This window comes from Bacillus sp. EB106-07-01-XG149 (genome assembly GCF_058791555.1).
Genome location: NZ_JBYTDP010000013.1, coordinates 1 through 55007, shown reverse-complemented (window position 1 = coordinate 55007; position 55007 = coordinate 1). Strand labels below are relative to the sequence as shown.

General features: G+C 31.5%; 79 protein-coding genes and 1 pseudogene (1 of these 80 running past the window's edge). 59 read left to right on the top strand and 21 right to left on the bottom strand.

What is annotated here, in order from left to right:
* The 4 genes from AC3WTA_RS27475 to AC3WTA_RS27460 form a co-directional block, all read left to right on the top strand.
* Window positions 1-926, top strand: the 3' portion of a protein-coding gene (locus tag AC3WTA_RS27475; protein ID WP_492333132.1) for a hypothetical protein. Its footprint begins 331 nt before the window's first position; only the last 926 of its 1257 coding nucleotides appear in the window; its start codon lies beyond the left edge, outside the window; it ends in the stop codon at window positions 924-926.
* A gap of 642 nt (window positions 927-1568) precedes the next feature.
* Window positions 1569-2084 carry a MerR family transcriptional regulator gene (locus tag AC3WTA_RS27470; RefSeq protein ID WP_492333131.1) on the top strand — a complete coding sequence of 172 codons (516 nt, stop codon included), beginning with the start codon at window positions 1569-1571 and terminating at the stop codon, window positions 2082-2084.
* A gap of 431 nt (window positions 2085-2515) precedes the next feature.
* On the top strand, window positions 2516-3676 hold the full coding sequence (locus tag AC3WTA_RS27465; RefSeq protein ID WP_492333130.1) for a ParM/StbA family protein: 1161 nt from the start codon (window positions 2516-2518) through the stop codon (window positions 3674-3676).
* The gene (locus tag AC3WTA_RS27460) at window positions 3673-4113 is read left to right on the top strand and encodes a hypothetical protein (protein WP_346724868.1); all 441 of its coding nucleotides are present in this window, start codon (window positions 3673-3675) and stop codon (window positions 4111-4113) included. Before AC3WTA_RS27465 ends, AC3WTA_RS27460 begins: the two co-directional genes overlap by 4 nt.
* A 967-nt stretch (window positions 4114-5080) precedes the next feature.
* Here AC3WTA_RS27460 and AC3WTA_RS27455 read toward each other — a convergent pair.
* From AC3WTA_RS27455 to AC3WTA_RS27445, 3 genes are all read right to left on the bottom strand, one after another.
* Entirely contained in the window at window positions 5081-5230 is a 150-nt protein-coding gene (locus AC3WTA_RS27455) for a hypothetical protein (protein WP_492333129.1), read from the bottom strand.
* A 14-nt stretch (window positions 5231-5244) separates the two neighbouring features.
* Entirely contained in the window at window positions 5245-5760 is a 516-nt protein-coding gene (locus AC3WTA_RS27450; RefSeq protein ID WP_492333128.1) for a hypothetical protein, read from the bottom strand.
* Between the two features lie 70 nt (window positions 5761-5830).
* Window positions 5831-7627: a DUF3801 domain-containing protein gene (locus AC3WTA_RS27445; RefSeq protein WP_492333127.1), complete on the bottom strand. Its 1797-nt coding sequence runs from the start codon at window positions 7625-7627 to the stop codon at window positions 5831-5833.
* 265 nt (window positions 7628-7892) lie between these two features.
* Here AC3WTA_RS27445 and AC3WTA_RS27440 point away from each other — a divergent pair, with 265 nt between their 5' ends.
* The gene (locus tag AC3WTA_RS27440; RefSeq protein WP_492333126.1) at window positions 7893-8600 is read left to right on the top strand and encodes a hypothetical protein; all 708 of its coding nucleotides are present in this window, start codon (window positions 7893-7895) and stop codon (window positions 8598-8600) included.
* A 16-nt stretch (window positions 8601-8616) separates the two neighbouring features.
* Window positions 8617-9951, top strand: a complete 1335-nt coding sequence (locus tag AC3WTA_RS27435) for a relaxase/mobilization nuclease domain-containing protein (protein WP_492333125.1) — start codon at window positions 8617-8619, stop codon at window positions 9949-9951.
* A gap of 409 nt (window positions 9952-10360) precedes the next feature.
* On the opposite strand, the gene AC3WTA_RS27430 is transcribed toward AC3WTA_RS27435, so the two are convergent.
* Together AC3WTA_RS27430 and AC3WTA_RS27425 are read right to left on the bottom strand one after the other, a co-directional pair.
* A complete protein-coding gene (locus AC3WTA_RS27430; protein WP_492333124.1) occupies window positions 10361-11038 on the bottom strand; it encodes a replication-relaxation family protein in 678 nt (225 codons plus the stop codon).
* A complete protein-coding gene (locus tag AC3WTA_RS27425; RefSeq protein WP_492333123.1) occupies window positions 11035-12225 on the bottom strand; it encodes an FtsK/SpoIIIE domain-containing protein in 1191 nt (396 codons plus the stop codon). The genes AC3WTA_RS27430 and AC3WTA_RS27425 overlap by 4 nt, the downstream gene beginning before the upstream one ends.
* Before the next feature lie 315 nt (window positions 12226-12540).
* Here AC3WTA_RS27425 and AC3WTA_RS27420 point away from each other — a divergent pair, with 315 nt between their 5' ends.
* The 11 genes from AC3WTA_RS27420 (at window position 12541) to AC3WTA_RS27370 (ending at window position 21387) form a co-directional block, all read left to right on the top strand.
* Complete coding sequence (locus AC3WTA_RS27420) at window positions 12541-13014, top strand: endonuclease domain-containing protein (protein WP_346724860.1); 474 nt, start codon at window positions 12541-12543, stop codon at window positions 13012-13014.
* Window positions 13015-13301: 287 nt separating this feature from the next.
* The gene (locus tag AC3WTA_RS27415) at window positions 13302-13496 is read left to right on the top strand and encodes a hypothetical protein (RefSeq protein WP_492333145.1); all 195 of its coding nucleotides are present in this window, start codon (window positions 13302-13304) and stop codon (window positions 13494-13496) included.
* 83 nt (window positions 13497-13579) lie between these two features.
* Entirely contained in the window at window positions 13580-14242 is a 663-nt protein-coding gene (locus AC3WTA_RS27410) for a recombinase family protein (RefSeq protein ID WP_492333122.1), read from the top strand.
* A gap of 20 nt (window positions 14243-14262) precedes the next feature.
* Window positions 14263-14745 (top strand): hypothetical protein, encoded by a 483-nt coding sequence (locus tag AC3WTA_RS27405; protein WP_492333121.1) that lies wholly within the window; start codon window positions 14263-14265, stop codon window positions 14743-14745.
* 125 nt (window positions 14746-14870) lie between these two features.
* Window positions 14871-17528 (top strand): type IA DNA topoisomerase, encoded by a 2658-nt coding sequence (locus AC3WTA_RS27400; RefSeq protein ID WP_492333120.1) that lies wholly within the window; start codon window positions 14871-14873, stop codon window positions 17526-17528.
* 235 nt (window positions 17529-17763) lie between these two features.
* A complete protein-coding gene (locus AC3WTA_RS27395; protein WP_346724856.1) occupies window positions 17764-18564 on the top strand; it encodes a ParA family protein in 801 nt (266 codons plus the stop codon).
* Window positions 18565-18578: 14 nt separating this feature from the next.
* Entirely contained in the window at window positions 18579-18842 is a 264-nt protein-coding gene (locus AC3WTA_RS27390; RefSeq protein ID WP_492333119.1) for a hypothetical protein, read from the top strand.
* 120 nt (window positions 18843-18962) lie between these two features.
* The gene (locus AC3WTA_RS27385) at window positions 18963-19475 is read left to right on the top strand and encodes a hypothetical protein (protein ID WP_346724854.1); all 513 of its coding nucleotides are present in this window, start codon (window positions 18963-18965) and stop codon (window positions 19473-19475) included.
* A gap of 22 nt (window positions 19476-19497) precedes the next feature.
* Window positions 19498-20124 carry a hypothetical protein gene (locus tag AC3WTA_RS27380; protein WP_492333118.1) on the top strand — a complete coding sequence of 209 codons (627 nt, stop codon included), beginning with the start codon at window positions 19498-19500 and terminating at the stop codon, window positions 20122-20124.
* Between the two features lie 392 nt (window positions 20125-20516).
* Complete coding sequence (locus AC3WTA_RS27375) at window positions 20517-20999, top strand: hypothetical protein (protein ID WP_492333117.1); 483 nt, start codon at window positions 20517-20519, stop codon at window positions 20997-20999.
* A gap of 94 nt (window positions 21000-21093) precedes the next feature.
* Complete coding sequence (locus AC3WTA_RS27370) at window positions 21094-21387, top strand: hypothetical protein (protein ID WP_492333116.1); 294 nt, start codon at window positions 21094-21096, stop codon at window positions 21385-21387.
* Window positions 21388-21621: 234 nt separating this feature from the next.
* On the opposite strand, the gene AC3WTA_RS27365 is transcribed toward AC3WTA_RS27370, so the two are convergent.
* Window positions 21622-22092 carry a hypothetical protein gene (locus AC3WTA_RS27365; RefSeq protein WP_492333115.1) on the bottom strand — a complete coding sequence of 157 codons (471 nt, stop codon included), beginning with the start codon at window positions 22090-22092 and terminating at the stop codon, window positions 21622-21624.
* A gap of 775 nt (window positions 22093-22867) precedes the next feature.
* On the opposite strand from AC3WTA_RS27365, the gene AC3WTA_RS27360 reads away from it, so the two are divergent.
* From AC3WTA_RS27360 to AC3WTA_RS27295, 14 genes and pseudogenes are all read left to right on the top strand, one after another.
* On the top strand, window positions 22868-23101 hold the full coding sequence (locus AC3WTA_RS27360; protein WP_098276065.1) for a hypothetical protein: 234 nt from the start codon (window positions 22868-22870) through the stop codon (window positions 23099-23101).
* Between the two features lie 56 nt (window positions 23102-23157).
* Window positions 23158-23613, top strand: a pseudogene (locus AC3WTA_RS27355) (JAB domain-containing protein); the annotation flags it as partial.
* 136 nt (window positions 23614-23749) lie between these two features.
* Window positions 23750-23971, top strand: a complete 222-nt coding sequence (locus AC3WTA_RS27350; RefSeq protein WP_492333114.1) for a hypothetical protein — start codon at window positions 23750-23752, stop codon at window positions 23969-23971.
* Window positions 23972-24121: 150 nt separating this feature from the next.
* Entirely contained in the window at window positions 24122-24313 is a 192-nt protein-coding gene (locus AC3WTA_RS27345; RefSeq protein WP_492333113.1) for a hypothetical protein, read from the top strand.
* Window positions 24314-24847: 534 nt separating this feature from the next.
* Window positions 24848-26362, top strand: coding sequence for a DNA cytosine methyltransferase (locus AC3WTA_RS27340; RefSeq protein WP_492333112.1), 1515 nt, complete (start codon window positions 24848-24850; stop codon window positions 26360-26362).
* A 674-nt stretch (window positions 26363-27036) separates the two neighbouring features.
* Entirely contained in the window at window positions 27037-27285 is a 249-nt protein-coding gene (locus tag AC3WTA_RS27335) for an LPD11 domain-containing protein (RefSeq protein ID WP_492333111.1), read from the top strand.
* 64 nt (window positions 27286-27349) lie between these two features.
* Complete coding sequence (locus AC3WTA_RS27330; protein ID WP_000992223.1) at window positions 27350-27610, top strand: hypothetical protein; 261 nt, start codon at window positions 27350-27352, stop codon at window positions 27608-27610.
* Window positions 27611-27628: 18 nt separating this feature from the next.
* Window positions 27629-27883, top strand: coding sequence for a hypothetical protein (locus AC3WTA_RS27325; protein ID WP_098330410.1), 255 nt, complete (start codon window positions 27629-27631; stop codon window positions 27881-27883).
* A gap of 22 nt (window positions 27884-27905) precedes the next feature.
* On the top strand, window positions 27906-28121 hold the full coding sequence (locus tag AC3WTA_RS27320; protein ID WP_098276073.1) for a hypothetical protein: 216 nt from the start codon (window positions 27906-27908) through the stop codon (window positions 28119-28121).
* Window positions 28122-28204: 83 nt separating this feature from the next.
* Complete coding sequence (locus AC3WTA_RS27315; RefSeq protein ID WP_098330411.1) at window positions 28205-28801, top strand: hypothetical protein; 597 nt, start codon at window positions 28205-28207, stop codon at window positions 28799-28801.
* Between the two features lie 26 nt (window positions 28802-28827).
* On the top strand, window positions 28828-29118 hold the full coding sequence (locus AC3WTA_RS27310) for a hypothetical protein (protein ID WP_098330412.1): 291 nt from the start codon (window positions 28828-28830) through the stop codon (window positions 29116-29118).
* A 13-nt stretch (window positions 29119-29131) separates the two neighbouring features.
* On the top strand, window positions 29132-29455 hold the full coding sequence (locus AC3WTA_RS27305) for a hypothetical protein (protein ID WP_098330413.1): 324 nt from the start codon (window positions 29132-29134) through the stop codon (window positions 29453-29455).
* Window positions 29456-29754: 299 nt separating this feature from the next.
* Window positions 29755-30483 (top strand): hypothetical protein, encoded by a 729-nt coding sequence (locus AC3WTA_RS27300; protein ID WP_492333110.1) that lies wholly within the window; start codon window positions 29755-29757, stop codon window positions 30481-30483.
* Between the two features lie 144 nt (window positions 30484-30627).
* Window positions 30628-31368, top strand: a complete 741-nt coding sequence (locus tag AC3WTA_RS27295) for a restriction endonuclease (RefSeq protein WP_492333109.1) — start codon at window positions 30628-30630, stop codon at window positions 31366-31368.
* Between the two features lie 131 nt (window positions 31369-31499).
* Here the strand turns inward: AC3WTA_RS27295 and AC3WTA_RS27290 are convergent, their stop codons facing one another.
* Window positions 31500-31976, bottom strand: coding sequence for a C1 domain-containing protein (locus AC3WTA_RS27290; protein ID WP_492333108.1), 477 nt, complete (start codon window positions 31974-31976; stop codon window positions 31500-31502).
* Between the two features lie 355 nt (window positions 31977-32331).
* Window positions 32332-32478 carry a hypothetical protein gene (locus AC3WTA_RS27285; RefSeq protein WP_242216408.1) on the bottom strand — a complete coding sequence of 49 codons (147 nt, stop codon included), beginning with the start codon at window positions 32476-32478 and terminating at the stop codon, window positions 32332-32334.
* A 253-nt stretch (window positions 32479-32731) separates the two neighbouring features.
* On the opposite strand from AC3WTA_RS27285, the gene AC3WTA_RS27280 reads away from it, so the two are divergent.
* From AC3WTA_RS27280 to AC3WTA_RS27250, 7 genes are all read left to right on the top strand, one after another.
* Window positions 32732-33169, top strand: a complete 438-nt coding sequence (locus tag AC3WTA_RS27280) for a DnaJ domain-containing protein (RefSeq protein ID WP_001210441.1) — start codon at window positions 32732-32734, stop codon at window positions 33167-33169.
* A gap of 40 nt (window positions 33170-33209) precedes the next feature.
* On the top strand, window positions 33210-33629 hold the full coding sequence (locus AC3WTA_RS27275; protein ID WP_492333107.1) for a hypothetical protein: 420 nt from the start codon (window positions 33210-33212) through the stop codon (window positions 33627-33629).
* Entirely contained in the window at window positions 33619-33888 is a 270-nt protein-coding gene (locus AC3WTA_RS27270; protein ID WP_492333106.1) for a helix-turn-helix domain-containing protein, read from the top strand. The genes AC3WTA_RS27275 and AC3WTA_RS27270 overlap by 11 nt, the downstream gene beginning before the upstream one ends.
* A gap of 16 nt (window positions 33889-33904) precedes the next feature.
* Entirely contained in the window at window positions 33905-34252 is a 348-nt protein-coding gene (locus AC3WTA_RS27265) for a hypothetical protein (RefSeq protein WP_492333105.1), read from the top strand.
* A 45-nt stretch (window positions 34253-34297) separates the two neighbouring features.
* Complete coding sequence (locus AC3WTA_RS27260) at window positions 34298-34594, top strand: hypothetical protein (RefSeq protein ID WP_492333104.1); 297 nt, start codon at window positions 34298-34300, stop codon at window positions 34592-34594.
* Between the two features lie 62 nt (window positions 34595-34656).
* The gene (locus tag AC3WTA_RS27255) at window positions 34657-34905 is read left to right on the top strand and encodes a hypothetical protein (protein WP_492333103.1); all 249 of its coding nucleotides are present in this window, start codon (window positions 34657-34659) and stop codon (window positions 34903-34905) included.
* A 129-nt stretch (window positions 34906-35034) separates the two neighbouring features.
* Entirely contained in the window at window positions 35035-35571 is a 537-nt protein-coding gene (locus AC3WTA_RS27250; RefSeq protein WP_492333102.1) for an Asp23/Gls24 family envelope stress response protein, read from the top strand.
* 234 nt (window positions 35572-35805) lie between these two features.
* Here AC3WTA_RS27250 and AC3WTA_RS27245 read toward each other — a convergent pair whose 3' ends face one another.
* The 4 genes from AC3WTA_RS27245 to AC3WTA_RS27230 form a co-directional block, all read right to left on the bottom strand.
* Window positions 35806-36030: a helix-turn-helix domain-containing protein gene (locus AC3WTA_RS27245; RefSeq protein ID WP_000118336.1), complete on the bottom strand. Its 225-nt coding sequence runs from the start codon at window positions 36028-36030 to the stop codon at window positions 35806-35808.
* Window positions 36031-36543: 513 nt separating this feature from the next.
* Complete coding sequence (locus AC3WTA_RS27240; RefSeq protein WP_000739155.1) at window positions 36544-36720, bottom strand: hypothetical protein; 177 nt, start codon at window positions 36718-36720, stop codon at window positions 36544-36546.
* 13 nt (window positions 36721-36733) lie between these two features.
* Window positions 36734-37081, bottom strand: a complete 348-nt coding sequence (locus AC3WTA_RS27235) for a YolD-like family protein (RefSeq protein WP_492333101.1) — start codon at window positions 37079-37081, stop codon at window positions 36734-36736.
* Between the two features lie 732 nt (window positions 37082-37813).
* Complete coding sequence (locus AC3WTA_RS27230) at window positions 37814-38377, bottom strand: recombinase family protein (RefSeq protein ID WP_492333100.1); 564 nt, start codon at window positions 38375-38377, stop codon at window positions 37814-37816.
* 270 nt (window positions 38378-38647) lie between these two features.
* Between AC3WTA_RS27230 and AC3WTA_RS27225 the strand changes: the two genes are divergently transcribed.
* The 7 genes from AC3WTA_RS27225 to AC3WTA_RS27195 all read left to right on the top strand — a co-directional run bounded on the left by AC3WTA_RS27225 (window position 38648) and on the right by AC3WTA_RS27195 (window position 42076).
* Window positions 38648-38848 carry a hypothetical protein gene (locus tag AC3WTA_RS27225; protein WP_492333099.1) on the top strand — a complete coding sequence of 67 codons (201 nt, stop codon included), beginning with the start codon at window positions 38648-38650 and terminating at the stop codon, window positions 38846-38848.
* A 26-nt stretch (window positions 38849-38874) separates the two neighbouring features.
* The gene (locus tag AC3WTA_RS27220; protein ID WP_492333098.1) at window positions 38875-39036 is read left to right on the top strand and encodes a hypothetical protein; all 162 of its coding nucleotides are present in this window, start codon (window positions 38875-38877) and stop codon (window positions 39034-39036) included.
* 65 nt (window positions 39037-39101) lie between these two features.
* Window positions 39102-39380 (top strand): DUF6440 family protein, encoded by a 279-nt coding sequence (locus tag AC3WTA_RS27215; RefSeq protein WP_492333097.1) that lies wholly within the window; start codon window positions 39102-39104, stop codon window positions 39378-39380.
* Between the two features lie 63 nt (window positions 39381-39443).
* The gene (locus AC3WTA_RS27210) at window positions 39444-39899 is read left to right on the top strand and encodes a hypothetical protein (protein WP_492333096.1); all 456 of its coding nucleotides are present in this window, start codon (window positions 39444-39446) and stop codon (window positions 39897-39899) included.
* 39 nt (window positions 39900-39938) lie between these two features.
* Window positions 39939-40646: a D-glycero-alpha-D-manno-heptose-1,7-bisphosphate 7-phosphatase gene (locus AC3WTA_RS27205; protein ID WP_492333095.1), complete on the top strand. Its 708-nt coding sequence runs from the start codon at window positions 39939-39941 to the stop codon at window positions 40644-40646.
* Complete coding sequence (locus AC3WTA_RS27200; RefSeq protein WP_492333094.1) at window positions 40643-40867, top strand: hypothetical protein; 225 nt, start codon at window positions 40643-40645, stop codon at window positions 40865-40867. The genes AC3WTA_RS27205 and AC3WTA_RS27200 overlap by 4 nt, the downstream gene beginning before the upstream one ends.
* 228 nt (window positions 40868-41095) lie before the next feature.
* Window positions 41096-42076, top strand: a complete 981-nt coding sequence (locus AC3WTA_RS27195; protein ID WP_492333093.1) for a hypothetical protein — start codon at window positions 41096-41098, stop codon at window positions 42074-42076.
* A 201-nt stretch (window positions 42077-42277) separates the two neighbouring features.
* Here the strand turns inward: AC3WTA_RS27195 and AC3WTA_RS27190 are convergent, their stop codons facing one another.
* Window positions 42278-43045 carry a hypothetical protein gene (locus AC3WTA_RS27190; RefSeq protein ID WP_492333092.1) on the bottom strand — a complete coding sequence of 256 codons (768 nt, stop codon included), beginning with the start codon at window positions 43043-43045 and terminating at the stop codon, window positions 42278-42280.
* A gap of 317 nt (window positions 43046-43362) precedes the next feature.
* On the opposite strand from AC3WTA_RS27190, the gene ssb reads away from it, so the two are divergent.
* From ssb to AC3WTA_RS27175, 3 genes are all read left to right on the top strand, one after another.
* Complete coding sequence (gene ssb, locus AC3WTA_RS27185) at window positions 43363-43869, top strand: single-stranded DNA-binding protein (protein ID WP_098772922.1); 507 nt, start codon at window positions 43363-43365, stop codon at window positions 43867-43869.
* Window positions 43870-43964: 95 nt separating this feature from the next.
* Window positions 43965-44177 carry a hypothetical protein gene (locus tag AC3WTA_RS27180; RefSeq protein WP_492333091.1) on the top strand — a complete coding sequence of 71 codons (213 nt, stop codon included), beginning with the start codon at window positions 43965-43967 and terminating at the stop codon, window positions 44175-44177.
* Window positions 44178-44249: 72 nt separating this feature from the next.
* Window positions 44250-44723, top strand: a complete 474-nt coding sequence (locus tag AC3WTA_RS27175) for a hypothetical protein (RefSeq protein WP_098772920.1) — start codon at window positions 44250-44252, stop codon at window positions 44721-44723.
* Between the two features lie 143 nt (window positions 44724-44866).
* On the opposite strand, the gene AC3WTA_RS27170 is transcribed toward AC3WTA_RS27175, so the two are convergent.
* Entirely contained in the window at window positions 44867-45094 is a 228-nt protein-coding gene (locus AC3WTA_RS27170; RefSeq protein WP_098772919.1) for a hypothetical protein, read from the bottom strand.
* Window positions 45095-45312: 218 nt separating this feature from the next.
* Here AC3WTA_RS27170 and AC3WTA_RS27165 point away from each other — a divergent pair, with 218 nt between their 5' ends.
* Together AC3WTA_RS27165 and AC3WTA_RS27160 are read left to right on the top strand one after the other, a co-directional pair.
* On the top strand, window positions 45313-45660 hold the full coding sequence (locus AC3WTA_RS27165; RefSeq protein ID WP_492333090.1) for a hypothetical protein: 348 nt from the start codon (window positions 45313-45315) through the stop codon (window positions 45658-45660).
* 34 nt (window positions 45661-45694) lie between these two features.
* The gene (locus tag AC3WTA_RS27160; RefSeq protein WP_098772917.1) at window positions 45695-46213 is read left to right on the top strand and encodes a hypothetical protein; all 519 of its coding nucleotides are present in this window, start codon (window positions 45695-45697) and stop codon (window positions 46211-46213) included.
* Window positions 46214-46314: 101 nt separating this feature from the next.
* On the opposite strand, the gene AC3WTA_RS27155 is transcribed toward AC3WTA_RS27160, so the two are convergent.
* Together AC3WTA_RS27155 and AC3WTA_RS27150 are read right to left on the bottom strand one after the other, a co-directional pair.
* Entirely contained in the window at window positions 46315-46656 is a 342-nt protein-coding gene (locus tag AC3WTA_RS27155; protein ID WP_098772916.1) for a hypothetical protein, read from the bottom strand.
* Window positions 46653-47474 (bottom strand): hypothetical protein, encoded by an 822-nt coding sequence (locus AC3WTA_RS27150; protein WP_492333089.1) that lies wholly within the window; start codon window positions 47472-47474, stop codon window positions 46653-46655. Before AC3WTA_RS27150 ends, AC3WTA_RS27155 begins: the two co-directional genes overlap by 4 nt.
* A gap of 235 nt (window positions 47475-47709) precedes the next feature.
* Between AC3WTA_RS27150 and AC3WTA_RS27145 the strand changes: the two genes are divergently transcribed.
* The 9 genes from AC3WTA_RS27145 to AC3WTA_RS27105 all read left to right on the top strand — a co-directional run bounded on the left by AC3WTA_RS27145 (window position 47710) and on the right by AC3WTA_RS27105 (window position 51723).
* Entirely contained in the window at window positions 47710-47916 is a 207-nt protein-coding gene (locus AC3WTA_RS27145; protein ID WP_098323403.1) for a hypothetical protein, read from the top strand.
* A 35-nt stretch (window positions 47917-47951) separates the two neighbouring features.
* Window positions 47952-48476, top strand: coding sequence for a hypothetical protein (locus AC3WTA_RS27140; RefSeq protein WP_098772914.1), 525 nt, complete (start codon window positions 47952-47954; stop codon window positions 48474-48476).
* 35 nt (window positions 48477-48511) lie between these two features.
* Window positions 48512-48739, top strand: coding sequence for a hypothetical protein (locus AC3WTA_RS27135; RefSeq protein ID WP_098323401.1), 228 nt, complete (start codon window positions 48512-48514; stop codon window positions 48737-48739).
* 127 nt (window positions 48740-48866) lie between these two features.
* A complete protein-coding gene (locus AC3WTA_RS27130) occupies window positions 48867-49091 on the top strand; it encodes a hypothetical protein (protein WP_098772913.1) in 225 nt (74 codons plus the stop codon).
* Between the two features lie 72 nt (window positions 49092-49163).
* A complete protein-coding gene (locus AC3WTA_RS27125) occupies window positions 49164-49340 on the top strand; it encodes an antitoxin VbhA family protein (RefSeq protein WP_000476998.1) in 177 nt (58 codons plus the stop codon).
* Window positions 49333-49968 (top strand): Fic family protein, encoded by a 636-nt coding sequence (locus AC3WTA_RS27120; RefSeq protein WP_326038660.1) that lies wholly within the window; start codon window positions 49333-49335, stop codon window positions 49966-49968. Before AC3WTA_RS27125 ends, AC3WTA_RS27120 begins: the two co-directional genes overlap by 8 nt.
* Before the next feature lie 243 nt (window positions 49969-50211).
* Entirely contained in the window at window positions 50212-50439 is a 228-nt protein-coding gene (locus tag AC3WTA_RS27115) for a hypothetical protein (protein WP_098379390.1), read from the top strand.
* Window positions 50440-50546: 107 nt separating this feature from the next.
* The gene (locus tag AC3WTA_RS27110) at window positions 50547-51278 is read left to right on the top strand and encodes a hypothetical protein (protein ID WP_000412296.1); all 732 of its coding nucleotides are present in this window, start codon (window positions 50547-50549) and stop codon (window positions 51276-51278) included.
* A 16-nt stretch (window positions 51279-51294) separates the two neighbouring features.
* Entirely contained in the window at window positions 51295-51723 is a 429-nt protein-coding gene (locus AC3WTA_RS27105; protein WP_000253220.1) for a hypothetical protein, read from the top strand.
* Between the two features lie 100 nt (window positions 51724-51823).
* Here AC3WTA_RS27105 and AC3WTA_RS27100 read toward each other — a convergent pair whose 3' ends face one another.
* From AC3WTA_RS27100 to AC3WTA_RS27080, 5 genes are all read right to left on the bottom strand, one after another.
* Window positions 51824-52159, bottom strand: a complete 336-nt coding sequence (locus AC3WTA_RS27100; protein WP_492333088.1) for a hypothetical protein — start codon at window positions 52157-52159, stop codon at window positions 51824-51826.
* Between the two features lie 59 nt (window positions 52160-52218).
* Complete coding sequence (locus AC3WTA_RS27095; protein ID WP_492333087.1) at window positions 52219-54039, bottom strand: VirD4-like conjugal transfer protein, CD1115 family; 1821 nt, start codon at window positions 54037-54039, stop codon at window positions 52219-52221.
* A gap of 212 nt (window positions 54040-54251) precedes the next feature.
* Entirely contained in the window at window positions 54252-54467 is a 216-nt protein-coding gene (locus AC3WTA_RS27090) for a Maff2 family mobile element protein (RefSeq protein WP_098276111.1), read from the bottom strand.
* Window positions 54468-54519: 52 nt separating this feature from the next.
* Window positions 54520-54735 carry a Maff2 family mobile element protein gene (locus AC3WTA_RS27085; protein WP_000505581.1) on the bottom strand — a complete coding sequence of 72 codons (216 nt, stop codon included), beginning with the start codon at window positions 54733-54735 and terminating at the stop codon, window positions 54520-54522.
* A gap of 52 nt (window positions 54736-54787) precedes the next feature.
* On the bottom strand, window positions 54788-55007 hold a 220-nt coding region (locus AC3WTA_RS27080; RefSeq protein WP_492333086.1), incomplete at its 5' end, for a Maff2 family mobile element protein.

Sequence of the window (55007 nt, the reverse complement as noted above, 5' to 3'; positions counted from 1 at the left end):
TTTTACAGCGTGAACTCGTAAAAGAAGTATTTACAGAAGAAGGATTACCAATGTACGAGATTTGTTACTATGCGTTAAACAATCGTACAAAGAGTGAAGGTAATCCAGAATACAAAGGATTATCCTATTTCCGCATTCCAAACTCACTACTGGATACAAATATCTTACGTGAGTTAGTTAGACATCGTGACCGTAAAGGTATTTATTTATTACTAACACTATGCAACAACTTTACACACGAGCTCTACAAATATGATTATGAAGATGTACAACAATTCACTGTTGAAAGAACAATGGAAAATTTTAAAAAATATTTTAATAAGAACGCAAAAAAAGTACGAGAATATGCAGAGTTACTATCACCGATTTTTTCTTTTGTTCCTTTACATAAAAAGGTACGAGAAGCAAAAGAATCACGCATTACACGTATTCGTAAAGCTGTAAATCAAATTATAGTTCCTAAATTCAATATCCATATGGCTGCATCATGTGTAGTGGAAAATACTGATGCTGATGTAAAACAAAATGAAGCGAAAATGAGAAAAGAAGCGGTATCACGTTTGAAATTAATAGGCTATCCACTTACTAATAAAGATCGTAGGGATCTTGTAGTTACATTCCGAGATGAAATATCTAAGATTGCCTATTTATTAGAAAATAAGAATGCTAGAGCAAAATTAATGACTTATACAATGTCTTATGCGCTAGACGCATTAGAAAACTACGTGAATACTACAAATAAAAAAGTGAAGTCAATTGGTGCTTTTATACGTGAAAAATTACGTGAATCACTTCCATCATGGCGTTTAACACATTTAAGTGAGCACGACCGCTACGAATTGTTTATCGCATTTAGTAATAAAGAGTTTGATATTCCGCAATGGTTGTATATGGACTACAAACCAGATTTAAATACAGCTGTATAAGTTAAAAATTTTAAAAAATAAATACTTATTTTAGCTTTGTTCAAAAAAATTCAAGTGAACAAGGCTATTTGTCATGTAAATAAACGAAGATCGCAAGTTGTTCTGTATTCATAAATGAAAAACAGTAGGTTTTTAACTCGAAATCTACTGTTTTTTTATTTCCACGGATTACGATACTTCACTTGTGAATTTGTTAATATTATAAATTACAACTTGTGAATCACTGAATAATTGATTACTTTACTTGTGAATTGTGAGTTATACGTTATTTTAATTGTTGATTGTGAGTATTACATTTTAAGAATTATTAAATCTCTCAAACCCCTTGAGCCCCAAGGCTTCCAACGATTTTCATTTTACCTATATATATATTTGATTCTTTTATATATTTTTTTGATTACTTTATATATGTATTTGGAAATTTATACTTTAAATATGTGTTTTATACTTAAAAAATGAAAAAATAATAATAAATAGAATCTCTTCAAGAAATTTAGGGAATCTTGATATTCTTTGTAAATACACATGATTTTTTTAGGGAGGCTTGACTTCTTTTAGCGAAGTACAAGGGTTTTATTTTATTTCCTAGAATTGCTACAGCAACTCACGTAATCTTTAAATCTTATTTTAGGAGTTGATTGTATGAGTCAAGTTATTCACTTAGAACGTTTACAACGTCCATTAAACAGTTCGGACGTCGCAAACACACTCAACATACCTCCAAGTACATTACGGACGTATACAGGGCATTTCAGACGTCTAGGGCATCCGTTTGAAAAAAAGAATGGCCGTATAGTGTATACATTGCGTGATGTAGAACTATTTAAAGAAATGCTGAAGCTACATGAACAAGGTTTTGGAACAATTCGTGAATGTGTTTACAACGTTATAGACGTCCAAAACAACGTTGTAAACATTGAGGACACCAAGGACAACGTGGACAAACAAAACGAACAATGCAAACAAACCCAGGACACCTCTTTGCCAAATGAAACAGAAAGTGAGATAGCAAAGATCAAGGAAGAAATAACGGAATTGCGGAAATATGTTGATGAAAGTATAAAGAAGCGAGATGAATTATTGCTGCAAACATTACGGGAAGTATTAGAGTCAAAACAAAAGAAAAAGAAAAAGAAGTGGTGGCAATTCTGGAAGTAATTCCTCTACTGTTTAACTATGAAAAGCAGAGTTTTTAAATAAAGAGTCCTAGATAAAAAGTTTATTTAGGGCTCTTTATTTTTGAAGATGTATATTAAATTCTATTCCCCTCTCCAATTTTAATTTTCTACTTTTAATATGCAGTCTGCATTAGTATTTAAAAACTTACATTGTATTAAGCTCACGAAATACATTTTTTATACTATTTTCATAGATTACATACGTTACATATATATTTGAAAGGTATTTGAAATACGTTTTTAGTATGATTTATGAAATTGTAAATTATAATCATATAAAAAACATATAAAAATTATATGAAAAATATATAAAAAATGAACATTTTCTATTGAATATTCAGAATAAAATGTTTATAATGTAATTAAGATATAAAAAAGCTATAAAAAATATATAAAAGGTGGTTGTTAAATATGATGATGAGAACGGTCGCTGATATTGGAAATAGTGAATTGAAAATGATGATTAATGGTGAGTTAGTAAAATTGCCAAATGTAAATAAACGTATATTTGGTCGTGTGAAAAGTAAAGAAGGAAGTTTGCAACATAGTGTAATAAACTTAATGAATGACATTCATGTTCATGTAACAAGTAATGCTATTGAGCGTGACGGGAAATTTTATGTAGGATACCGTGCTGCACATTCAAATGGTAAACCAGATGCTCTTGATATTGAATTAGGAGATAAGCATAAACGAGATCTACCTGTAGTTAACGTTTTATCTGTTATGGCAAGTAAAGCGGTTCAAACAATTTATAACGAAGGGGAAGAACTACCAAAAAACATTTCAATTCCTGCATCACTTATCTTAGCAATTCCTGCATCCGAGTATGAACCATCTAAAGCTCGTTTTCTTGAAAGTCGATTTAAGGATAATGAACATGTTGTGATTGTGTATGTTGGAGAAGAAAAAGTAACAGTGCAAATTGCATTTGAGGTTGTAAAGGTAACTCGTGAAGGTGTTCCGGCCCTATATGCGATTTTCGAAGGGGATTTTGATATGTTCACGGACTTCTGTGAACTGTACGAATTAGAGAATATAGATGGTGGATACTTTAAAGATAAGAAAGTGTTACATTCTGATATTGGAGATGGTACGACCGAGTACATTTATTCTGATGGTTTGAACCCTGTTCCAGATGCATGTTGGGGGGAGAAAAGAGGGATTGGTCATGCAATAGAAGGAGCGATTAAATTGCTACAAGAAGAGTATGAAGGCGGTGTAGATATTAATCGCCAGCAATTTAGTGAGTTAGTAACAGATTCTGATGATAAAAAGCATGATAAAGCCGTAGGATTTTTAGAAGAAACTCGGTATATGCAAGCTCAAGACATTTATAATGATATTGAAAAATCATATATTTATAAAACAGCAAGTAAAGCTGAAGTCCTAGCAGTTTATGGCGGTGGAAGTATTGCATTAAAAGATGATTTATATAAAAAATTATTAGAGTTTTCTAAAGTAAATGATATTCAATTACTCTGGATTCCTGAAAAGTATGCAACAGAAATGAATGTTAAAGGAATGGAGATTTTAAGCGATAAATTATTGTCTAAGGTGAGTAAGAAATGAGTAAACCAAAACAGAGAGAACAATATAACTGGAATTTTAAAAAAGAAAAAAATTTAAAATTTCATGATTGGCTAGATGCACAATCTAACATATCAGAATCATTAATTACATTAGTTTTACATTTTGTCGATCAATATGGAATAAGTGATGTAACAGACTATGAAGTATCTAAACAAATGCAAAGAGATCTCTTCATGAAAGAAGAGTTTTATCAAGATATTTCTGCATTATTAGAAAAGGAAAATGTAAACAATGTTAAGCTGAATAATAACGTGTCAACTGTTAGTGAAGCTGTTCCGAAAGCGATTGTAAAGACTAATGAAAAAGTAAAGAACGAAGTGAACGTACCGAAAGAACAAAAAGAACCTGATTCAGTTGAAAAAAAAGATGATGATTATATAGAAAAACTTGATGAAAAAGCATTATTTGGTGGCTAATAAAAAAACAATAAAACCTCTTACTTATAAATTTTGAAGTAAGAGGTTTTTATATTTACTTGACGATAATATTTGAAAAATCTAGGGCCAGATAATATCATCTTTTTTATTGGCTCGGGCTGATCGCCCGAAGCCCAGGATAAATCAGAATATGTCCCATATTCTGATTTATCCGACATGTCCTGATTTATCCCCCAACTTCGTTAAGGGATAAATCGAACATGTCGGCTTCAATCAATCAGCCCGAGCCGTCCCGATACAACTTGAGTATGAAATACATCACATCATTTTAACTAGCGACAGCTGTTTCAGTCGTGTAGAGTTATTTCTGTCAACAGGGAGAAGCCCTGAAGACACAGAAAGAAAGGGAAACATAATGGGTAAGAAGGACGGTAAGCCCGAGCCGAACGATGTCGGCAGCAACATGAAGATTAAGATCTCGAAGGAGACCGCAAAGAAGATCCAGGACAAAAAGAAGTAAGAAAAAAACAAAAGAGGTAGGGGATAATTCCCCTACCTCTTTTTGAGTTGGTTCGGATAAATCCGAGGGATTTATCCGACATGTCCTGATTTATCCCCCCAACTTCGTTGAAGGGATAAATCGAACATGTCTCGGTTTCCGTTTAATCTCTCTACCCCATAATCTATTTCTTTTTTAGTTTCATAAATTCCTAAGATTAAAAATCCTCTTAAAGCACTCAGAACGGAGCGAGGAGCTTTTAAAAGATATAGCTTAGCAAAAGGATACTGTAAAAACAAAAAAACCCACCAAGGGACGACAGGAGGGTTTAAAATAATTTGAAATATAGTTTTGTTTAAATTCCCCTCAAAGTAGCACCTTTAATTTAAGGAATCTGCATAATTTTGTATTCACTCAGTACAGCCGTACTTATTAATACCTTTGTATTTCAAATTCAATAATAACCGCTTCTTGTTATTAAACATTTTGCATCTAAAATATGTTCTTTTAATATTTTTGAGTTTTTGATGCGAAAGCTCCAAGTGTTAAAAACATTAAAGTAAAAAAGACCACAAACTTAATGACTGCAAATGAAATTGTAATTGTAAACATCAATAGCTTTATAAATGCTCTAAGAATAAACTTTAAAATGCCCATAGATATTCGCTCCTTTATAATTCCATATCATGACTTTTTCTTTTTTGTTTCTTCCCTTTCTTCTCGTCATTCTCGTCATTCTCCTCTTCTGTTTCTTTGTTAGTTGAATTTTTTACTTTGTCCAAATCCCCAACAGTTTGAACAGAATTTTTTGTGTCGTCTATATCTATACGGTCAGGAGTTCCATCATTATCTAAATCCCGTTCTTTTGTTATTTCTTCATAACGAGTACGAATCATTGTATCTCTAGCTATTATTGTATCTAATGTACCAGCACCTAATTTGTTATCTATTTCTTTCAAGTCTAATGATTCAATACTTGTCAAAAACGACTCTTTATATTGTGCTTCAAACAAATCTTTAAAAGAGGTATATGTGATTGATTCAGTAGGAAGCATCCTTTCTTTATCTTCCAAATTAAATGAGGCAAATTCTATATTTCCATCATCTATTTCTTTGAAATCTTCAAGGAAACTTTTCTCGAATTCACATAAATTTTTATATGAAATTTCCTCTCTTTCTTTGTCCATAATTTTCATTCCTTTCTTTAATGATGTTAAAAAAACGATAGATAATAAATATACCTATCGTTTGACATATCTATCGACTAATGGATTGTTTCTTGTTCTTATCTTTTGATACTTCTTGTTCCTCTTTCTTGATTTTGACATCAAGTTTTTTAACGCTATCCATTGAAAATTCAAGTTTCTTTTCTTTAGGGGCATCCTTTTCTTTTTCAACTTCTTTTTCTTTTCCGTTTTCTTTAGCTATTTCTTTCTTCACATCTGCAAGAATACTTTGAAAATTATCGACATGAATTTTCCCTTTTTCTTTCTCTGTTGAATATGAAGCCGTAGTAACATTTTGATTAACGACCGCAGTCACTTTTTCGATTTGTTCAGGAGTGAAATTTTTCACCATATCTTGAAATTTATTCGACTCTCTATCCGAGCTTTTATCTGCAAAGTGATTATCTAATCCTTCAGACATAACTTTTGTATACTGAACCATTAATTTTTGTTCATCATTATTCAATGAATTTAACATATTTTTAACTTGATCTTTTTCAGCTTTAGCATTTGTTATAACTTGAGTTTTTTCTTTAATAGATTCATTTTTAACTTTTTTTAATAAGTCAGCAAACACATTGGCGTTAATTTTTCCATCTACAATTGCGCCTGGTTTAATGTCTGAAGCAATATGTTCAGAAGCTATCTTTTCAATTTTTTCAATTTCTTTTGGTGTGAAGTCTTTTTTCACTTCATTGTATTCATTCTCGCCAATTTTTCCAGCGACTAACCCAGCCTTTTGACCTAAGAGGTTTAGCTCTTTTTCATCCAAATTTGAAGCAAGTTCTTTCACCTTTTGTAAAGGTTTCTTTTCTCTTTCTTCAGTAACAATTTCTTTTACTTTCTCCAAAGGTTTTTCAGGAAGATTTTCTATTTCTACCGTATTTTCCTTAACAGATTCATTTTTAACTTCATTCAATAAATCATCAAATATATTTTCAATTTTTTCAGTTTGTTCTGGTGAGAAGTCTTTTTTCATTTCATTGTATTCATTTTCGCTAACTTCCCCAGCAACTAATCCAACTTTTTGTCCTAAAAGACTCTGCTCTTTTTCATCCAATTCAGCAACCTTTGTTCTTACTTTTTCCAAAGGTTTTTCAGAAAGGTTTTCTCTTTCTACGGTATTTTCTTTGTTAACATCAACATCTTGCTTATAACGATTTTCAAAAAGTTTTTCAACACGATTTACTTCTTGTGAGTATAAACCTCTTTTAACTTCATCAAGCTCTTCTAATTTTGCATAAAGAAGCTTTTCTTGTTTTGATAAACGATCGTAGTTAATATTATTTTCTTTTGGTTCTTTCGTTTGTGCGGTCGTAATTTCATCATAAATTGCTTTTACTTTTTCGGCTTGATCTGATGTTAAATCTTGACGTACTTCTTTCAAATCTTTTTCCACTGTCTTAACTTCTTCTTTTTCTAATACCGCACTCTTTCTTTCAACGATATTTTTTAATGCTTTTTCAATTACGTTAGCTTGTGCTGCTGAAAAGAAGAAAGAGTAATCTTCTTTACCGTTTCTCACTACAGAAAAATCCACGCCTAATTTTTTCAACTCTTTTTGATAATCGTTTAACTGTTGCTTTGTTAAATTTTCATCAAGAGCAACTATCCCACCATTTTTTTCATGCTTTTTCATGAGATCACTAATTTTTTGCTTTCCAACTTTAGTTTTATCATCAAATACAAAATCTTTTGGTTGTTGTTCTTTACCCTCAAGTAACTTTGATAATGCTTCTAAAAGACGTAATAAAGTTTGTTCTGATATTTTCAAAGACTGTGCAACAACTTCGAGTGCTACCTGCGTATGTTCATCTACAGCAACCATTTTCAGACCAACCCCTTTATAAATTATTTAACTAAATTATACCATATTTTGGCTAGTAATGATATAATTTTCAGAAAGAAATATTAAGGTTTTAGTAAAGGGCAAGCTACGGGAGTGTGACCACACTCCCCAAAAACGGTGTTTTTGACTTGGTAGGAGATTCCTACGACCTTTACAAATATAAATAAGCGATTTTTTACAAAATCACTTATATATTTGTTGTCGCTGCGCTCGAATTTTTTTAAGAAAGAAAGGAGTTTTTTTAATGCCAAGAATTAAAACAGATTTGAAAATATCGTTATCAAATGAGGATAAAGAATTTATAAAAAATAAAGCAAATGAGTTAGGTTATAGAACTGTATCTGCATTTTTAATTGATAGTGCAAAAACGTATTTTAAACTTGAAGTTGATATGAAAGCTTATAGAGATTTAACTAAAGAAATAAACTATATTGGTAAGAATATAAATAGCTTAATTAGAAGGATCAATACCGACGGAATTTACACGGACAGTGATATTGATTTTCTAAGAGTAAATCAGAAGAAAATTATAAATAGAATTAATACTGAATATGACCGATTAATTGATATGAAAACCAAGTTTAATAGCGATAGCTTGAGTAAAAAACAAAAAGAAAAATTAATACAATCGTTAACTGAAAATCAAATACAGATACCCAAAAAAATAGCACTAGAAGAAGTGTATGAAAAGATAAAAGAAGATTTCATTTATATCATAGAATGTATAGAAAACTCACCTGAACAAGATGAAGAAGTAACAGAATATGTTTGGCAATATTTATATGGAGATACGCTTTTTAAGTTAGATGATAATCAAATAATTGAATTGGCCGATAGCATTTTTATATTTGCACAGAAATTAAAGTTTAAGTTAGCCAAACTTGATAATGTTTTTGAAGATGATGATTGGTTTGAATTAAAAGATATATTAGATGAATATGAAATTTATTAAGTAGGGATTGATTACAATGTCTATTGTTAAAATACAAAAAGTCAAAGATTTAAAAGCTGTCATTAATTACAGTATGCAAGATCATAAAACTAGCGAGGAATTGGTTACATCTTATGAGTGTTCTATAGAAACGATAGATAGGGATTTTAAAAGTGTTTTAGTTGACTACAATGAAAAGAATAATAGTAATAAAAATCTAAGTGCAAGAATGATAATTCAATCATTTGACAGTGATGATAATTTAACACCAGAACAAGTTCATCAATACGGAGTGGAATTTGCTGATAATTATCTGAAAGGGAATCATCAATATACAGTAATTACACATACAGAAACAGATAATTTGCATAATCATATTATTTTTAATGATATTGATTTTAATAAATTAAAAATGTTCGATTCAAAACGTGTAAACACTTTAGACAGATTACGAGAAGAAAATGATAAGATCTCCGAAAAGTATGGTTTGTCAATCATTGAAAAAGGACAAAAGGGAAGGAAAAAGTATTTAGCTTTTAACGAGTATGTAGCTAGATCAAAGAACAAATCATTCAAAGGGAATTTAGAAAATGTAATTGATAAAAACATATCGAAAGCGAATTCATTTGATGAATTTTTAAGTTTAATGCAAAAAGAAGGATATGAACCTAAACAGGGCAAATATTTATCATTTATGAATCCGAAATCAGGGAAATTTATGCGAACTAAAACAATGGGATTTAATTACCTTGAATCCTCTATCAAATATAGAATAGAAAACAAAGGTTATTCACCAATCAAATCAAGTATAATCAACAGAAAATGGATTGATAAGTCACAGGAGAAATTTAAAAATAACAAAGGGCTTCAAAGGTGGGCCACTAAGCAAAACATTAATTACTTAAATGAATTAAGCTCAAAGCTATATAAACTTAATGTTTTTCTTACGGAACTTGAGGAAATTGAAGCAAATAAGGAAGCGTTAATTGACAGCTTTGAAAAGCAACTTTTAGGTATTGATAATGAAATTTTTAGATTAAATAAAATGAAGGGCTGTTTCCGTACTTATAAAAAGAGTCATCCTTTAATCGTTGCTTATAAAAAAGCTGAAAATAAAAAGGCATTTAAACAAGAACGTTATCACGAATTTAAAGAGTATGATGTTGCAAAACGTGATATGAACTATCTTAAAAAGAATTATGGCATAACGGATGAATCGGAATTACATTATAAGTTGTCATTACTGACAAAAGAACGAAATTTATTGTATGGAAGTTTAGGAAAAGAAAAAGAAGTGGAAGCGAATAGACAAGAACAACAAAGACAGCAGCAACAGCAACAACAACAACGTAAAAAAGAAAATGAAAGATAAAAATTTATAGCGCCTCAAAAAAACGATGTTGTATAGTTCTTTATGAATGGAATAAATAAATTCAAGAGTTGGGAGGTGGAACGTTTTTGTCATACATATGGAATGAGATCTTAACGGCTCGTGAGGCGAGTATAAAACTTGGTAAAAACCCTAAATATATATATTTTTTATGGAAGAGGCATTCGGATATTTTATTGAAGGGTAGCGTGAAAATGATAGGTAGGGAGCTACTGATTACAAGAGAAGGATATGAGTACTTAAAAATATTAGTAAAAAAGATGAATGACCTTGTTATTAATTTTACTAATATCAAGGTCACTATAAAGCAAAATAACACTTCTAAAACTTCAAGAAGATTAACTGAATTTCAGTTAATCTTCTTTTACTAATATTTTTAAGTGAAATACAGCTACAGCTTTATACGAATTGTGGGCTTTTGTTCTTTAAGAACCACATGAGGAAGTTTTTTATTTGGAGAAGATTTTGTTTCAAATAGATGAACTAGATCAGTAACATTTGGAGATTGCACAATACGTAACACATTCGTCTCAATATTGTAGCGTGTATCTGTTATAAATAAAATGATTGGAAATAGTTTTTTATCTTTCTTTTGCCATTCAAACTCTTTCCAGGCTTCAGAATAATAAAACGTTTCATACCTAACGATTTTTTCTTTCATTACCTTCTCTGAATAGACGTTTCTTTGTATTTCAATAAAAAATGGAGTTCTTTTAAAAATACAAAATAAGTCGGGTTCAATAGTCCCTTTTTCAGCGAACTTCGGTTCTACAAGTACATGACTCGGTTCATCATATTTTTTCATTTCGATAAAAGTATCTGCAATGGCTAAAAAATGTAATATCTTCTGACTATTTTCTTTTATTTTAGAGTCCACAGGGGCATATACAAATGGCTGAAAGCTTTTGAATGCTTTTATATACCTACGGTCCTGTAATCGCTTTAGAACTAAATTACAAGTGCTAACAGGCTTTTTTAAATGAGAAAAGTGTAATCCTATAATTTGATCTCTACTTAACATACGAAAACGATATAGATCATTCACAATGGCTTTATCTCGTTTATTCATAATGTTTCCTCATCCCCCAACATTCCAAAAATTGATTCGTCCTCATCAATTTTATTTCCAATGCTATGACAGTCTTCATCTTGTGTATTTTTAAAATTCTTTAGAATTACCTTCGTTTTATCTTCAGATAAAAACGGAGCCTGTATGGTTTCTAAAGTATCGAAATTAAGTATCATACGTCCTTTGGCTGTTTTAGGAATTTTTTCTGCACCAGGGCAATCCATGACATTTGCATTTATTGCATTTTTACAACGAAATCCCATAGTCACATTTAAATTATTTTTTATTTTCCCATCAATTACTTTTGAATCTGGCCGTTGCATGGAAAGAATAAGAAATACACCGTTTGTTCGGCCGATTGAACTAATCTCTTCTACAATATCTGTTATAGCTTTTTTATGCTGCAACAAAGGGTATTCATCAATACACATTACAAGGTAAGGAAGTTTTTTAGGTAATTGATCTATGTGCGAATATCCATGTTGATTAAGAACTTCACCTCTTCTTTCCATTTCTTTTTTTAATTTTACTAACACAGGGTAAAGAGAATCCGCTGTATACGTAGTACTTTTTACATGCTGTACCTTTTGAAATAGATGAAATTCGGATTTTTTTAAATCGCATAAGTAAAGGTGTAATTGTTGAGGGGTTTTATGCTGAATTAGAGTTGCTAAAATCGAGCGTATTTGTGTACTTTTTCCGCTACCTGTAGTTCCAGCAATTAATAAGTGAGGGTGTTCTACCATATCATAAATGGTGTATTGATTGAATTTGTTTATACCGCATACAACCGGTAATTTTTCGTTTTTTAGAGGGAAAGCATGATAGTCATATAAAACATTTTGTATTTCATTAGGGAAAATACGTATCACAAATTTTAAAGTGCCTGCTTCTAGTTCTGCACGATCACTCAGATATTGTTTAAATACATATTCCTTTCTTTTAACATCTTCAGGATTCATACCACGAGGAATTGTAAATACAATTTCTGCATAGTCCATAATTTTTATGCTACGTATCTCAGGATAAATATGCACTTTTAAATCCGTAAATTTGTCTTTCTGGACTAAAAATAATTGTGCTGAATGAAAAGCTTTTGTCGTTTTGACTTTAATTATTTGAACAATTTCTTTTTCCTCTTTTTGTTCCTGGTAATGTTGCCATAAATTTTTTAATTGAGTAAGCAATTTTACTTCCTCCTTTTAACAATGATGAGGCAATTTAAATTTTTTTCGTTTTTGTGTATAAAAGGTTTGGTAATTGGGCATGATGGGCTTCCCTCGGCCTACGGTCCTCGTCGCCCATAAACAATCTTATTCTTTCTTAATATTGCTAGGTTTGGACGGTTGAAACATAGGTAATGCTACATAAGTAAGTACTGATGTAAATACCCAACTAATTTTTTTGATTGCTACATGTAAATAACTTATGTAGGAGTTATGTAATTAGTGCCTATCCGAATTGTTTAATGATAAATGATTAGGAGAAGAGGTGAGACAGATATGATTGGTTTTTTGATTGTAATAGTGGCTGCAATATTCTTTTATGTTCTAGCTAACATGATTGGAAAAAGCTCTTATGATCCTGAAAGTGATATAAAAAGAAAACAGTGTGCGAACAATTTAGAACGAAAAGTGTATGACCATTTACGTTATATGGGCCTTTCGCCTACTGTACAAGAGAAGGTTGGAAAATATAGATTAGACTTTGCTATATACGGGAACAACGGAAAAAAACTGTGTATAGAAGTTGATGGTTATACATTTCATAACACCCCTGAAGCCAAGCGGAAAGATGCTATTCGGGATGCTTATTTAAAGAAATTAGGATGGGAAGTTTTTCGAATTAGTGATCGTCAGCTAAAAAAAGATTTAAATGCGTGTATGCGAAGAATTGAAGCAAAACTTTATGACTTAGATCTACTTCCTGAAGGACACCCGAGTATGCAACTAAAGTTGCAACCTAAAAATGAGTAGCTAAAGGCTTCTCATTTTTTATAAATATAAAATTTCACGTATCGTAATTGGAATAAAAGTAGGTCAAATATTTCCAACGAAGCAAGTACACTTACAAGTATAATTGCAAGTATAATTGTGAAAGTGGTATTTTTCTGACAATAATGTATATTCTGTTGTCAATTTTATAAACTAATGGTACAATTTATTTAAACATTTAGTTGAAACTTTGTGTTAATGGTAAAGGAGAAATATATATTTATAACAAATGGAAAGGGTGACTTTAATTGACTGATTCACTTAATTTAATTCCATATTCGTTTTCAGATTTGGGAAGAGCTCCAACTACTACAAATAATTCTATTGCTCTTGGAAAGCCAGGAAAAGGTACAAAAACTCATTTTTTTAAAGAAAGTAACTTTAAACCAGAGCTTGCTCCAAAAAATGCAAAAGTTAAACGTATTAAAATTAATGATAAAAATTTAGTAGTTATGTCTTATTAACGTCACATTAAAAAATCCAGTCATTTGAAGAACGGCTGGATTTTTAATATTAAAGCATCTAAGTAATAAGGGAGTACAAATTCATGGGAAAAATAGGCTATATCCAAGTGAATAGTAATACCCAAAATGTAGATGGACAAATAAAAAAATTAAAGGGTGTTATTAAAGTGTTTGTTGATAACATGTGTGTTCAATCTACAGACCATTTACAACGTCTACAACACGTACAACGTTTACAACGTCCACAACAAATACAACGCCCGCAATTAAACGCTATGCTGGATTTTATTTGTACGGGTGACATTATTGTTATTACTGAATTAGATCAACTTAGTAGAAAGAAAAAAGAGTTGATAAAAATTATGAAGGATATTCAAAGGAAGGGCGCAACGCTTGAAGTTCTCAATCTTCATACATTTAAAGAAATAGAGAATCATAATTTAAGAGGATTAATTAATAACTTAATGATTGAGCTTTATAAATATCAAGATTTTCAAGAAGAAAATGAAAAGAAACGAATTAAAAACAGGCAAGCGAAAGGAATTGGAATAGCAAAAAAGCAGGGGAAATTTAAGGGCGGTAAGCCTAAGTATAAATTTGATAACCCGATTTTGCAGCAAGCTTTCAAATTATATTTAGAAGGTGAAACAGAGAAGCATATAGAGGAAGTAACTGGAATTAACAAAAGAACCTTCAGAAGATATAGAGAAAAATATAATGTCTATAGGCAAAAAGAAAGTACTTAAAAAGAAAGTAGGAAAAACAAATGACTATTACTATAAATGTAAGTTGTGATCTATCAGAGAATGTAGGATTTAATGATAAAAATCATCTTGTGAATTTTTTAAATTATTTATTTAGAACAGACAAAAAACAAAAGTGGACTAATGAATTAACGGATAATAACGTCTTTCTAATGAAATCAAAAGATGGATTAAATGTAATTCCATTCCCTAGAAGCATTGAGGAACGATTGAAGCTAAGAGATATGATGTACAAATTAGTATCAGGATTTATAGACCAGGATGATTTAAGGTATTTGAAAAACGATATTATATATCTGAATATATATGACGAAGAAACAGGTGATAATTGCGAACATCTATTGGATTCGGAACAGGTAGAACAATTATTATCACAAGTAATTTGGACAAAAAAGAGTGGTACGGAAAACATATTTTCTGTAGCGCATTTAGATCAAAAAGATTCTGTATTTCATGTGCATACGGTTTTAATGTTAGCAGAGTAAGAAGTTAAATTGTATTTAGAAGGTATAGAGAGAAATACCATGTTTATAGAAAAAGTAAAGAAAAGCAAAAGAATAAGAAACAGGAGTGTAAAACGGAAATTGCGGATTATTAGGAGGTACTACTTATGGGAAAAACGTTATTTATTGCTGAAAAACCGAAGGTAGCTGTTGAATTATTAAAATCACCTAGATTCAGAAACTCGCAGAAACATCCAGGCAGCAAGCCGTATTATGGCTACTATGAAAATGAAAATTACATTATTAGTTGGTGCAGAGGGCATTTATTAGAATTAAAATATCCAGAAGAAATAGATGAGAGATACAAAGAGTTCAAATTTGAGCACTTGCCAATTATTTTAGAGCCGGAATATAAGGAAAAATCGGATAGTCTTGAACAAATTGAAATATTGGTTAAGCTTTTAAATCGTCCTGATGTAGATCATGTCGCGAACGCATGTGACGCGGATAAAGAAGGTGAGCTTATCTATCGTGAGATAGTTGAATATGCAGGTGTGAACAAGCGAGAATCCCGCCTTTTTATCTCTTCCTATGAAGCTGCAGAATTAGAGGGAGCATTGAATCGCTTAGAACCAGGAGAAAATTATGATAGCCTTGCTCAATCAGCTAAAGCAAGGCAATACCTGGATTATATTCTAGGCATTAACGTTACAAGGGGCTGTACATCAAAATTAGCCAGAAACCAATTTTTATTAGCTTCTGGACGTGTTCAAATGTGTATCTTGAATGAAATACGTCAAAGGGAAATTGCTATCCAGAATTATAAAGAACAAACCTATTACAATTTAAAGTTACAAACGGAAAATGGTCTATCACCAGTGTTGAAAACAGAAGACCAACTTTTAGATCCATCCCCACTGCAAAAACTTGGAGATAGCTTAAAAGGAACAGATGTAATTGTAACAGAATTTAAAGAAAGCACGAGAAAAAAGAAACCCAAATTATTATATAACTTAACGGACATCTACAAAGATGCACATGCCAAGCTGAAGATAAATGCGGAGACAGCCAAAAAACATATTCAGAGTTTGTATGAAGAAGGCTTTATCACGTATCCTCGTTCTTCATCTAGGCACTTACCTACAGAACAAGTGGAACGAGTAAAGGAAGTAATGGGAGCATTAGAAAAGAGCGCCTATGCAAATCTCGTACAACAAGTAACCCCATCTTCTATTACAAAAAAACATACTACATTTAATGATGAACTAGTCAGCAGTCATTTTGCAATTATTCCAACAACAAAATTCTATGACGGAACTAACCGAAAGCCATTAGAAAAACAGTTATATGATTTGATTGTAAAGCGATTTATCGGAAACTTTATGAAACCAGCAATCTACCTGTTAAGGGAAGTACATTTTATAGATCAAGAGGGCAACACATACAGTACAAAAGAAAAAATTCTACAAGAGAAAGGATTTTTAAGTGTATTTCAAGAGGATATAGAAGAGGGATCGGTTGAGGCTTTTCAGATACCTGTTTTACAAGAAGGGGAATCTTTTAAAATCGTTCAGTATGAATTAATTGAGTCACGAACAAAGAAACCAGCTCTTCATACGGAAAGTTCTATTTTAACTTTTATGGAGACAGCGGGACGTAAATTGGATGATGAACATTTAAAAGAACTGATGAAAGGAAAACGGATAGGGACAGTCGCAACCGAAGAAACCTTTATTCCAAAATTGTTAGAGCGAAGCTATATTGATGTTACCAACAATCAGATTCGCACTACCAATACTGGTCGTGCATTTATAGATGCTTTTCCAGTAGATGAAATCAAGAATCCAGCTTATACGGCTGAAATGGAAGGAATGATTTACATGATTGAAAAAGAAGAAATGGAATTTGAGGAATTTGTAGAGAAAACAAACACGTTTGTAAAGGATACTGTAGAACAAATCGGTACAATGGATGATAAAGTTTCGGATGATATTATTAATACGTGGAATCAGCAAATTGAGGTGTGTAAATGCCCTTGTAGAAAAGGAAAAATCCTTCATAAAGGCAACTTCTACGGTTGCAGTAATTATCCTGAATGTGAAATATCTTTACCGAAGAAAATTAAAGAAAAAGCAATTCCAGAGGCGCAAGTGAAAAAGTTGTTTGAAGATAAGAAAACAGACCTTTTAAAAGGGTTTAAATCCAATGAGAAAGAATTTTCTGCTTATATAGTGTTTCATGAAGGAAAAATCAAGTTTCAGTTTCCAACAGAAGAGGAGCTATCATTTGGTAAATGTCCAAAATGCAAAAAAGGGGAGATCCTTAATCGCAAAACATTTTACGGCTGTACAGATCATAAAAACGGATGTGATTTTACGTTACCAGCCAAGATAAAAGGAAAAACTATTCCTGGCAATCAGATAAAAAAATTAATTCAGTATAAAACAACAGATTTTATAAATGGTTTTCAAGGAGAAAAGGGAGAATTTACAGCAGCTATCTATATGGAGACAGTAGGAAGTTTGAAATTTCGCTTTCCAACGACTGAAGACCGTACAATTGGTAAATGTCCATTATGTAAGAGTAGGGTTATTGTAGGGAAAAGTAACTACTTATGTGAGCGTTACAAAAAGGGATGTGACTTCATTATTTTTGGTACATTTTCAGGAAAAAATCTAAGTAGTAGCCATGTGAAAAAATTATTAGAAAAAAATGTGACGGATCAAATTAAAGGATTTGTATCAAACAAAACTGGAAAGAAATTTGACGCTCGTTTATCATATAGTGTACAGGAGAAGCGACTAAAATTCTTATTTGGTAAATAAAAATTAAAATAAGGATATGACAGCCTAAATGTTAACTTAGGCTGTCTTTTTTTATTTAGAAATAAAGAACACTTATAAACACACTTGTAAGTATACTTATAAGTGTGTTAAAATAGAATTAAGAAATAAAAGGGAAAGTTAATGCCTATGTATGATAAATTCAAGGTTTTCAGATAAAACATAAAAAATTGAAGGACTTAAACAGGTTCTTCAAGATGAAAGGGGAAGTTAAATAGTGAAAATTATTGCAGTAAACATAAATAAAGGTGGTACAGGGAAATCAACGATTTCATATACTTTTGCCAAGTGGTTAACACAGGTGAAAAAGAAAAAAGTATTACTAATTGATGGAGATCATTCATGTAATTTAAGTTATTCATTTTCTTGTGATAGCCCAACTTCCATTTTAGGAGTTTTTACAAAAGAGAATGTAGAAATTCATAATGTAGGAGAAAATCTTGATTTTATCAGAGGTTCGGAACACTTAGAAGATAATACTCTTGATTTAAAATCTAAACAGAATAACTGCTTACTACTATTTATGTGGATCTCTGATAATATATCTAAATTAAAAGAATATGATTATGTAATTATTGATACTCACAATGATACAAGTTTAGTTACTTCAAACTTTTTAGCTGTTGCTGATGTTGTACTTGGGGTATCTGAACCTTCCCGTAATGGTTTCCGAGCTTGGTTAGAATTAGAGAAGACATTAGATTTTCTGAAAAAAGAATTAGTGGATGTTATATCACGTAAAACTTATGTTACGGCTACTCCTTATTTAATTGCTAACAAAGTTGACCATATCAGTAATAGCAGCAAACAATTTATTGATTTGGCAAAAGAACAACCGAATTATATTGGGATGATACAAAAGAAAGAGTTACTTGTAAAAACTTTATTAGAAGATACTAGTATTTTTGAAATGAAAGAAAAAATGAGTAAAAAAGAAAAAGAAAGACACGAAAAATTTTATGACCATATAGATGAGGTCTTCTCAAAAGTAATCGAAATAACAGATAAAACAGAGTAAAGGAGAAATGAAAAATGTCTAAATTTGAAGAGAATATACAAATAAATACACCTAACCCTTATGATAAAGCAGAGGAAGAAGCAAAGAATAAAGGAAATGCCTCAACACCTGGCAAGTTTGCAATGAATATTCCAAAAGGAAAAGAAAAAAAAGAACAAATGTCACTCATGTTTACGAAAACACATAAACAAAAGGCTCGTAGAATTGCAAAAAAACATGATATGAGTGTGAGTGAATTATTTGGCCACTTGTTAGATCAGCTTGATGAAGAAGAATAAAATAATCAAAAAACTTATAAGTACACTTGCAAGTGTACTTATAAGTTTATAGTGGTGAATTTATATATTTGTGGCGTAAAGATAGTTGTTTTATAGAAAATAATTAGTGGGGTGGGTTTAATGTTTTCTAGTCTTTTTAAAGGTAAAAATAATAAAGAGGACTTACCAACTAGTAAAAGCATTCCTAATTTCATATACAAAAACTTTGAATTTCGTAAAGATAATGTAGATGGGGTAATAGAATATGAAGTTATTATGGTTGATACAACAGCAGATGGTAAGCCAATATATATAAAAAAATACACAATTAAAATTTCTCATGATATTAGTTTTTCTTCCAAATGGTTTAATTTAAAAAATGAACTGACTTCTAGCCATTTTGAAGTGGTCCCTTGCTCTGGAATTGAAAAAGTCACCACTGAATTTAAATGCAACCGTAATTATGGATATAACTATGATTTTAATTTTAAATTTTGGCATAAAACAAACACTGAATTGGCTGCGGTTTCTGATAAGACGTATATATATATGGGAGGAGGGGCTACAAATCCTGAATATCATGAAGGTATGGAAGAACTGTTTTATCAAATACAAAGAGATATGCAAATAGCTATAGAGAACACTCAAAAATAAATAAAAGAGGAAGGTGGGGAAAGTGAATAAGTTAGAAATAAGAAATATATTGACTAACAATGAGAATGCAGGAATAGTTTATGATTTCATAAGGGATGAAGTAATTTTGCTCATACGTGGAGATGAAAAAGAAAACCTAAAAGTAATTGATACATTTGATTCATTTACCTATGCCGATAAAAAAGATTATTGGGATCAATTTATAAGAAATTGCGGTATTGAATTTGAGAATAATTTAGGTACGTATGAAGAAGAAAAAGATAAATCCTTGGCACTATATAATTATTATTTTAAAGATAGTAATCAAGGACATGAAGAAATGAAAATTCAAGAAATAAAAAAAGAAGATCGCAAACGATTAAATAAATATCAGGAATATTTTGATTTACCTTTAGTTTTTATTCTGATTTCACTTATCTTTAGTACACCTTTTCTTTTACATCTAAAGATATCTGATATAAAACCTTTAACGGGGTTTGCTGAATTTCTGGCTTTTATTATTTCAATATCAATAATGTCATATATGCTAGTGCGTATGATTAAAGTCGCACGTTCAGAAAAAGCGGGAATAAAAGAAATATCAACAATGGGTATATCAGTAATAATAATAGTTTGGTTCATGTTTGTATGTCGTGCAATTGTACAGTGAAAACAAAAAACTTATAAGTATACTTACAAGTGTACTTATAAGTTTTTTTATTTCTTACGCTTCTAAATTTATCATGTTGATTGTAATTATATGTTCTCCCATCCTTGTTCTCCTTCAGCCTAACACTACAGTCGCTATTGAGGTCAAGGGGCAAAATTTTATGACCTCCCATCCCAACGATAGTGGATTTTGGCCGTACTTTGACCTGCTGCGTCCTCCGTCCTCGCATCCCAAGAACGGCAACAAAATGCTCACTATTGTATGACCTGGTGCGTTTCACAAAATTTTGGCTAATACCCTTGACCTCAGCTCCCTCCGTGTTAAGCATCAGTCGAACAAGGAAATATGCTAGCGCATATTAAAATCCTACACCCCCGAAGGAGGCTCTTTAAATGAGTGAACAATATTTTACAGTTATTAAGTGGCATGTAGATGATTTGAAAACCTGTTTTAAACTAAGAGGTATACCAGCAACTGAAGAGAACATTGCAATCTTTTTAAATAGTCGTGCTCCTAAAACTTTAAATGAACGAAGTACAGAGGTGGGATATGAAATTTTGGATACGCTTATTTCTGACTTATCGGACGAATTTTGCATTTCCGATGAACTGGAAATAATAATAGAATTAATTGATATTGGATGGAGTGGCGTTACGTATGAAGAAGTAATTGAAGGATGGAATGTATTACTTTCTAATAATGAAGATCCAACCCTTAGTGAGATTTATGCAATTATCGAAGCTTACAATGAAGGAGTTTATAAATATAAAGAAAAACCTAATATTGTTGTAGATGAAGTTATGAAGAAATTAAGTCAATTATTTGGTAACTATTACGGCCAAAAGCAAGCCGAATATACGAGTCTATATTTGTAAAAATACGCTAATTTTTCATTGTTACAAAATGATATTTTTAGTATAAATTAATTATATGAACACCGATTTAATAATAAGTTGAGGAGTGAAGAAAATGAAAATGACAGCTAATCTCGAATATGATTTAACAACATATTGGCCGATGAATAGGGATGAAGAGATTAAAGTTAATGCCATCACAAATTTTAGGGGAACAGAAAAAGAAATGATTCAGCTACTAAATCAACATGTAGGTAACAAGTCATTTGTAAACCAAGTTTGGAATTTAACTGAAATGAGGGCTTGTTATAAAGTGGGATTTCGTCCATACGGAGAACAAATGACATATCAGCAAGCTGTAACATTCATGAAGGAAAAAGGCTCAATTTGTATGACGATTAATATCTAAATAAAAGAGGTAGTTTGTAAATACAAGCTACCTTTCCTAGATCCATATTATAAAAGTTCAAGGTCAAAATCATGGATAGGTCATGTTTTCACATGACCGTTCGGATTAAAATTGCACGACATCAATGTCGCACTAAGCCAGCATTTTATTAAAATAAAATGCTGGCTTGAAAGACTATTCGAAGAAGATCAGTAACAATAGTGAAGAGTTGTATTTTCCAATCATTCTGTATCTCTAACTTATTTTTTCAACGTTTAATACTGATTTTTCTTCTAATGGAAAAATCACTTCTAGTTCGTTTTTGATAGCTGGTGTGACAATATCCCTACCCTCAAATTTCTTCATAAATTCTAAATATCCAATAAAACTAATTGCAGGATTATCTTTTGTTGCTACTGCTGTAATTATGGTATGAGAATACGATGGATAGAACCAAGATAGACCATTAAAGTTCTCAGCTAGTGTCCATGACACATAATGGTTATCATAATCTATTTCATTTAGATCTTTATGAACTCTTCTTATTTTTCCTGTATACAGTAGACCTTTTGCATGTTCACTTATTTCTTTATCTTCGCTGTTCGCCAATTTACGAAAATCCTGTATTACTTGTTTCCAAATTTTATCTGTTATGCCTAAATTACTTCTACGACTTCCTTCTTTTGTATGATTTATCCAATCTAAAAATAATTCTTCTAGCTTCATTTTTGACTCCTTATTTTTTAATACATATCATTATACTCTTTTGAATAAATTAATGTCCTTTGTATATAAAAAATTAAAGTCTTAAAAATCATTTGGGCTCATTAACAGTCTGTAAGCCAGCACAAAACACTGGCTAACAGACTGATAACACCGGCCCTCACCTACTCCACGCGCGAACCCGCTCTTGTAAGCAAGGAAGGGAAAGCAAGGGAGAAACAATAGCTGGGTTCCAGCCTGTCGCTTAACGGCGTGTCCGTAGCGTTTTTTTTAAGATCAGCTTCGAAGAAGAAAAGACTTGAAAGTCATTCAAGAAGAATAAAAGCAAGCCCGCTTCACAACCCTTCCACTTCTTGGCCTGGCAGCCCAATGAGGCTATCATGGGGAAACGCTCGGCAATTCGCTAAACCCATGCGAATTGTTCCACTACGCTTACGCTTCGTTTCGGGCAACGCTGGGTAGTATTTTTTTGAGAACCCCACTCAAAAAAATCTCCACCCGCTAAGAACGCCCCCTTTGCGCACTCTCCCCATGATTCGTTGCCAGTGCGCCAGGACCCCTCCGTTCCAGTGTTGTTACGCTCAGTTGAAATCCCTAGATTACATGTTTTGTCGAAAAGTGTCTAACGAAAATATACCAAAAATATCATAAAACACTACAAATAATATGATATTTTTGGTATAATTAAGTTAAGGAAAGGGGGAAGAAAAAGCCGATAAAAAGAGCAAATTCTATAGGCTCTATAACCGATTTAATAATAAGTTGAGGAGTGGGAAAATTGAAATCTGCTAATAAAAAATATGTGAAAACAAGAGTTGAATTTCGTATTAAGGAAATAGGTCTTAATTGGGAGGAAACACCAGTAATTGCAAACATCGAATTAGATGTACCAGAGGACGATGTAATAAATGCGGTACAACTTGTAGCGGAGCAAATGGCGGTAACAAACGGAAAGCAAGTCAGATGGAACTTTTTTGAACGATTACAAGGATACTACACTCGAACTCAATAATCGCAAAATGAAGGGGAGAAAATCCCCTTCTACTAAAAAATCTAAAATTAGGGGGACTACACTTGGAAACAGTATATGAGGTTCTAAAAATTAAGCAAGTTGGACGTAAAAAGAAATGGAAATTTGATTTTGACCATCAACAAATTAAAAGCCCTGAAAATGCTGCCGAAGTTGCACGGCATTATATTGGTGATGAAGATAGAGAAGTATTTTTTGTAATATGTTTAGATACCAAAAATAATATTAATGCAATACATCGGGCGCATGTTGGCTCAATAAATTCTTCTGTAATACATCCAAGGGAAATATTTAAATGCGCTATACTAAATAATTCCTTTTCTGTAATGTTTTTCCATAACCACCCTTCAGGAGATCCGACTGCAAGTCCTCAAGACATTGAAGTCACAAAACGATTAAAAGAATGTGGTTTGATATTAGGAGTTGAAGTACTCGACCATATTATCATTGGAAAGCACAGATTTGTAAGTTTAAGAGAAAAAGGTTATTTGTAATATTTTTTGAGGCTGGTAGATCTAGCCTCAAAAAAATTCCAAAAGGAAGCGACATAAAAACACATGTCGCCTTGATTGAAAAAGCAAGCTGAAGCTTGCAAAATACAAAAATCCCAAAATAGAGGAGGAATTTAAAATGAGTTTACACATGGATATGGATGTAAATATAAATCAAAATTATCAAGAAGAGTTCTGTTGTAATGTATGCGGGGAAGCAATGCATGAAGGTTATGTTGTATACAATGGTCATTATTATGAGTATTACGATTTTAAAAGATGCTTACATAGTGTTTACACTCCTAAAGAATATAAGCAAATGCAAGAAGAAGATAGGGCATATAAGACACAATATATTTAATAAAAGAGATTTAAAATAGGAAAATATAAATCTAGGTAAATATGCCTATTTTCAGTAAATTTTGTTAATTAATGACTGATTTATGTTATAATTAAATTATGAATATGAAGGGAGGTGATAAAAGAAAAACTAAGGAAAGGAGGTGTAATCTTGGGGGAGTTGGAGAATCTGTTAAAATTGTTGTTAATGGTTGCAACTATTCTTTCTACAATAGCGATAGCATTTACCAATATAATTACCGGTATAAAAAACCTACAAGAAATGAGAAAGAATAGTGCCAACAAGAAAAAAGACAAAAATAAAGAGCAACGAAACCGACCAAAGAAACGTTGCTCCAAATAACCATTTAATTGCAAAGCAGGTGGAAAGTCCTATGACTTTCTTCCTGTTCTCCAACTTAATTATAACATATGACAATTAAAAGAGGAAAATTCCATACATCTAACTTCCAAATGTTGTTTATATTTAGCATCATATTTGCCGTTGTTATTGATTTTCAGTCTATAGGGGCAACAGATTATATATATATTGTGTGTTTTGGTGTTTGGATTTTCAGTCTACTTATAACTTTGATTTTGAGGAATTGGATCAGTGAAAAATAACAATTTGTAAGTGCACGGTACACTTTTTGTATCGTGCACTTAAATAACTATTTCTTACTAATAGTAAAATATGTTATTATATTAAGTGTAGTGAGCAATCACTATTCTTCAACTTATTAATAAATCGGTTAGAGCCCTCTGTTCGGAAAAACAGGGGGCTCTTTTTATACTAAAAATATCATAAACACTTTACATTTTATGATATTTTTAGTATAATTTAATTAGATGGTAATCCATCTACACCGATTTATTAACTAAGTGGAGGGAAAAATACATGATTAAACAAAGATTTGCGAAGAAGTCCCAAAGGGGCATCTTTTTACAAGATAAAGAGTTAATGAAGACTGTTTTTAAGCCTGGTACACACTTTCAATATGTAATTGATGTAAATCATAGAAAAGTAGTTATATTGCCAGCACAAGAAGGAAATACAGTTTCAAAACGTAAATTTCAAGATAAACAGAAATCTGTTATAGATATTCGGAAAAAAGAAGCACTTTCCGCTTTTGAAGGATGCGACTATTTACAAGTAAGTATTTATAAAGATGAAATACGTATTGAGGGATTTGAAGAAAACCTTGTATCTTGTGGATCTGAAGATAAACTTACACGCATACAACAAAAATCTAAAAAAGTTATAGATATTGAACAAATATTACAGGTTAAAAAGAAAGTTGAAATTGTATGTAGTAAAAGAGAGCTTCAGCAAGTCTCAAATGGTCTATTTACCCAAACAAATATCTTTGACTTTATTGAAGATACAACATCACAAACAGCTTCAATTTCATCACTAGAAGCCTTTAAAAATGCACATATACCACTTCAAGTTGTAAGCCTATTTTCGGGGGCTGGCGTACTTGATTGGGCGTTTCGTGAGGAAGGGTTTGATATAGTTTTTGCCCTTGAAATAGATGAAGATGCGGTCAAGACATATCGTGAAAATTTAGGGAATCATATAGTTTGTAGTGATATTGAAAAATACCCAATAGGGAAAATACCACATGCTCCAATTATGATTGCTGGACCACCATGTCAAGGTTTAACAAATGAAAATCGAAAAACAAATTACTTAGAAAACCCTAAAAACAAAGGAATTAAAGATTTTATCGAGAGAATTCAAGCCAATCCAAATTGCCAAGTTTTTGTTATAGAAAACGTTCCGCAAATGCTAACAGCTGGTGAAGGGCATTTTAAAGATGAGATTCTTGAAAAACTTTCGGATTTTGATATTTCATACGGTGTGTTAAACGCCGTAGATTTTGGAAGTGCACAGCATAGGCTTAGATCCGTTGTAATTGGCTCTAAAATAGGGAAAATTGAGTTGCCTAAAGCAATATATTCAGAACAGGAATATCGTACAGTTAGAGAGGCATTTCAAGGGTTACATGATAATATCCCGAATCAAAATGACTATTCCAAACCTAAAGAGATAACCCTAGAAAGAATGAAGCATGTACCTGAAGGTGGCAATATTTTTGATATTCCTGAAGAAATTAGACCAAAAGGTAAACATTCGAATATGTATAAGCGTTTATCTTGGGATAAGCCATCAATTACTATACCAAATCCGAGAAAAGCTGTTATTACACATCCTAGTAAAAATAGAATTTTAACCATTCGTGAGTGTGCAAGACTTTTGGGATTACCCGATTCATTTATTTTTAAAGGGAAACGTCCTAGTATGCAACAGCAAGTGGGTAATGCTGTAACTGTTGAGTTATTTAGAGCAGTTGCAAACAAGATTAAAGGAGGAATAACAGCATTCAAACAGCAAGTTGCGTTGGTATAAAAAGAAATAAAAAATTATTTGGGCTCATTAACAGTCTGTAAGCCAGCACAAAACACTGGCTAACAGACTGATAACACCGGCCCCCACCTACTCCACGCGCGAACCCGCTCTTGTAAGCAAGGAAGGGAAAACAAGGGAGAAACAATAGCTGGGTTCCAGCCTGTCGCTTAACGGCGTGTCCGTAGCGTTTTTCTAAGATCAGCTTCGAAGAAGAAAAGACTTGAAAGTCATTCAAGAAGAATAAAAAATAAACCCGCTCCGCAACCCTTGCACTTCCTAGCCTGGCAGCCGTAATAGGCTATCACAGGGAAACGCTCGTCAATCCGCTAAAAGCATGCGGATTGCTCCACTTCGTTCCGTTTTTTGCTTAACGATTACTTTTCTTGACGGAAAAGTAATCTACAAAAACACTTCGCGCACTCTCCCTGTGATTCCTTGCCAGTACGCCAGCCTTTACGTTCCAGTGTTGCTCCACTCAGAATAAATCCCCAGATTAAGAGTTTTGTCGAAAAGTGTCTATCGAAATACATACCAAAATTATCACAAAACCTATACAAAATATGATAATTTTGGTATAATTAATTTAACGAAAGGAGGAAAGAAAAAATCAATATAAAGAGCAAATTCTAAAGGCTCATATAACCGATTTAATAATAAGTTGAGGAGTGAAGGTAATGAAAAAATATGAAGATATTTTACAATCAGATGAAAAGTTTAGATATCAACTATTAAGCCGTCTGCAAATGGACTGTAATTATTATTTAGGATATGGAAATAGAGGTAAAAATGCACTTTGGGCAAAGGATGAGAAAGAGCAAATTGAAATAATGAAAGAGTTGTGGAAAAGTTTTGCGGAAGGCGATAAACCAGAATGGCTAACATGGGACGATATTATGAATTATGAATCTAAAATGATTGAATAAAAATTGTATCTTATCTCCTGTATGCCTATATAACCGATTTAATAATAAGTTGAGGAGTGAAAGTATGAACGCTAAAAAATCATTTTATCGCACAATGCTTGAAGAGAAGAAGCTTATGCATAAAACATTTATGGTGAAATGTGATGGTGTGACACACATTTTCAATGTTGAAAGAATGGTTGCACTGATTGAAGAAGCTCCTGAAGAAGAACAAGTTAAAGTTAAAGAAGTGTTTTCATACTTAGATTTTCGTAATGGAGATTTAATGCACTATCTACATTTTTTAGCTGAATGCTATGTGATGATGAATTACCAAACAGCATAAAAATAAGGAGTTGTAATCATGGATAATACAAAAACAATTTATCAGTTTGTAACCCTTAAACAAGGTGGGAAACTCCGTACTACAGAATTTCAACATACAGAAATCCCATTTCTGACTAAAGGGTATCACGAAAGTAAAAGTACACGAAAAGAATTACAAATGCAACCGAAGTTCTGCGGTTTTTGTGGTCCAATGTGGGGAGGCTACACAGGAGACGGAAAGCCAGTCATTAGATATGAAAGCACTGAAGCGTATAGTGCGTTATCAATATAATTAAGTGGGAGTGAATTGAATAATGGAATTATCCAAAAAACAATTACTAAGCCGTCTGAATAAAAAAGTTAACAAACTGTTTTCTAAGAAAGAACAAGAAGTTATACAATGGACGGATGATAAAGAAGATAAGGTATCCTATTCATGGAACTTTCAATTCGAAGGACTTAATCACTTTTTAGCAATTAATAAACGTACTGGTAGTATCACTCACGGAAGTTATGGTGCTTCAAAGTAGTTAAGTAACAACCAAAATCACATACCAAATTTATCATATAATATGATAAATTTGGTATAGTTTGAAAGTGGAGGGATTGCCGAATGATTACACTTAAATATAGTGAGCCAGTAAAAGGAACATACGAAAATAAAGAATATGATTTTGATAGATACGATTTTATTAAAAAAAGACCAATATCAACACATGAAACATCTGTCGTTGTAGATTTTATAGGGAATAAGATTACAGGCGATACAATCGCATATGGCTCATGGTACGACATCGAATTACAGGAATGTATTGAGTATCTAAAAACACTACAGCCTAGTGAAATTCTGCGGGATTTTAGCCACTTAATTGTTCCAGAAACAAAGAGCACTTTAAATACAATTGAAAAGTCATTCGTATGGCAATTATCAAATGAAGAGGAAGGAAAAGATTTAGTGGAGTGTATCATACATTCATTTGAAATGTATGATGAAATTGAAGACGATGATGACCATGTAGGAAACATTCTAATTACGATTGGTCATCGTGAACGAATGGAATTGACCATATGGAACAGCGGTTGCTCTGACCCAACAAACCCCAACCATGAAGACCATTATGTATGCTTACCTACAATGCTTGAAGAGAGTGAAGAAGACCCATTTGAAAATGTACAAATTAGTGATTTATTAGCTCGGGTAGGAGCTTAAAAACTCAAATTCGTAGGGAGGATACTATGCAAGCACCTATAATTGTTCTTGTTGTATACGACTATTTCAACGGAGATAAGGATAGTGAAGTATCTTTGTTTTTAGACATGGAAAAGGCAAAAGCATACGGTAAGAAATTGGCTAAAAATTATTTGGAGAATAATGACCTTACAGCAAAGGATTTTCAAGGGGAATGTGATACTTTTAATGAACTAGAAGATGATTCAGGTTACTGGTTTAACACCTGGTTGGATAAAACATATGATAAATATAACGTAGCTGTTTACGAAGGGAAATTCGAAGATATTTGTCAATGATGGAGGGGATACTTTGTTTTATACAGTTGTAGCAAGGTTTGATTTGCGTAGTTATGGTCATGTTGCTAATGGAACCTTTTTAAATTTAGATAATGCAAATAAGTTTGCTGCGGAACAAAAACAAGAATTTTTTGATAGGGTTCAAGACGATTCGCCTAATTACTATGCTGGTGTTGTTCTAGATGAAGAATATACTATTCATGAGGAAAATGAAAGGCTATTTCATTTTTACGGTATTACTGATGATGAAGAGAATGTGGTAGACATCAAAGTACATGAATCTATTTTTATAGATGAACCTCAAGCAATTATTACAGTACCGGAAGTAATTTCTTAATAGTAATTAATGTAAGGGGGGAAAAAGCTCCCCTTACATTAATAAAAATGAAGTAGATCAGGAAGAAAATCTACGCATGGATGCGACATAAAAACACATGTCGCTTTGAATAAAACGCTGGTATCGAACCAGCGAGGGAATTACTTTTTGCTTCAGCAAAAAGTAATTCCTTGAAGGCCCATTCACAGAAGAAACCCCATACCCTTGAAAAAGTAAAAGATTCTGATTTTTCATTATCATATTAGACAGAAATATGTTACAATTAAATTGTAACAAAAATACATTTTTAAGGTGAACATATGAGTAAAAGACAGTATAACTTTTCAATTGATGAGCCGATATTCCAATTATTTAAAGAGAAATGTCCAGCTCGTCTCCAAAACAAAATGATTCAAAAAGCTATTCCTAATTTATTAGAGCAAAAGGAAATAGATTTTTGGAAATTTAGGAGGGAAGTGAGAAAGCCCCTATCATGCCCTTTTCGACTTGATATAGAGAATAGCAATACGTTAGATAGGCTAGTTGAAAAGTACGCTGTAAAAGGCAATAAATTAAACCGTTCTGTCATTATGGAATATGTATTATATCAAATTGCTACAGGAGAAATAGAACAACGTGAAAGCAAAATAAAAACGTATTACATCGAAGAATATGTTCATGAAGAAATACAAAAATATTTAGTAGGTGAGCATCTAAATCATGCTATTGAAACATTTGTGTTGGAATATTATGAGAAGATACAAAGTGAAACATCATCATTAAAATCACCTCAAAAGAAACACCAACTTAGTACATATTTTGATGTTAGAGTTTCAAATAAATTAAAAGACATAGCTAACGATCATGTACCGAAACTCTCGGAAACAATGGTTTTTCGAGATATGACTAGACAATTTGTAATACATTTGCAAGAGAAAAAGATTGCAGAAATTAAAAAAGAAATTCAACATCAAATATTAATTCTTCAAGATTTAGGCGAAGATCCTAAAGCATTTTTAAAAAAATTAATTGATGAGGAGGGTTTGTAATGTATCAATATCCAATTCAAGAGGAACGTATTATTGTTCCTTCAGATAAAGAAGAACGTATTTATATTGTTTGAGTTAAACATACTTGAATGGAGTGAATAATATGGGAAGCAAAAAGTATCTCTTATGGTGTCCAAGAAGTTCATGAAGTCAAATAAAATGTATAAAACAAAAAAGCGAAGGAAAAGTGAATCTAAGTTATATAGGGCCATTTTTATTGTTATTACATTAGTAATAGGTGCTATTACTAAATCCATTGAAATGACTTTAATTGCAATTCCAATAATAGCAGCTGCACTATTACTTGTTTCAGTATTAATCCAAAAGAAAAAGGAACATGCTTTAAGTAAGTCAGGAATAAAACAAATAGATCGAATGGATGGAATTCAATTTGAATACTATTTGTCTACTCTATTTAAAAACTTGGGTTACAAAGTGCAAGTTACTGAAGCCACAGGAGACTATGGTGCGGATTTAATTCTTCAAAAAGGTAATGAAAAAATAGTTGTTCAAGCAAAACGATATTCTAAAAATGTAGGAATTAAAGCAGTTCAAGAAATAATCGCCTCTAAGATCCACTATAAAGCAACTACAGCTTGGGTTGTATCCAATAGCTTTTACACAAAATCAGCTAAAAACTTAGCTCAAACTACTGATGTAAAACTAATAGATCGCACAGAACTCATTGATATGATTCTCAAAATGAATCCAAATGCTATACCAAATGCACAAGCAATCTTAACAAATCAATCCTCAAACGTCATGTGTCCAAAATGCAACGCAAAAATGAAATTAAGAAAAGGGCAAAGTGGAGAATTCTATGGATGCTCAAATTATCCAAAATGTAAGGGAACTAGGAAAATTTATAACTACAAGCAAAGTTAGGCGAGTACCCAGCCAAGAATAATTGAGAAATTGTTTGTTACAGGTGAATAAATTGTAATATCTGCTTCAAATTATTATCAATCGGTTATATGTAGGCTTGCGATGTGAAATCGCAGGTTTTTTTTTGAAAATCAAATTACTTTTTCACTTCCGAAAACTGGATCACAATCATCACAATGGATTCCTTCCCAAACTAGATCACCACATTGATTACACTCTGTAGGAAGTTCTAAAGGTGTAATAAGTCTGTCTCGAATCTCTTCTCTTTTTATGTAATCGTAGTATACAAGAGCTTTATCTACACTCAAATACTCAAACATTGTATATTTAATCTCAACACCAAAATCCTTATATATTTTATCAAATACATTTAGTATTTCAGCTTCTTCTTTTTTAAGCTTTAGTCTTAGTTCTGTTTTCTTTTTCTCCTTAGCACGTTTTAAATTGCTTATTTCATTCTCAGCAGCAATTTGATTTGTATATAGTTTTTTATATGATACAAGAAACTTCTTTCCTGTTTCTCCCTGACACCATGCACCTGTTCCCTTTTTATTTTCATTTATAAGTTTAACTGGTATAACAGTATTATTTCGAATAGCAAAATACATTGTATCCCTCCTTAAATATATGTATTGCCAATGTTTTATTTTTCTAATCTTTTCATTAAGAAGAAAAAGCATTAGAGATTCAATATAAAAGATTCAACTTCATTTTTAAAATACATTTGGGCTCATTAACAGTCTGTAAGCCAGCACAAAACACTGGCTAACAGACTGATAACACCGGCCCCCACCTACTCCACGCGCGAACCCGCTCTTGTAAGCAAGGAAGGGAAAGCAAAGGAGAAACAATAGCTGGGTTCCAGCCTGTCGCTTAACGGCGTGTCCGTAGCGTTTTTCTAAGATCAGCTTCGAAGAAGAAAAGACTTGAGAGTCATTCAAGAAGAATAAAGGCAAGCCCGCTTCACAACCCTTCCACTTCTTGGCCTGGCTGCCAAACGAGGCTATCATGGGGAAACGCTCGGCAATTCGCTAAACCCATGCGAATTGTTCCACTACGCTTACGCTTCGTTTCGGGCAACGCTGGGTAGTATTTTTTTGAGAACCCCACTCAAAAAAATCTCCACCCGCTAAAAACGCCCCCTTTGCGCACTCTCCCCATGATTCGTTGCCAGTGCGCCAGGACCACTTCGTTCCAGCGTTATTCCGCTCAGTTGAAATCCTTAGATTACTAGCTTTGTCGAAAAGTGTCTAAAAGATTATACCAAAAATATCATAAATAGTTTACAAATTATGATATTTTTGGTATAATATAATTAACAAGTTAAGTTACTTGTTAAAAACTAAAAGAGGAGTTGTTGACCATGAGATTTTTTCAGAGCGTCACTACCTTAGAAGAGTTGAAAAAACAGTACAAAAAGCTTGCTAAGAAATATCATCCAGATCTTGGAGGGAAACACGAAGATTTTATTCAGATGAAAAATGAATATGATCGGCTTTTTGAAAGGTTAAACAAAGAGGATGAAAAAGTTGGTGAATATCAAGACATTATTGACTCACTAATCAAATTTGATATTGAAATTGAAATTATCGGTACTTGGATATGGATACAAGGCGATACAAAGCCAATTAAAAAAGAATTAAAAGAATTAGGTTTTAGATGGGCTCCTAAAAAGAAAGCGTGGTTCTGGCATGATGGCAAATACAAAAAGAATCATAGTAAAGAATTTAGTTTAGATGAAATTCGCAATATGCACGAAGTAAAACGTATTAAAAAGTTCAGACCACAATTACAAAACTAAGGGGAGAATCTCCTTAGTTTTGTATAAAGGAGGAGTCACAATGTACATTAATAATAATTTAGATAAATTTAAGCACATTTATGATATACAAAGATTAAAACGGTATAGTGATTGGGCGGAAAGCGATATAAAGAGAATAGAGGAAGTACTAGAAAAACTAAAAAATTATCAAATGGAAATACATGTGCATGCTCAAACTGTTGCTAATACTGAATTTAAAAGCGTTGTAACTCTTGTTAGGAGAAAAGATTATGATACAAACCTTGTAAAGTATCATGTGCAGCTAGAAAAACATCCAATAGTTACTACGCATCATGTAGAGGGAGAAAGAGTGCATGGGTTTAATGAACATTATCAAATGTTTGGAGGAAGAGAACGCACTCTTGCTATAAAATATGCGGAAGAACTTGCAAAAGAAAATAATTGTGAGATTGAAAGGAGCGGTTTTAATGCAACGTAAAATAAGAATCCCTGATAAAGAGTGGAATCAGCTTGTGAGGAAGGCGAAAAAGCCTTCCGAAAAGGTTCGAGAATTGGTTTCAGAATACAACAGCGGAGATATTTTGAATAATATCATTGGAGTTCAAGAAGCCTCAACATTATGGGGAATTTCAAATGAATTAATAATTGTATTATGTGAACAAATGATACTAAAATCTAAAAAAATAGATGGAGTCTGGATTATCTATAAAAATCAAACTTTACCTGAAAAATATTAATTTAGGGGGAATGGTTATGGCTGAATATCATTTCTATAATGGGATTTATACAGATAAAAAAGAGTGGGAAAAAGCATTAAAGACAGATCCATTTTACAAATATAATAAGTACATGATTAAAGAGTTCTTCTATAAGGGTAGGAAATTCTTATTTGATGAACATGAATATGAAGTAATAGATAATGATGCAGAGGTTTCTAAAATGAAAGGTTGGTTGTTTCTTAAAACTAGGGGATATACACTATATATGCACCCTAGAAAAATACTATTTGAACAACCTGATTTAAAAGAATTGCTGGATAAAGGTTTAGAGGGGTTAAACATTGAAAGCGAAATGGAATATGAACAAATAGAGCTATTCTAGCTTAAATTGTAGCTTACAGGACTTCAAATAAGAGAGGGTGTAAGAATGAAAATTTTAATGAGAAGGTTTTTAAATATCCTACTAATATTATTTTTATGTGGCGCAACTATTTTTATGGTGGCATATGCAATATCAGATATTACAATTATGCATTTTTTAGCATTTTCAAATCCAGTAGTGGCCCAAGAAATGATTTCAGAGAAATTAATAAGCATGATAATAAAGACAAGTATTGTAGGCACTATATTAGGGATCTTTTGGATTTCCTTAAAAAAAGTTGTAAAGTATCTAGAAAAAAAAGAACAACAAGAGGAATATGAAGTATTGAAAAATAACGAGTAGAGGGATAACCTTATTAAAGAATAAGATTTCTAAAATTCATATAAAAGGAGATATAAATAAACATGTTTGAAAAGGGAATTATTTTAATGTTAAGTCTTAGTGTTGTTTTAATTGGAATAGTAGGAGCAACAGTACTTTTGAAAAAACTATTTAAACCAGGAGAAATACAAATGACAGGAAACGATGTAGATAGGGTTATTGACTATATTAATGATAATGAAGTTAAATCATGCAAATTAAGTTTGAGTGAGAATCAAATAGAAATATCTAGCGATGAAACAAATGTGGTTAGAAAGTTTGACAGAAATTAGTGAGTAAATTGTTGTGCTGAAGAAAATCATGAATGAGAGAAATTTGATTTGTGTTGAAAAGGGGATAGCGAAAGGTAATAAATTGTATTGTCTTGAGGGCTTATAAAATTAAGAGCAAGGAGGATTTATATGTTCATTAATGAAAGATCCAAGAGAATAGTAGTTTCAATGGTATTTGTAAGTATAATGCTTATTACAAATCAGATAATGTTTAAACATATGCTTTCTATTTTTGAAGTAAGTGATTCATTGTTCAATTTCGCTACACAAACAATGCGAGCACTTAATATTATTGGTGCTTTAGCACTGATTGTACTATCTTTTTTATTCCTGTGGAGTTTATTTGATATTGAAAGCAATGTTAGAGAAAGTCCAAAAAGAAAACATCAAGTTTCTGAATCAAAGCAAATAAATTTGAAAAAAAATGAATTAGAAAAGACTGTTATACATGGTACAGCTTCTAAAAATAAAGTACATGGTAATCAGTATTACTCTATTAAAGATAATAATGATTTATTTGATAATATTTTAGAAAATAGTGTATTTATATCCACATACAGTGACGATTCAAGGGAAAGTAGTTGTACTCGTAACAATGATTCAGGGAGTAATTGGGATTATGATGGTGGAAGTAGTGGTGGTGGGGACTATGGCGGTGGGGACTAAAATTTTTTTGAAATAACCTTTAAGCTTGAGCATCCAAATTGGATGCTCTTTGTTGTTTAATAGGATAGCCCAAACACTTAAATAAAAAAAGTCCAGTCTTTTAAAGAATCATTTCAAAAACTGAACTGTCCACACTATGCATTCTGCAGCATAGTCCTGTATTAAGGAAAAAGTCGATCGCATATTCATCGTAGCATACTTCGTTAATAATTTAAATTATCAAAATATAGACCTTTAGGTCCAAAAATCTGTATAATCTACATTTTTTCCAGTAAGTTTCCTAAGTGCTTTAAGAATTTTACTAGCATTTTTAGCCGTGGGAGAAACGCTACTTATATTACAGACACGGCTAAGAGTTGCTTCCTTTACACCGCTTGCTTTAGCAACTTCATTTTGCTTCAAATCATGAGCATCTAAAAATTTCCCTAATTTTGAACGAGGTTTTTTAAACCAGGACAAATGAGACACCTACTTTTTCTTTTTAATAGTAACTTGTCCATTAATTCCATTTTTTAAACTTAAGAAAATGGAATTAAATAAAAGCAAGATTCATATACTAATAACAAAAAGATAGAAAATGTAATTATTTTTCGGAATATAGCATACATATTAATAGCTACAAGCTGCGAATAAACTGAAGTATAAATTGCAACTTGTTGCAACGGGTATTCTTATAAAATAAAATGGCCTAACCCATTGATACATAAGGAGTTAGGCTTCTATATATTATGAGTGTTTTTAATTCGTTAAAAATAGAATTATAAAATTTCACGTACCACAATAGAAAATAAAAAAGAAAAAACTCGAAATAAGGGATTCTAAGAGTAGTTATATTTTCCCTGTTTTTAAAAAATATTTGAATGTGCTATAATCTTTGTGGGTATATTGTAGTTGTATTTTTGCATCTATAATAAAAAGAGACAGGTCGCATTTTTGCTTCCTGTCTTTTTTGTTAATTTTGGTGAATTTATATTACTTCTTATTTGGATTTATTTCTTTCATTTGAATTTGGAAAATGTCACTATCTTTTATTCCCAGGACTAACATTTCATCTTTTAATGAACGCCAGGGCTCAATTTTGATGGATTTAGTAGTTCTATCCCTCAATGTATATTCGTGAATATAATATGATTTATCATTTTTTTTCATCGTAAATCCTCTTTTATTTTATATCAACTAATTCATCAAATTTAAATTGTATTGGTGTATTGAAAGCATCAAAACAGTGTATTAATTTTCTCCCTGGATCTATAACGGTTACAGTTATGTATTGGTGATGTAAATATCCATTCCTATAATAAGAGAGGAATATTTCTTGATTACATGTTAGGGATTGTTCTAAGGATCGCTGGATTCGTTCTTTGGTATCTTCAGTAAGTATAGGCTTATTAACTTTGTCTTGATCGCTTATCATCTTATTAATCTCATCGTATTGTTCTACTACAGATTTAAAGGGATTCCATTTTATCATTCCACGCCCTCTAATCTTCGGTGCTCCCCAATTTTCCATGTGATGTCCTCCTGAAAATAATATATCTACATTATATAAGAACATACGTTCCTTGTAAAACTTTCAAAATTTGCAGCGTATACTATTATTCACTTTAATTAATCAAAAAATGTGTAGTTATATAAAAACTACACATTAACTATCGTATTTGAATACCTGAATGTATTTCTTATTTATTGTTACTTGCTTGTATTTCCTTTAATTTAGGTATTTCAGACCAAATCACCTTATGTGACATGAATACTATAAGGGGTAGCGTCAGGATTATGCGGATTAACAACGTTAGGGATAGAAAGGCTTATATATCAACGTTTTCCCTTTCGTCCCAATAGAGTAAAGCCTATTGAGACAAGGTTAATATAACGTGGAATAAGGCTTTTGAATGTCTCATATGACTTGTTCCAAAATTCTTATCGTTGTTAAATCTTTAATTTTGAGTGATATAAGCGGCTTAACGTTGTAAATCCGCATTTTCGGGACGTGACCCCATAAAGACAGACAAAATAGTTTTTTCTCATTCACAATAGAAATGATTTAAAATAAATTGTAACCCCTACCCCTAGAGCGCATACTATCATTACAGTAATGCTATTCTTGCTATCACCTTCAAATGGGGAATCCTTCTCATCAAATAATAGAACCAAGAAACATGCGATAAATATTAATATTAGTATTGTTAAAATAATCGAATACATCATATGTTCACTACCCCTCTATAAAATTTTGTTCCTATTAAATTCCCTTTTTTTCTTTCTCCTTCTTAGCTCTTAATAATGTACTTTCACTGATTCCTGTTTTTTCAGCCACCTGTTTATAAGAATTATTTGTTAATAATTCTAGTGCATGATCTATCTGTTTCTTCGTGTATTTTTTTGGTCGTCCTTCTTTAAAATCTGGTTGCAGCTTAGCAATTGCTTTTCCTTCTTGTGTTCGTTCAAAAATCATATCACGTTCAAATTCTGCAAAGGCACTCATAATAGTAAATATTAACCTACCTGTAGGTGTATCTTCTATCACACCCATATTTATTACATGTACCTTAATTCCTTTTTCAAATAATATTTTAATTGTTTTCATTGCATCAATAGTTGACCGTGCAAAACGATCTAATTTTGTAATAACAAGTGTATCACCATTTTTTAACACTGAAAGTAGTTCTTGAAATTTTGGCCGTTCAAATTTAGTTCCAGTAAACTTTTCTGAATAAATTTCTTCACAACCCTCTTTTTTTAACATTTGAATTTGTGAATCTAAATCCTGATTCAAGGTACTTACCCTTGCATACCCATATTTCACAAAAAACTCTCCTTTTTTCGCTTTACTTATGAATACCAGTTATGACGGTAGCTTATATACTGATTTTATCACACATCCAAAAAATAACAATACCACCTTCAAAACTTTTAAGTTATGAACATGAGCTTCATTTCAATTGTAAATATTCTTAATGAAATTCAAATAAAAAAATTCAGAAAAAAATAAATAAAACTATTCATATTTTATGATATTTTTGTTATAATTTAATTAATGGTAGGAATTGTAACAAAAAAATTAGGAGGGGTAATTTTGAAAGATGTATACTCATTTGTAGCAAATAACGGTAATACAATTGTAGGTTGTGATAGTCATCTATTAGAAAGCAAAGATGAAGCATATGAAATGGCTACAAACCTCTTAGGTATTTTTATAGATGCTAATAACATTGAAATTTTCAAGTACAATAATAATAAATTTGTATTTTTCGGCTCTGTACAGGACAAAGAATAAGTATTTTAAGTAAGGGGCGTTATGTAATGAATGAAAAAAATCAAAAAGAAATGAAATCATTTGAAGGAAAATCAATTTTAAAAGATTTTGAGAAACTAAAAGAAGTAAAGGAATTACAAGATCAAGAGGGGGGCACACTGTATTTTCCAAAATATCCAAATGAAATAAAGCGTTATGATAGACAGTAGATGCAGATAAATCGAAAGTTATATTAATACAATTTGAATAATTACAGTAAGAAAGGTTGATTTTTATGAAGAAGTTAATTGGTGTCGTGTTATTTGGAACAATATTATTAAGTGCATGTGAAAATCTGAATACGGAATCCCCTAAGAAGGCAAACGTAAAAGAAACATTAGGTAGATTAGAGGTTGTTGGTATCGACAATGTAGCCGATGGGCCAAGTGGAGAAATAACCATTTTTAAAGATAAAGAGACTGGATGTCAGTACATGCATATTGGTGCAGCAAGTGGACCTATGCTTACACCAGTTTTAAATCAAGATGGAAAGCCATATTGTACTCAAAAATAGTTGAATGGAAATTAAAAAATATGCCTGCTTAATTAAAACATTACATGAAAGGAAGGAAACATAATGAAAGTGTTGGATTGTACTTTCAATAATTTGTATTTTGAATTAACTATTGAACTTTCGCAAGAAGAGTATGAGCAAACAGAAGATGTAATTAAAACTGAAGTATTTAGTTATGCTAACGAGCTATTAAAGATGTTCGGTCAATCCAAAGATCTTGTGTTTTCAAGATACATCCCAATTGATGAAGATATGTCTATTATTTGTACTTTTGCAGTAAAAGACATGAAAAAAGAATATGGATTAATTGAAGATTATCTTTATGGCAGAATTCTTGGAAAAGGTGAAAATATGATTCTTGATACAACTAAAGATGAACTTAGAATTTATTGCTGTTTGGATAAGGTAGAGGTGTTTATTAATAATAGATTTGTACAATTTTCAGATGCAAAAATAGAGACTTTAGCAGGGAGCTATGCAAGGGTTCCCAAAGATTCTTTTCCATTTTTAAATTATTAAATACAATTTAAACTTTATTAAGAAATGAGGAAGTGGCAGATGGATAATAAAAAAAATGAAACGGTAAGTTGCGAATGTAAAAGTTGTGAGTCTGATTTTTTAGCGATTACTGGAACTAAAGAATTTGAATTGAAAATTTGCTATAGATGTTTTATGAATGGAATGGCTGAATCATATTTAGCTGGACAAAAAAAAGTAATGAATAAAGCAGTATTTTTAGACCGTGACGGGATATTAAATGAGGTATTAAGTGAAAGGGTAAAGTTCGTAAATACACCAGAAGATTTATATTTATTGCCTGGGGTTGCGGAATCCATTGCAAAATTAAAAAGAAATGGATTCAAAGTATTTACGGTGACGAACCAAGGTGGTTTGGGATTAGGATATATGAGTTATGAACAATTGGAAAAAATTCATGAGAAGCTACAAAGCGAAATTCTAAAATTAGATGAATTAGCAGTAATAGATGAAATTAAAGTATGTGCTCATAAACCTAAAGAAAATTGCAAATGTAGGAAACCAGAACCAGGAATGCTACTGACTCTTGCTAAAAAGCATAATATCTCTTTAGGGGATAGTTATATGGTTGGAGATCGTGAAGTTGATGTTGCAGCTGGTATCTCCGCTGGTACAAAAACAGTGCTTGTAACAAACGAAGACGAGTCAACACAAGCGAATTTGAAATGTTCAACACTGTTAGAAGCTGTTGATTATATTTTAGCAGATAGCAAGGAGGAAAAAAAATGAGTAGGCTAAAACAGATGTTTTTATCTATTGGTATATCTCTTTTAGTTGTAGGGAGATTTTCAGAAGAAATATTCTCTTTGTTCGGTCTAACTGTTTCTAAAGAATTCCTCGCCTTTACATCCTTTTGGTCTATGATTGGCATTGTAATAATTGCTACAGTATGCACAAATCTAATTACTGGTTTTTTGTTTAAAAGATCAGACAAAGAAAATATGAATTAAATCAATCACTAATTTTATAAGTTTAAACAATTTGAATTTTGCATAATAAAAAAAGGTGCTTTCACATAGAAGGTACCTTTTTTAGTTTAAACTTTAAATTTGTATAAATTCCCAAAAAATATATGATATAATAAATTTAGACAGGTTAACCTAAGTTAACTAGGTTAACCCCAGTTAATACAGTAGGTTTTTATGTTTAAAAGTTAACCTTAAAGGGAGTGATTTTAAATGGAGGAAACAAAAAAACAACAAGTAACAGCTGGTTTTAAAATCGATAAAGATTTAAAAGAAGCGATAGATACAATGATTGAGGCAACTGGTATTCAAAAGAATGAATGGCTAGCACAAGCCTATGAAGCGATGCGTGGGAAAGGAATAAAAGATACAAATCAAGAATACACAAAAGAAATCGAAGAAGTTGATTATCATGTCCGAAGAATTTATGAATTATTTAATAACATGATTGTTCAATCTGTTCATATAAAAGAAAGTGCTGTACTTTCACTTGAAACAGAAATAAAAGAATATAAAGAATTGCTTCAAGAAACAAGGAATGAACTAAAGGAAAATAAAGAGAAGCTTTCTACCGCAACAGATACAGTTAATATTGTAAATAAAGAAAAAGAAGAGTTAGAGGCACAATATGAGGAAGCAAAAACAAATTTAAACCATGTTCAGGATCTTATTACAGAGTTAAAGGAAAAAACCAAGAAATACGAGACAGAGATTTCTATACTCCAACCAATGGCCCAAGAAAATTTAGAATTGAAGTCAAGGTTAGATGATACATTAGAAACATTAAAAGGACTAGATTCAAAATTAGAATCTCTAGAAAATGAGTTAACAAAGCAAAAACAAGAATACCTAGAGAAAGAGATTCAGCTTAAAGAAAATTACACCGTCCAGATCCAACAAATCGAGGAAAAATATATAAAAGATAACGAACAACTAAAGTTATCTCATGAGCAACAAATCAATTATTTAACCGAGCAAGCGAGGCTGGATAAAGAAAAAGAGCTCTTGCAGCAAGAGAAGTCGCATCAACAAGAAATGAAAAAAATCCAAGAAGAAATGAACCAAAAAATTCAATCACTCTATGAAAAAATGGATAAAAAAGAAGAAAAGCATGAAAAAGAAATAGCAAAATTACAAAAGAAATTAGAGCAAAAACAGGAGATCCAAGAGAAGAGTGATTCTAATAAAAAATAAACCCAAATACTAAAGGGTTTATTTTTTTACTTCTATACATTATCCTTTAACCTTTTGTATTTTTAACTCATAAATTGACCGCAGCCGGAAGCATAAGTTGACCAGAAAACACTTGTTTTTGAGGTTATTATCTAATTATTCAACGAAATTGGAAGCATAAATTGGCCACGAGTTAATTATTAACCCATAAATTGGCCATATTTATTTTATATCTTGAAGATATAAGCACCAACAAAACTCTTCGTTATGTAACCTACCATGAGTTTTTGCAAAATCTATTTTAGACAAAAATGAATTGTATTTTTTTTGAGTAGAATATGGATAATTTTCACGCTTCATATACTCTTCATCGATATTAGGATTAATTATTATCCAATCCAAACCTATATTTTTAAATGCTAACAGCATGTTTCTAAATATTGTACTAATAATTACATTAGTTCTATATTCTTCTTGTATTTTAATATCATTTAGCACTAGGACTTTCCCCCACACAGAGAAGGTTTTCTCATGATACGAGAGTCCTTCAAACGTTCCTTGTTCAAACCCTTTTTCATAAGAAAACGCATGTATTCCTGTTTCACGAGCAAAATTTTGAAGTTCAATCCAAGGAGTGTTTTCTTCTGGATCATCAAGAAATCCCTCCATTTCATTTAATATAGCTTCAGTTTCACTACAGTAAATACGAACAGAGGATAACGCTTGATACATATCAAAGCTATATCCATCAGCCATATCACGTATATTTGAAACATGTACATTTTTAGCATCATACAAAAAATAAACAGCACTTCCAATTACATCTTCAGATTCGTAATCATTAAAAAATGATACTTCCACAATAAGGTGTCCTTCACTCACATTATGATCACCATGTTGTTTTATAGAAAGCTCAACAGAAAAACCATCTAAATTCAAATTCTTTTGTTCAAGTATTTCTCTTGTTTTTTTATCCAATTTTCGAATCATCTAATAGCCTCCCTTATTATAATTTTATTATTGCAAATAAATTCAAATTTGTATTTGTATATTTATAGGAAATTCTTACTTCCTCCTTAATCTTATTGAAAATGGAAGTATAAGCTGGCCATAAACTAAAAGAAGCATAAAGTGGCCAAAACGTTTCGGCCAACTTATGCTTCTTGTCACAAATTTTTTAAAAATAAACTAAACGAACAAAAAAAATAAACTAAAAGATTTGAAATTTTAAGATATTTTTGTTATAATTTAATTATAAATTGGAAAATTCATGAAAATAAAAATCTGAATTTTAGGAGAGTGTTATTATGTCAGCATTGAATCGTGTTATCCTGGTTGGTCGATTAACGAAAGACCCTGATTTACGTTATACACCAAATGGTGTGGCGGTAGCTACTTTTACGTTAGCAGTCAATCGTGCCTTTTCTACTAACGGAGAACGTGAGGCTGACTTCATTTCTTGCGTTATATGGAGAAAGCAAGCTGAAAATGTAGCAAACTATTTAAGAAAAGGTAGTTTAGCTGGTGTCGATGGTAGATTGCAAACCCGAAATTATCAAGGTCAAGATGGTAAAAGAGTGTATGTTACAGAAGTTTTGGCGGAAAGCGTACAGTTTTTAGAGCCACGCAATAGCCGAGGAGAACAAGACAATTCATTTAATCACCAGCCAGTAGGGGCTGGGTTTGGCAATAGAAATTCTAATCAGTTTAAGCAGTCTGATAATCAAGGTAAATCTGAATTTAAGAAAAATGATGATCCATTTTCAAATGCAGGTCAACCGATAGATATTTCAGACGATGACTTACCATTTTAGTTAATTAAGATGATTGCAAGAACATACAGGAATATTTTCTTGCAATCATCATTTTTTCTTTTTATGCTAATTCGTTTAGAAAGGATTGATTAGTTATGTATAAGCATGGAGAATTTTTAACGATTCCAAAACCTGAAAGCTTTTATCCGAATTTGGGTGCTTTGATTTTCGTTTTATCTGTGGTGTCATTTTTTGTTTATGCAAAACAAAAAGAGTGGGAGAAATGTATAAATTGTTTTGCAGTGGCTGTAGTAGGAGTTGGGTTATTTTTCATAAATGAAATTGGTAGGTTTATAGTTTTAAAATAAATTGTATAATGCTAATTTTACTTTATAAAGTCTTATCAAATTTGAAATTTATAAAAAGGAGAGGATTGTAAAATGGAGCAAAAAAACAGTCCGAAATTTGTAAGATTAGACAAATGTCTTGATGAAATTTATGAATTAATTAAATGTAACGATAATGAGGCAGAGTATACAATTCAAGTTTTTACAGATAGAGTAAAAAACAGAAATGATGAATGCTTTTTAGGTATATCTTATGGTGTAAGGCTTGTAAAAGATGAAGAAGTAAAGTGGGATGAATCTTTTATCCAAACTCATGATTCAGGAATAGTTAGTGATATAGCAAACTTTAACCGTGCTATGATTTTACAAGTGTGTGATTCTATAGCATTGTATTTTCAACAGTATATCTACAAATGGAAAAGTGTGAAGTGCAAAATAGTACATGATTTTAAGTTGGGCAATGATAATGCTTTTAAATATGATCCATCTGATTATCGAGTGAAACAAAATATTTTTGATGAAGAATATGGAAACAAGATAGCAATTACATTGAGTGGATGGCGATAAAATATATCATAGTAGCTTAATTTTTTATAAAAAATAAAGGTTGATGAATTATAATGATGAATCTTACATTATTTACATTTATAATGATAGCAACCACAATCGGTATAAATGTATTTTGGTTTTACAGAAGTAAAATCCTAAGATTACTTAAATTCCAACGAAAATCGAAAAGTAATGAGAGTAAATAAAGTATTGAATTCTATAAAGATTTCAGTACTTTTTTTATGAATACTTTCTAAATAAATCAACCACCCCCAACCCCCGCCAGGCTTGGCAGGGACTCGCTCGGCGCTAGCCAGGGCAAACGGGTTAAGAAGATCATTTAACCCATTTGCATGGGTTCTAGCTTCTTTGGATAGATGATGTATCAACTCCTTATCCTCCTGGTCCCTTACGGGCTCAGTCCGGTACCGTTGACACATACCATATTTATGGCCACTACTTTTTAATTCTGGAAACCGTAATATACGCCGGGGGCGAAAACACATATATCCATATTTCATTCTACAATTCATATACTAAAATTATCAAAAATACCTTTACTATATATGATACATTTGGTATAATTTAATTAAGGAGGTGAGATAAATTGAAAAAATGTAGATCTTGTGGAGAAACTTATACAGTTGTAGCCTGGGATAAAATAGAGGTTTTATCATCTAAAAAAGAATTAGAACAAAAATATGGTAGATTTTATTGCGGAGAAGTAGAGGGATATTCAGCTCTTGTTAGTTATAAAAGTTGCCTCACTTTTTGCTTTGTAAATGCTACAAAAGATTTTATAAATGCAGCATATACAAAATATATCCGTGAACTTCAGAATGCATTAAATGAATATAGCAGTTTTTTAGAAAAAGACCCACGATTTATTGCACAGATCCATGAAAAGATTAAAACATTTAAGAATTTCTTAAATAAAGAACCTATTAACATATAACCGATTTATTAATGAGTTGAAGGAGGAATTTATTTTGGCAAGTATTAATGGTATTGAAATCAAAACGTATACTACTTTTAAAGGGCATGATGGTCAACCGCTACGACAAGCAACTGTCTATATGGATGGTAAAAAAATTGGTTCGATTAGTGAAGATGCTTGGGGAGGACCAATGAATATTAATTTAAAGAACTATGTAGAAGTTGAAAAAAGATTATTTGAATATGCATCGCATGAAAAATTTGCTATGCATGCATTAAAAGATATAGAATTATTATTTGACTTGTTACTAGGTCTGATTTTTATAGAGAAACAAGCGAAAAAAGCCTGGAAACAGAACGATAAAGCAATTATTATTTCAGCGGGACTACGTGATTATTATTTACAAGAATTCGAACAAATAAGACATATACCTATGTTAACGGTTTACACAATAAATAGTAAATTAACTGAAAATCAGCTTATGGAACGTATGGAAAAGGTTGCTAATGAAAATAAAGCTGAAGCCTTAGTTTTCAAAACTCTTCAGGACTTTTCTTTAAAAGCAAGTTAATCAAAATATCCCTCAACCTAAAAAGAAGACTTATAAAATTTAAGTCTTCTTTTTATATATATTAGTAATTGTATAGATAGTTACTATCGAATTGCCCTGTGTTATGGAATTGCTTGGTTATCACCAATGATTTTAATATACTCCAAGGTTTTTATATTATGTCTCTCTCTATACTCCACTAAGTATTTTTGGTCTTTTTTGATTAAATTCCATACCGAGGGCTCTTTTACTTTTACTGTTACTTTATATTTATTTTGTATTTCAGTAGACGAATGGGGTGGAACAATAGTAATCCATGCCTCTTCATCTTCCATAGAATATTCTTTCTCCACAACAGTAATGATTGCAGAAGTTGAAGTTGATGAAACAAAGTACTGAAAAAGAAATACACTTGCAATAACAACAATAATTGAAACGAGTAATACAATCTTATTCCTACTCAAAAAAACCCTCCTAAGTTATTATCCATTTCAATTTTATTCCAAATATCATTAATTTTTGTAGTCTCAAATCGTCTAAACAAGGTTGAGATACTAATTTGACTCTCTTCTTTTAATTCATTGTACGTTAGTCTTCTATTGTATTTTTTGTACATTCGAACTAATTCTTTTTCACACGTATATAATTCAATAGGCTTTTTCCCACCTTTATAGTCATGGCGAAATCCACACTCTTCCCTTAATTTTTTGATTGTAGAAAAGTACTGGCGATATATATCATATGAAAATACAGTCCGATCGGTTAGCTCACAAATAGTAGCAGCATGACCTATTTTCTTGCTAATCATCTTGTATTCATTTTTCAATACTTCTTTTGAAATTTCATTATACTTTTTAACTTCAATTAGCTGTTTACAGCAAAATAAAATTTCTGGCCAACTTTGATTTAATCTTATCTTTAAAGTATCACTATAAGGGTATCGATTTTTATTCCTTTTACTGTTATAAATACTCTTTCTTGTAGAGCCTACACGCTCAAACTCTTGATTAAGCTGTTCATATATTATTTCTTTAGGAATGTACCTTAAATGGTTATTTAAATCATAAAGACCCGATTTAACAACAATTTCAGGAAAACTTAAATTTAATTTTTTTCGCAATGTCTCACTTGTATAATGTAGATCACCTTTATTTGCATCATACACTTCCGCAGTTTTAACATCTTCTTTCTCCAAAACTTCTTTAACATCTTTTAATAACTCATTCTCACAACATAGAATATCTTTTCTTAACATTATTGGTTCATTATTTGTATATTTCATATCACACCACCAAATATTTTGACAGTCTTCATTTCAAAACAATTAAAACTAAACGTTCATAAAAATTATACCAATTGTTTAATTTTCTAACAATTCATATATGGTATTTGTTATAACAATTAGAAAATAATTCATTTTATATACAAATTTTATCCAATAACGCTTTACTTTTTATGATATTTTTAGTATAATTTACTTATAACCGATATATTAATAATTTGAAGGGAGTAATGACATGTCAGTATTATCTTGTAACATTGGTAAGTCTTTTCTTGGAGGGAAATTAACATTTCTAACTTTTGATATTTTGGCTAATTATTTAATTAAAGTTGGGCGTATCACTAGAAAAGAGGAAGTACTTCATATTCCTTCAAATGAATTAAATAACTTCTCAGATGAATTTGTTTTATATCTGGTTCGTTCATTACAAATACAGAAGTAAAATAAGTGGTTTATAAAACGGGAGGATGATTATAAATGTTTTGTAAATATTGCGGTACTGAAGCGAAAGTAAATTCTGCTGGTATTTTAGAAGAAGCGAATTGTAATTTCTGTGGAGGAAGTCTTATTGATGAGGACACTGGACAGCCAAAACTTTGTACTATAAAAGGGGATCGCTTTGAATTTTATAAAATGATGCCTAGTGTTTTTATAGAACACGTAGAGCAGCCTGTAAACGTACTAAAGACATATCATACCTTTGACTTGTATCTTCTCTTAAAAGAAGTTAGAAGCATGCGAAGTACTACGTTTTATGGAATGCGATTAATGAACAACGCATCTGAAGTGGATGATGAATTTAAAGGTATTGCACAAGAGCATGGAAAAGATTATGAATACTGGACTCGTCGTAAATTTGTAATTGAAAATATCCTCTTAGAAAGGCAGGGTTATTTTCCTGAAAGGATAACTGTTAAAGTATTAGAATTTATGGCCGATCAAATTAAAAAATCAATGAAACAAAAAATGAAAATTTCCAAGACTAAACAAGCTATTAAATAAATCTCTTTTCTTATCATAAAAGGAGTGTTGTGTTAATGAAAGAAGGTTATGTAATCGAGATTGAAAATGGTTTCTATTGTAAAGATACCGCTGGTCCAACTACTCTTTCAAACGCTGAATTCTTTGAGAACGAAGGAGATACAGACTTTTATATAGATATACTTACTCAAATGGGGATTGAAGTAATAGATGTTTCCCATGCAATGCTCAAAAAAGAGCATCTAAATAGGAGGAGAAGAAATGCCCGATATGGAGTTAATTAATATACTTATATCATCGACTGGAATATTAGGTATCATTTTACTTATGAATCATATGTTACAAACAATTAAAAAAGAACGTTAATTATTATGTATATTCATAACATAGATAATGAAGGGATGAATTGTAATGAATGAACTTTTTAATACTTTTGGTTTTATGTTTAAAATACTCCTTGTTTGTTTTTCCATGATGTTTACTCTTATTGCAATGCGTTATTATTACGGAGGCCCACAAGCTAAAAAAAGAGTAAAAAGTAAGTTGAAACTTTCTTTTTCTGACTTGTTACCAGTTTTATTATTCGGTCTACTAATATCAGTTGCGACATATTTCTTATGGAAAATATACGTGTAATAATAATTACAAAAATAATTTCCAGAAATATTAAATTATAATAAAATCAATTTGAAAGGGGTTTACCAAATTATGTTTAAAAGTGAAAAAGAATTGAATGAAGCAATTGAAGAAGCGAAGGCATCTTTTAAAATCGAGGGACTAATTATCACAGAAGAAATGGAAAAAATCATCAAAGCCAAAGTGGGAGGGAAGATTACAATGGAACAATTTATTAAGTTATCCGAAGCAATCGCCAAACGTGAATGAACAATCAAAATACTGTTATCCTGGAACTGATGTATTAATAAATAAAATGAATTATCGAGATCAAGAACTACTGAATAAGGTTGAAACTTCAGTTGCAGCACTTAGATTTGTAGAATTACAAAATAAGCCTATTATTGGAAACTTTGATTTAAAACATTTACAAAAGATTCACCAACACCTCTTTCAAGATATATACCCCTTTGCTGGAAAACTACGTGAAGAAAATATTGCAAAGGGGGCTTTCCAGTTTGCTCATGCCTCTTTTTTAAAGGACCAGGCATCTGAATTATTTAAGCAGTTAAAAGGCGAAAATAGATTGAATGGATTGAAGATTGATGAATTCTCTGATAGGGCTGCACACTATATGGCTGAATTAAACGTTCTCCATCCATTCCGAGAAGGAAATGGTCGTTCACAGCGTGAATTCATTCGATGTTTGGCTTTAACCAATGGTTATTCTCTTAAATGGAACAGTCAAAAAACAGAAGATGTCTTTAATGCCACTGTAAAATCGGTCTTAGATCCCACTGATCTTAGCAAAATAATTAAAAGTGCCATTACCAACCATGAACCTGACCTCAAAATTGCTAAACAGTTTAAAGCTAAAAATCAAAATATCAGCAGATAGAACACCAAGAGATTTTAACAACCCTTCCGACTTGAGTCGGTAATATAACTTTAGTTATAAAAGATGTAAATGCAAACGCTTAAATGTATACTGATCACTTTTTTCTTTTGGTTTATATAATAATTATGGTACGTGAAATTATTAAATGAAATCCTTTATTTCCAGTTATTCTTTCTAATCTAAATTTTTTACGCATATCATATACAAAATATGTTGAGAACTTTTAATTAAGGAGGAAGTCACATGATGTTATCTAAATACACATTGCGATATGTTGTTACTGGTAAAAACCGTTTCTATAAGCATACTTTCCCTGTTATATCTCTTTCTGAAGCCGAAGCATTACAGAAAGGAAAAGAGGAATTGAATCGCAGATTTGGAGCAAATTATTACGAAGATCTCCGAATCCAAAATGTAGTTCCTTTAAACAATATCAACTCAATAACTAAAACTATTTCTCGTACAAGTTGACATAAACATTTACTCGTTATGATATTTTTAGTATAATTAATTGAAATTATATTAAAAATAAACTCATGTGAAAATGAATTTATATAGAACCTACAAGGAGAGTTTTTATGGAAAAGAAAAAAAATCAAAATCAGTATATGTTTGCTGTTAATGAAGAAGTGATTCAACGTTTTCAAGAGAACTGTTCGAAGTTTTCCAGGAGTCGTGCTATTAGGGATGTACTTGTAGAATCACATAATAATCCAAATCTTAATATACGTAGCGAAAGAGAAAATAGTAAGCCATACAAATTAAACCTTGATGATGATTCAATTAATATTGTAAATGATATTGTCCGTTTTTATTCTGTAAAAGAAGGTAAAGCTGTTAATAGATCTCAAGTTGTTGAAGCTATTTTAGATAAGGTTGCGGATTTAGATATTCCTGAAAGAGAAGAAGTACCTAAATTGTTTTATGTTGAGCGTGAGCTATTAAATGAAATTAGGTCATTAACTGAAGGTAAAATTTTAACTCATGAATTAGAGGATTTTATTTCTGATTATTTCACAAAAATTAACAGTCCCATTGATTCACTAAAAATAAATACACAAGATAATGAAGTAACAGCAAATTATCGTATTAACATTGATAAAAAAGTAATAGAAAAACTAGAAAAAATTAAAAAAGAAACAGCGCATGAACTAAGTGCTTTGAAAGTTAAAGGTATTACTCTTCAGGTTGTCTTTAGGGAGGTACTACGTCAATTTCTTACTCACTTAAAAAAGCATGATTTCAATCAAGAGCAACTTCAAAATGAAATTGATGCAAGAAAAAAGCTGTTAAGTGAACTACAACAATAGGGAGGCTATAAGTTTCATGGTAAGTGAAAAGTCTTATACTATTACACAGTACTATGTTGAGCCTAAAATAATGGCCGAGATAAATAAATTTCTTTTAGGGGGGAGTTTGCGAGAAAAGATTGAATCATTTGTTACAAATGAATACAATCACGTTCACGACCCTTTGGATAGCTTACAGATCCCAATAAGCGACCTGGTGGCCCGAACGGTAAACCTTAATCCAAATGTAATCAGTAAATTAGAGCAAATAGCGAAAGATACCGGTGAAAATGTTTCACAAAATATGGTGTTCCGTGACATGTTACGGCAGCTGTTAATTAAACTTAAACGAGATGCAATTATTCAATTAGAGCAAGAAATTAAAGATCGTGAAGAAAAAATGCATCAAAGAAAATTACAGATAGAAAAACCCCATAAGACAGATCCTAAAGGTGAAGTTGAGTAAAGAAAATTTTACTTACTTCATCTTATACTTTTAATAAACAAAAATACACTTGCAAGTATACTTATAAGTACGTTTGCAAGTGTATTTTTATTCCTAAACTCTACACGTTAACTTCTTTTTTATTCCTACGGATAAACCACCACGCCAAAGCTAGAAGTAGTATACAGAGCGGTATTGCCTCAATAAAGAGAAATCCCTTCCAAAAATCTAGCATAGTACTATGTGGGGAATCTGTCGCCATAATACCTATAAAAAATGCGACTGGACTTGCAAGTATATTTATCCCTAAAGCAATCATTACGAATGACAGATTCTTAGCTTTAATTTTTGGTGAATCAGCCTTAATCATTACGAATATTGCTGTGCCAATTATAAGAAAAATTGTTCCATAAAACTTAATATATTCTAAGCCAACTTCAAAAGGTCCAGATTCCATATGATTTCTCTACCCTTCACACACTCACAAGTGCACTTATAAGTGCACTTGTAATTATTTTATATTTCGAGGCTTCCATTAACAGTTGTAAGCATTAGTTTTACGTCTTCTAATTGATTTGCTTGATTGTTAGATATGTTTCTTTTTTGCTGATTCTTTGGCGTTCTAAGTGCTTCTAAATACTTATCAATATCAAACCAATATTTTTTTCCATCGTAATGGAATTTGTATCTTGGATGTTTAGTTAAGTCATATTTTTTATCCTTAAATGGCCTTTTACCAATTATTTGTACAATACACGTATCTCTTTCCATTGTTAATAGCTCATCTGTTGTCATTAATTCTCTACCCAATTTTGAGTAATTTTGACCAAAGCTATCATTGTTGGAACGAGTTCTATTTTCGTTATAATCATTAATTGTTTCTTTTCCAAGTTCCTCACTTAAAGATTTAACTGTTGATTTCTCTTTACCACCTAGAAAAATAGACGTATCACAGTTACCGATTATTGTATCCGAACTGTCTTTATAAATCGGCTTCAGCTGTGAGAGTGTTTGTAGAATAATAGTTGCTGAAATGTTACGTGAACGAATTGTTGCAATTAATTTTTCAAAGTTTGGTATTAAACCAATGTTAGCAAACTCATCTAATATGAATCTCACATGGGTTGGTAGTGAACCTCTATGTTTTTCGTCTGCAATGGTACAAAGCATGTTAAACAGTTGTGAATACATTATAGATACAATAAAGTTAAATGTTGAGTCTGTATCAGGTACAATAACAAACAATGCTGTTTTACGCCCTTTTTCTCCTAGTGTATCCAGGTTCAATTCATCTTTTGAAAGTAGATCACGAAGAGCTGGGATATTTAATGGAGCTAACCTTGCACCGCATGAGATTAAAATACTTTTTGCTGTTTTACCAGCAGCATTTTTATATAATTTATATTGCTTTACAGCAAAGTGAGTACTATCCTCTTTTTCAAATTCTTCAAATAAGTAATCTATAGGATTTTTATAATCTTCATCATCTTCTTTTACCGTTGAGTAGGAAATTAAATCAATTAATGTTCCTAAATGTTGTTCTTCTTTGGGAAATTTTGAAACGATTAAACTTAAATACGCTTGATATAGTAACCGTTCAGCTTTTACCCAAAAATCTTCCCCTTTTTTTGCACCTTCCCCTTCTGTATTTGCCATAATTGTATTAACAAGTTTTAAAATATCTTGTTCGTTATGAACATACTTTAATGGATTGTATCGCATACTTTTTGTAAATTTTATGGTATTAAATATCTTAATCTTATATTTTCCTATATTTTTTAATGCCATTCCTATTTCATTAACAATCGTTCCTTTTGGATCGGTAACTACAAAACTGGCATTCATTTGTAACATGTTAGGTTTAACGATGAAACGTGTTTTACCACTACCAGATCCACCGACTACTGTCACGTTCTTGTTTCGTCTTACCTCAAAGGGAGCGTCTTTATCGTCTAATCTAAGCTTTGTATTCTGTGAAAATATAATGTTATTATCCTGATCTTGTTCGTCATACATATCTTTCAAATCTTTTTTAAAGCTACCCCATTGTGCTGAACCATGTTCAGCACCTTTTTTATATTTCTTTTTATTATTTTTCTTGTCGATCATAACAAATACCGCAAATGCTACTGTAAACAACGGAATAAACAAGTCAATAACGTTAAAAGACAAAGGAAAAGCATATAAGAGATATTGTGGTTCTGAAAACAGATAATCGAATGCAGCAAGTGTATTACCTTCAAAAGTTACCCTGAAGTAATAAAAAAGATAATTTAATAGAATAAACAAAATTACACCAAGAACAATGTAAGCTTTATTTTCCTTGATTTTTTCCATTCTAAAACTCCTTATTTAGTATTTTTAATTAAACCGTCTTGAACACCTCTTCTAGTGTTGTTAGCCTGTATGAATGTAAATACCTTTACCTTTATTTCAAAACGTTCTGAAGGACCTAATAGAGCCTTGATTTTCACATTTCACTTTTATAATTCTTACATATAAAGGAAGGGCGAGTAATTTTACTCGCCCTCTTTTTATTTCAATTTAACTTAGCTAAATAAAGTTTTTAATTGAGGAACAAGTAACATTGCGATTAATACGATACCAGCACCACTCATAAACTGTTTCATTCCTTGTGACTTTGCACCTGGATTATCATTACCATAACCTTCAAGTAAGTTTACAACTCCCCAAATCCCTAAACCCGCACCAATTAAGATTACTAATTTTTGTAATACATCTACACCAGTAGTGAAGAATCCCATTATTCATTCGCCTTCTTTCTTTTATTTTGTCTTGCTTTATTTTCAATTTGACTTAGCTGAATAAAGATTTTAATTGAGGAACAAGTAACATTGCGATTAATACGATACCAGCACCACTCATAAACTGTTTCATCCCTTGTGACTTTGCACCTGGATTATCATTACCATAGCCCTCTAACAAGTTTACAACTCCCCAAATCCCTAAACCTGCACCGATTAAGATTACTAATTTTTGTAATACATCAACGCCAGTAGTGAAAAATCCCATTATTCATTCGCCTTCTTTCTTTTATTTTGTCTTGCTTTATTTTCAATTTGACTTAGCTGAATAAAGATTTTAATTGAGGAACAAGTAACATTGCGATTAATACGATACCAGCACCACTCATAAACTGTTTCATCCCTTGTGACTTTGCACCTGGATTATCATTACCATAACCTTCAAGTAAGTTTACAACTCCCCAAATCCCTAAACCTGCACCGATTAAGATTACTAATTTTTGTAATACATCAACGCCAGTAGTGAAAAATCCCATTATT

Bases quoted from the DNA above. Each gene is read 5' to 3' on its own strand.
- AC3WTA_RS27470 (WP_492333131.1), top strand. From the start codon at position 1,569: ATGAGTCAAGTTATTCACTTAGAACGTTTACAACGTCCATTAAACAGT.
- AC3WTA_RS27465 (WP_492333130.1), top strand. From the start codon at position 2,516: ATGATGATGAGAACGGTCGCTGATATTGGAAATAGTGAATTGAAAATG.
- AC3WTA_RS27460 (WP_346724868.1), top strand. From the start codon at position 3,673: ATGAGTAAACCAAAACAGAGAGAACAATATAACTGGAATTTTAAAAAA.
- AC3WTA_RS27455 (WP_492333129.1), bottom strand. From the start codon at position 5,230: ATGGGCATTTTAAAGTTTATTCTTAGAGCATTTATAAAGCTATTGATG.
- AC3WTA_RS27450 (WP_492333128.1), bottom strand. From the start codon at position 5,760: ATGGACAAAGAAAGAGAGGAAATTTCATATAAAAATTTATGTGAATTC.
- AC3WTA_RS27445 (WP_492333127.1), bottom strand. From the start codon at position 7,627: ATGGTTGCTGTAGATGAACATACGCAGGTAGCACTCGAAGTTGTTGCA.
- AC3WTA_RS27440 (WP_492333126.1), top strand. From the start codon at position 7,893: ATGCCAAGAATTAAAACAGATTTGAAAATATCGTTATCAAATGAGGAT.
- AC3WTA_RS27435 (WP_492333125.1), top strand. From the start codon at position 8,617: ATGTCTATTGTTAAAATACAAAAAGTCAAAGATTTAAAAGCTGTCATT.
- AC3WTA_RS27430 (WP_492333124.1), bottom strand. From the start codon at position 11,038: ATGAATAAACGAGATAAAGCCATTGTGAATGATCTATATCGTTTTCGT.
- AC3WTA_RS27420 (WP_346724860.1), top strand. From the start codon at position 12,541: ATGATTGGTTTTTTGATTGTAATAGTGGCTGCAATATTCTTTTATGTT.
- AC3WTA_RS27410 (WP_492333122.1), top strand. From the start codon at position 13,580: ATGGGAAAAATAGGCTATATCCAAGTGAATAGTAATACCCAAAATGTA.
- AC3WTA_RS27405 (WP_492333121.1), top strand. From the start codon at position 14,263: ATGACTATTACTATAAATGTAAGTTGTGATCTATCAGAGAATGTAGGA.
- AC3WTA_RS27400 (WP_492333120.1), top strand. From the start codon at position 14,871: ATGGGAAAAACGTTATTTATTGCTGAAAAACCGAAGGTAGCTGTTGAA.
- AC3WTA_RS27390 (WP_492333119.1), top strand. From the start codon at position 18,579: ATGTCTAAATTTGAAGAGAATATACAAATAAATACACCTAACCCTTAT.
- AC3WTA_RS27385 (WP_346724854.1), top strand. From the start codon at position 18,963: ATGTTTTCTAGTCTTTTTAAAGGTAAAAATAATAAAGAGGACTTACCA.
- AC3WTA_RS27375 (WP_492333117.1), top strand. From the start codon at position 20,517: ATGAGTGAACAATATTTTACAGTTATTAAGTGGCATGTAGATGATTTG.
- AC3WTA_RS27370 (WP_492333116.1), top strand. From the start codon at position 21,094: ATGAAAATGACAGCTAATCTCGAATATGATTTAACAACATATTGGCCG.
- AC3WTA_RS27365 (WP_492333115.1), bottom strand. From the start codon at position 22,092: ATGAAGCTAGAAGAATTATTTTTAGATTGGATAAATCATACAAAAGAA.
- AC3WTA_RS27350 (WP_492333114.1), top strand. From the start codon at position 23,750: ATGAGTTTACACATGGATATGGATGTAAATATAAATCAAAATTATCAA.
- AC3WTA_RS27340 (WP_492333112.1), top strand. From the start codon at position 24,848: ATGATTAAACAAAGATTTGCGAAGAAGTCCCAAAGGGGCATCTTTTTA.
- AC3WTA_RS27335 (WP_492333111.1), top strand. From the start codon at position 27,037: ATGAAAAAATATGAAGATATTTTACAATCAGATGAAAAGTTTAGATAT.
- AC3WTA_RS27330 (WP_000992223.1), top strand. From the start codon at position 27,350: ATGAACGCTAAAAAATCATTTTATCGCACAATGCTTGAAGAGAAGAAG.
- AC3WTA_RS27325 (WP_098330410.1), top strand. From the start codon at position 27,629: ATGGATAATACAAAAACAATTTATCAGTTTGTAACCCTTAAACAAGGT.
- AC3WTA_RS27320 (WP_098276073.1), top strand. From the start codon at position 27,906: ATGGAATTATCCAAAAAACAATTACTAAGCCGTCTGAATAAAAAAGTT.
- AC3WTA_RS27315 (WP_098330411.1), top strand. From the start codon at position 28,205: ATGATTACACTTAAATATAGTGAGCCAGTAAAAGGAACATACGAAAAT.
- AC3WTA_RS27310 (WP_098330412.1), top strand. From the start codon at position 28,828: ATGCAAGCACCTATAATTGTTCTTGTTGTATACGACTATTTCAACGGA.
- AC3WTA_RS27300 (WP_492333110.1), top strand. From the start codon at position 29,755: ATGAGTAAAAGACAGTATAACTTTTCAATTGATGAGCCGATATTCCAA.
- AC3WTA_RS27295 (WP_492333109.1), top strand. From the start codon at position 30,628: ATGAAGTCAAATAAAATGTATAAAACAAAAAAGCGAAGGAAAAGTGAA.
- AC3WTA_RS27290 (WP_492333108.1), bottom strand. From the start codon at position 31,976: ATGTATTTTGCTATTCGAAATAATACTGTTATACCAGTTAAACTTATA.
- AC3WTA_RS27280 (WP_001210441.1), top strand. From the start codon at position 32,732: ATGAGATTTTTTCAGAGCGTCACTACCTTAGAAGAGTTGAAAAAACAG.
- AC3WTA_RS27275 (WP_492333107.1), top strand. From the start codon at position 33,210: ATGTACATTAATAATAATTTAGATAAATTTAAGCACATTTATGATATA.
- AC3WTA_RS27270 (WP_492333106.1), top strand. From the start codon at position 33,619: ATGCAACGTAAAATAAGAATCCCTGATAAAGAGTGGAATCAGCTTGTG.
- AC3WTA_RS27265 (WP_492333105.1), top strand. From the start codon at position 33,905: ATGGCTGAATATCATTTCTATAATGGGATTTATACAGATAAAAAAGAG.
- AC3WTA_RS27260 (WP_492333104.1), top strand. From the start codon at position 34,298: ATGAAAATTTTAATGAGAAGGTTTTTAAATATCCTACTAATATTATTT.
- AC3WTA_RS27255 (WP_492333103.1), top strand. From the start codon at position 34,657: ATGTTTGAAAAGGGAATTATTTTAATGTTAAGTCTTAGTGTTGTTTTA.
- AC3WTA_RS27250 (WP_492333102.1), top strand. From the start codon at position 35,035: ATGTTCATTAATGAAAGATCCAAGAGAATAGTAGTTTCAATGGTATTT.
- AC3WTA_RS27240 (WP_000739155.1), bottom strand. From the start codon at position 36,720: ATGAAAAAAAATGATAAATCATATTATATTCACGAATATACATTGAGG.
- AC3WTA_RS27235 (WP_492333101.1), bottom strand. From the start codon at position 37,081: ATGGAAAATTGGGGAGCACCGAAGATTAGAGGGCGTGGAATGATAAAA.
- AC3WTA_RS27220 (WP_492333098.1), top strand. From the start codon at position 38,875: ATGAATGAAAAAAATCAAAAAGAAATGAAATCATTTGAAGGAAAATCA.
- AC3WTA_RS27215 (WP_492333097.1), top strand. From the start codon at position 39,102: ATGAAGAAGTTAATTGGTGTCGTGTTATTTGGAACAATATTATTAAGT.
- AC3WTA_RS27210 (WP_492333096.1), top strand. From the start codon at position 39,444: ATGAAAGTGTTGGATTGTACTTTCAATAATTTGTATTTTGAATTAACT.
- AC3WTA_RS27205 (WP_492333095.1), top strand. From the start codon at position 39,939: ATGGATAATAAAAAAAATGAAACGGTAAGTTGCGAATGTAAAAGTTGT.
- AC3WTA_RS27200 (WP_492333094.1), top strand. From the start codon at position 40,643: ATGAGTAGGCTAAAACAGATGTTTTTATCTATTGGTATATCTCTTTTA.
- AC3WTA_RS27195 (WP_492333093.1), top strand. From the start codon at position 41,096: ATGGAGGAAACAAAAAAACAACAAGTAACAGCTGGTTTTAAAATCGAT.
- AC3WTA_RS27190 (WP_492333092.1), bottom strand. From the start codon at position 43,045: ATGATTCGAAAATTGGATAAAAAAACAAGAGAAATACTTGAACAAAAG.
- ssb (WP_098772922.1), top strand. From the start codon at position 43,363: ATGTCAGCATTGAATCGTGTTATCCTGGTTGGTCGATTAACGAAAGAC.
- AC3WTA_RS27180 (WP_492333091.1), top strand. From the start codon at position 43,965: ATGTATAAGCATGGAGAATTTTTAACGATTCCAAAACCTGAAAGCTTT.
- AC3WTA_RS27175 (WP_098772920.1), top strand. From the start codon at position 44,250: ATGGAGCAAAAAAACAGTCCGAAATTTGTAAGATTAGACAAATGTCTT.
- AC3WTA_RS27150 (WP_492333089.1), bottom strand. From the start codon at position 47,474: ATGAAATATACAAATAATGAACCAATAATGTTAAGAAAAGATATTCTA.
- AC3WTA_RS27145 (WP_098323403.1), top strand. From the start codon at position 47,710: ATGTCAGTATTATCTTGTAACATTGGTAAGTCTTTTCTTGGAGGGAAA.
- AC3WTA_RS27140 (WP_098772914.1), top strand. From the start codon at position 47,952: ATGTTTTGTAAATATTGCGGTACTGAAGCGAAAGTAAATTCTGCTGGT.
- AC3WTA_RS27135 (WP_098323401.1), top strand. From the start codon at position 48,512: ATGAAAGAAGGTTATGTAATCGAGATTGAAAATGGTTTCTATTGTAAA.
- AC3WTA_RS27130 (WP_098772913.1), top strand. From the start codon at position 48,867: ATGAATGAACTTTTTAATACTTTTGGTTTTATGTTTAAAATACTCCTT.
- AC3WTA_RS27125 (WP_000476998.1), top strand. From the start codon at position 49,164: ATGTTTAAAAGTGAAAAAGAATTGAATGAAGCAATTGAAGAAGCGAAG.
- AC3WTA_RS27115 (WP_098379390.1), top strand. From the start codon at position 50,212: ATGATGTTATCTAAATACACATTGCGATATGTTGTTACTGGTAAAAAC.
- AC3WTA_RS27110 (WP_000412296.1), top strand. From the start codon at position 50,547: ATGGAAAAGAAAAAAAATCAAAATCAGTATATGTTTGCTGTTAATGAA.
- AC3WTA_RS27105 (WP_000253220.1), top strand. From the start codon at position 51,295: ATGGTAAGTGAAAAGTCTTATACTATTACACAGTACTATGTTGAGCCT.
- AC3WTA_RS27100 (WP_492333088.1), bottom strand. From the start codon at position 52,159: ATGGAATCTGGACCTTTTGAAGTTGGCTTAGAATATATTAAGTTTTAT.
- AC3WTA_RS27095 (WP_492333087.1), bottom strand. From the start codon at position 54,039: ATGGAAAAAATCAAGGAAAATAAAGCTTACATTGTTCTTGGTGTAATT.
- AC3WTA_RS27090 (WP_098276111.1), bottom strand. From the start codon at position 54,467: ATGGGATTCTTCACTACTGGTGTAGATGTATTACAAAAATTAGTAATC.
- AC3WTA_RS27085 (WP_000505581.1), bottom strand. From the start codon at position 54,735: ATGGGATTTTTCACTACTGGCGTTGATGTATTACAAAAATTAGTAATC.